Raw genomic sequence first — 56827 nt, forward strand, 5'->3', positions numbered from 1 at the left:
CTGAGGACCTGTCGCAGGCGCATGGACAGCGGCATAAGGGTCCGATGAGGGACCGGCGGCCGAAGCCACCGGAACCCCCGGTGCCGGCTGCCCCGCCGGCGCCGCCGTCCCCACCGCGGCCGAACAGCAGCGCACCGGCACCGCCTGCTCCACCCGTCCCTCCGTTGCCGCCGATCCGGCCGTTCCCACCCGGGCCGCCGTCCATACCGGCGGTGGTCGCGTCGGTGCCATGCGCGCCGGCACCACCGTTGCCGCCCGCGCCCCCGCCGCCGCCGTCCCCGCCGCGGCCGAACAACAGGGAACTCCTCCCACCGGCACCACCGGCGCCGCCGTCTGTGCCGTCGACACCGGGACTGCCGTTCACACCGGAACCACCGGTGCCACCATCGCCGCCATTGCCCCACAGCAAGCCGCCGACACCACCTTTACCCCCGGCGGCCCCGAACCCGCCGGCACCACCATTGCCGCCGTCCCCAAACAGCAGACCACCGTTACCGCCCGTACCTCCAGCGACTCCGGCGTCCGCGCTCGACCAGCCGTCACCACCATCGCCGAACAACCAGCCACCGTCGACACCGTTCGGATTGGCCTGCGTACCGTCGGAGCCGTCGCAGATCAAGCCACAGCGGCCGCCGAAGGCGAATAAGGAGTTGAACGGCAGATGGAGTTCGGTCCCCACCGCCGGCGGGGTGACACGCTTGTAGCTCGGCCTCCCGTTCAGATCGCGCACCGCGAACCACAGCGAGTTGACGAGCGGTCCGACCGGCACGGTGGGAACAGGCCCATTCGGCAGCGGCGTTGTCGATGCGGCCGTCAACGTGGGCGTCGCCATGCTCTGCCCCGAGGTTTCAGGCCCCGTGGGAGCCGAGGAGACGGCCGAAACATCTTGGACGGGAGGACTTGATCCTTCGACGGTCGGATGGTTCTCATCCTCAACCGCGCGAACCGCCGACGGCTCCACCGCATGAGCGGGCGCGCTCGACGATGCCGTCAATGCCGCAGTTTCGGCGGCCTCGGAGACATCCGAGTTGTCCTGATTCTCGGTGGGCCCACCTCGTCGGCGATCGGTGATATCGCTGGGCGGATCAGCGGAGCCATCGGAGTCGGCTGTCGCGTCTTCGCCGACATGGTCGGATGCCTCGCTGTCGTCCTCGCTGACCTGGACCTCCTGCTCGGCGAGGTGCATCTCGTCGTCGACCTCGGTCTCGTCGTCGACCTCGGTCTCGTCGTCGGTCTCGGTCTCGTGCTCGGCGAGGTCGGTGTCATCCTCGGTGTCGCGGGCATCGTGCTCGGCCAGATCGACGTCGTCATCACCGGTGTTGCCGTGCTCGGCGGCATCAACGCCGTCGCCGTCGTCGTCACCGTCGGGAGTTGAAACAGTCCGCCGCTCGGCCGATTCCGTGGAAGGTGTTCGACGCGTGGATGCCTGTGGCGTCGTAGCTCCGGACGACGCCGTACGCTCCGACGAATCGGAACGGGTGTCCGATGCGTCCGCGGCGGCGACACCGTGTCCTGTGGTGATGGCAGCGCCCAGCCCCACCGCCACGGCGCCCACACGAAGCCATTGCGCGCACGCTCCGGCGGTCTGCTGCCGCCGTCTCGGTGCGACGCTCGATACATTGTCGGCCGGTGTCCCGGACAGGACGGACAACGCCTGCCCGATTGCCGGATCAGCGTCATTGGCCGCGTTCGCGCGGCCGGGTCGGGCCCCGTCCGTTGCGGTCGTGAATCCGTCTGTGTTGCGCCCGGGCGCAGTCTTCGCAGTAATGATGCTCAACTCCTCGCTTGATATCCCTTACCACCGGAATGTTGCGTCGGTCACAAACCGCCGGGATTTGCTGTTTATAGACGTGGCTCGCGAGGCCGGTCAAGAAATCGGCAGCCGCTCAGACGGGTACTGGTTATGCCCGTATGTATTCGATGGTCCATGTCCCCGCACGCAGGGTGTTCAGGACCTCCCGCTGCACCACAAGGTGGTATTAGCTGCACTCGTATGAATAGTCCCCTGGACCGCGGGGACCCATACACGGCATCGTCGGAGTGCCGCGGTGGCCGGGGTCGGCGGGGCATTCGGGAGCCGCTCGGCAGCTGCTCCGAAACACACTGGAGGTGGCCGTAGATGACTGATGCGCCCAGGCACGGGGAAGTTCGTGTCGGGAAGCGGGTAGTGGACGTCGCGGAATCATTCATGGCCTATCGCGAGTCCGGAGAGGGTGATCCGATCCTCTTTCTGCATGGCAATCCGATGAACTCTTTCCTGTGGCGCAACATCATGGTCCAGGTGCAGGATCTGGGCCGGTGTATTGCGCCCGACCTGATCGGGATGGGTGATTCGGGGTGTCTGCCCGGCAGTGACTATCGCTTTGCGACTCATCGCAGGTATCTGGAGTGCTTCTGTGATGCCCTCGACCTCGGTGACCGTGTGATCGTGGTCGGTCACGACTGGGGTGGTGCCCTCGGATTCGATTGGGCGAAAAAGCATCCCGAGGCCGTGCAGGGTATCGCCTACGGAGAGACGTTGGTGCACCCGGCGGTGGGGAACGAGCCGGTCGAGCGTGCGGACCTCATCAGGTTCTGCCGATCATCCGACCGTGAGGCGGCCGTGCTGCACGGGGACTTCCTCCTCGATATCTTCCTGCGGGCGGGCACGCTGAAACCTTTGGCCGCGGACGTGGAGCAGGAGTACAGAAAGCCTTGGTCCATCCATGGAGAATCGCGGCGGCCCATGCTGTCCTGGGTGCAGGAGGTGCCGCTTCTGGGTGAGCCCTCCGATGTTCACGGTGCGATCAGCTCGTACGCGGAGTGGATGGCGTCGTCGCCGATTCCGAAGCTTCTGATTGTGTCGAGCCAGGGGCAGCTGGGTGGGGCCAACCTGGAGTATTGCCGTACCTGGCCCAACCAGTCGGAGGTCTCGGTCGAGGCCGGGCACTTCTTCCAGGAGGACGCTCCAGGGGTCGTGGGTAAGGCGCTCAGGGCGTGGATCGGCGGTCTTCGTCGGTAGTCGGCATGGCGTCAGCCCTTCCATCCCAGGCTGGGCAGCAGCACGCGGTCGACCAGGGTGCGTACCGTCTTCTCGGTCGGCGGCCGGCCCGAGATCAGGGAGCGGAACACCAGGTATCCCGGTAGCAGGTCGTAGATCTCGTCGTCGATGGCCGAGGCGTCGATCTCGCCGCGTTGCACCGCGGCGGCCAGCACCTCGTCGATCACCAGCTTGCGCTGCAGGACGAATTCGTTCTGCATCGCGGCGCTGAGCCGCGGATTGTGCGACATCTCGTTGAGCACCGCCCGCATCGTGCTGCTGTGTTCACACGCGTGGTGACGCACCCCGATGCCGATCGCCAGGAGGTCGCTGCGCAGCGAACCGGTCTGCGGGGCGGCCGCCATGGACCGGGTTCCCTCGATGAAGGCGGCCAGCACCAGATCCGCCTTGGTGGGCCACCGGCGGTACACCGTGGACTTGCTGGCCTTCGCCTTGACCGCCACCGCCTCGACCGTCAGCCTGTCGTACCCGTGCTGTTGGAGCAGGTGCAGCGTGACCGCCAGTAGTTCGGCTTCGCGCGCGGTCCACCGCGATTCGGGCGCCGCGACATCGGCCTGCACCGCTACCTCCGCAGTCACGTGTCCAGCCCCTGTCGTCCATCGCCACCGGTTTCAGACCGTCGAAAACCAACGGTTGCGTCCAACAGTACGGTACCGTACCGTTCCCTCAGGGTCCATTCAGGTGCTGTCAGGCAGGGCCGGGCGGGGCCGGACTCCACGGGGTTGGCCGGGTATCGAAAGGCATTCGGGTGAAGAGGTTTTCGGTCGCAACCCTGGTGAGGCGGCGGTGGACGGTGATCGTGGCCGTCGTCGTCGTCGCAGTGGTCGGCTTCGGTATGTACCGGCTGCACGGAATCTTCGGCTCCAACAACGTCGTGTCGAGGCCGGGCGCGGAGGCCCTGGAGAACGCCGGCTTCAACCCCAAGCGGGTGCTCCTCGAGGTGTTCGGCTCACCGGGATCGGTGGCCACCATCAACTATCTGGACGAAAACGCCCAACCGCAGCGCGTCGACGACGCCCCCCTGCCGTGGTCGCACATGTTGACCACCGACGAACCGACGATGTTCGCCGACCTGCGCGCCCAGGGTGACGGGACCGCCATCGGCTGCCGCATCACGGTCAACGGCGTCGTCACGGACGAAAGGTCCACCGACAACGTGAACGGCTACATCTCCTGCCTGGACAAGACGGCATGAGCGAGCGCAAGGTCGACGAGCAGGCGGAGGGCGCCGTCGAGGAATCACGCCCCGCGCGGCTGATCCGGCGACTGTCCGTGCCGATCCTGTTGTTGTGGGTCGCCGTCGCGGCGGTCGCCAACATCATCTCTCCGCAGCTTGAGGTCGTCGGCGCCGAGCGGTCGGTGTCGATGAATCCGGCCGATTCGCCCTCCATCCAGGCCATGCGGCACATCGGCCAGGTCTTCCACGAGTTCGACTCCGACAGTGCGGCCATGATCGTTCTCGAGGGCGACAAGCCGCTGGGTGCGCCCGCCCACGAGTACTACGACACCCTGGTCAAGAAGCTGGAGCAGGACACCAAGCACGTCGAACACGTCCAGGACTTCTGGGGTGATCCGTTGACCGCCGGTGGCTCGCAGAGCAAGGACGGCAAGGCCGCGATGGTGCAGGTCTACCTGGCCGGGAACCAGGGGGAGGCGCTGGCCAACCAGTCCGTGGACGCGGTGCGCGACATCGTGGCCAGCACGCCGGCCCCGCCGGGGGTCAAGACCTACGTCACCGGGGCCGCACCGTTGATCGCCGACAACTTCGAGGTGGGCAGCGCGGGCACCCACAAGGTCACCGCCATCACCTTCCTGGTCATCGCGGTGATGCTGCTGATCGTCTACCGGTCGATCAGCACGACGCTGATCATGCTGGTCACCGTGTTCGTCGAGCTGGCCGCCGCCCGCGGTGTGGTCTCCACGCTCGCGCACTGGGGCGTGATCGGGCTGACGACGTATGCGACGAACCTGTTGACGTTGCTGGCGATCGCCGCCGGCACCGACTACGCGATCTTCATCGTCGGGCGCTATCACGAGGCGCGCAACAAGGGGATGGATCGCCTGTCGGCCTATCGCGACATGTTCCGTGGGACCGTGCACGTGATCGTGGGCTCCGGGCTGACGATCGCGGGTGCGGTGGCGTGCCTGAGTTTCACCCGGCTGCCCTATTTCCAGACATTGGGCATCCCGGCGGCCATCGGTGTGCTCGTCACCCTGGCGGCCGCCCTGACACTGGGGCCGGCGGTACTGTTGATCGCCACCCGGTTCGGTCTGCTGGAGCCCAAACGCAAGCTGCGCGCCACCCGGTGGCGCCGCATCGGGACCGCCATCGTGCGCTGGCCGGGCCCCATCCTCGTCGCCTCCTGCGCGATCGCCCTCATCGGAGTGCTGGCGCTGCCGGGATACAAGACCAGCTACGACGTCCGCCCGTATCTCCCCGGTTACGCCCCCGCCAAGATCGGCTACGCGGCCGCCGAACGGCACTTCTCCGAGGCCCGGCTCAATCCGGAGCTGCTGATGGTGGAGTCCGATCACGACATGCGTACCCCGGCGGACATGCTGATCCTGGAGCGCATCGCCAAGAGCGTCCTGCACACCCAGGGCGTCAACCTGGTGCAGTCGATCACCCGGCCGCTGGGGACGCCGATCAGCCACAGCTCCATCCCGTTCCAGATGAGTGCACAGAGCGCCAGCCAGATCATGAACCTCAGCTATCAGCAGGCCCGCGGCGCGGACCTGCTCAAGCAGGCCAACGAGATCAGCAACACCATCGACATCCTCAAACAGCAAGTGGCGCTGCAAGAGCAGAGCTCGGCGGCCACCCACGAACAGACCGAGGCGTTCCACGACACCGTCACGATCGTCAACGACCTGCGGGACAAGATCGCCAACTTCGACGACCAGTTCCGCCCGATACGCAACTACTTCTATTGGGAGCCACACTGCTTCGACATCCCCATGTGCGCCGCGCTGAGATCGGTCTTCGACGCCATCGACGGGATCAGCAAACTGAGCGAGCAGTTCAGCTCCATCACGGCCAGCCTGGACAAACTGGACGCGCTGCAACCACAGCTGCTGGCGCTACTGCCCCCGCAGATCGCCATCCAGGAGCGCAACCGCGATCTCGCGCTCTCGAATTACGCCACCACAACGGGCATCAACACCCAGAGCCAGGAGGCACTGGAGAACGCGACCGCGATGGGGCAGGCCTTCGATGACGCCAAGAACGACGATTCCTTCTATCTGCCGCCAGAGGCCTTCGACAACCCCGACTTCAAACGCGGTCTGAAGCTGTTCCTCTCGCCGGATGGCCACGCCGCCCGCATGATCATCACCCATGCCGGTAATCCCGCTACACCCGAGGGCATTTCGCACATCGATGCGATCAAGAACGCGGCCTTCGACGCAATCAAGGCGACTCCGCTGTCCGACGCCAAGATCTACGTCGCCGGCACCGCGTCCACCTACAAGGACGTGCAGGAAGGCGCGAAGTACGATCTGCTGATCGCGGCCATGGCCGCCCTGGCCCTGATTCTGCTGATCATGATGTTCATCACCCGCAGTCTGGTCGCCGCCCTGGTGATCGTGGGAACGGTCGCACTGTCGTTGGGCGCCTCGTTCGGCCTTTCGGTTCTGGTGTGGCAGTACATCTTCGGAATCCAGCTGTTCTGGATCGTGTTGGCCCTGGCCATCATCCTGCTGCTGGCGGTGGGTGCCGACTACAACCTGCTGCTGATAGCGCGGTTCAAGGAGGAGATCGGGGCCGGTCTGAACACCGGCATCATCCGCGCGATGGCCGGTACCGGCAGCGTGGTCACCGCGGCCGGTCTGGTGTTCGCCGCCACCATGTCGTCGTTCATCTTCAGCGATCTGGTGGTGCTGGGTCAGATCGGCACGACGATCGGTCTGGGCCTGCTGTTCGACACGTTGATCGTCCGGTCGTTCATGACACCCTCGGTTGCCGCCCTGCTGGGCCGTTGGTTCTGGTGGCCGCTGAACGTGCGCCCGCGCCCCGCCAGCCAGATGCTGAGACCCTACGGATCCCGCAACGCCGTCCGGGCGCTGCTGGCCGCCCCGCCCGACCGTGGCCGGCGATCGGATACCGGGCACGCCGACGCCGACGGGTAGGCCGGGCTCTCCGACGGACTCGGTGCACGGCGAACACCCGAGTGCGTATCGTCAGTCGTCTGGCCGGGAGTCACGCCGGGTCGGGCTCGCCGGCGATCCCGAGCTGGCGATAGACGTCGTCGCGGTAGCGCGGAGCCTGGGAGTTGGAGTAGATCCCGCCCTGGGCCCAGTCGTGGATCTGCCCCATGCCCAGCACGACACCGACCTCCCGGCCGGCATCGAGCATGCGCTGGGCGAACACCAGTGCGCTGGGGGTCAGGATGTCCCGGGTGCCCAGATAGAACGTCGTCGGCGGCAGCCCGTCGACCGAGCCCGCCGTCGGATCCCACAACGGGTCGCCGTCGGGGAGGTCGCCCTGCCAGTCGGGGCCCTCACCGGGTTCGGGGATCGAGGACACGGGATCGCTGACCAGTTCGGCATTGGGATCGGTGAACAGGGAGTTCCCACTGAGTCCCGGGGACAACAGCACCGCGCGGCCCGGCATGGCCGCGGCGACGCACTCGGGCGAGCCCGCGCAGTCCCGGACGATCTTCTGCATGGCCACCGTCGCGATGAGCCCGCCCGACGAGTCCGCGTAGATGCTGACGTTGTCGGCGCCGTGTTCGGCGACCCGGGCCGCGATGAAGTCCGCCATCGGCGCCACGATGGTCTCGGCGTTTCCGCCCTCCCCGGGGGTGACCATGGGGAAGATCGGCACGACGACGGTGGCTCCGGTGGCGCGGGCCATCGAGGCGTAGTCCATCCACTGGATGCGGTTGGGCTGGTAGACCAGCGCCCCGCCGTGCACGGCGATGACCTGCTCGCCGGACGGATGGCGTGAGGCGATCTCCCATACCTTCCAGGACTGCTCGGCTCCTGCGGCGTCGGTGAAGGTGTACTGGCTCTGCTCGGCGCCTACCCCGATCCTGGCCATCCACGGCGGGTTCGCCGAGGCCATCAATCCCGACAGCACGTAGGAGATGTCGAACCCGACGACCTTGGAGATCTGGTGCAGCACACCGAGTACCGCCACGGTGATCCGGTCGGAGAACGACGGGGGACCGGTCACCTCGGTGTGCTCGTAGAGCCCGGGAGACACCACCACGCCGGGTGCCAGCCCGATCGGTGCCTGCTCCGCCGCGGTGGTCTGGCCGGTGGTGACCGGTTTCGCGGCAACCTTGGCGACCGATGCCGCCGGATCGATCTCGCGGCGGGCGAATGCGAGCAGCGCCCACGGGGCGGGGGATGTGGGGGGCGTGCCGGGACGCCCGCCGGCGCCCCACGAGGTGAACACCGTGTCGACCAGGGTGGCCAGGGTCGGGGCGCCCGGCGTCTCGGGCGCCTCGGGCCGGGGGGCGCCCAGCGCCGCGAGCGGTCGCCGCGGCCCGGGCCCCGGCGTGCTTCCCGCGGCTACGGCCGGTGCTTCGGCCACTTCGGCCACTTCGGCCGCTTCAGTCGCTTCGGACACCTTGGTCACCTTGGTCGCCTTGGTCACCTTGGTCACCGCGGATATCTCGGCCGACTCGGATATCTCCGGGGTGGGATCGGCCGCGGAGGTGGCGGGTGCCGGCGCGGCGGTCGCGCCGATCGCCGGGTCGGATGACACCTCGAGCGACGGCTGGCGCCAGCGCCGCGGCGCACGCGGAGACCGAGAATCGGACGGCGACCACACGGAATCCGTGACGAGCGGCTCGCCGCGGGTGACCCGCCGGGACCGGTCCGTGGCCGGTGCGGGGTCGGGATCCCCCTGTTCGCCGTGCACGTCCGGTCCGTCCTGTGCTTCCGCCTCGTCCCCGGTGTCCGGCTCCCCGGTGTCCGGCCCCTGTGCGTCCGGCTCCTCTGTGTCCGGTCCCTCGTGCGCATCCCGGCCATCGACAGGGTCCCGCTCGTCGCGCGTGGCCCGCTTCGACCGGGTGTCGCGGATCCCCGGCGTCGCGCGACGTGTCCGGGTGCCGGGTTCGGAGCCTTCCGGCGAGGGACCGCGCTCCGCGCGCCCGCGCCCGGAGCGGTCCGATGCCGTGTCTCCTGTCGTGCTGCCGCCATCGCGTGAGGCCGTCGACGCGGCGGCGCCCGCCGTTCCGGAATCGGCCGGTTGCGCGGCCGCCGGTGCGGACCCCCACCCGGCGAACGTCGCGACACCGAGCCCGCATGCCACCGTCAGGCCGCACAGCGACCCAGATCTACTCCCCCTTGAATACATGTCACCCAGTCAAGCACGCCTGTGACGGCAATCACAGCGAAGAGTCGTGGGCGGCCGGCGGCCCGCCCGGGGGTGATTGTCGCAGCACAAGGGGGTCGGCCCGGGGGTCACTCGCGACGCGGCAACGCTGCGATGCGCACGGCTAGCGTCCCGGGGCGGCCTCGCCGTCGCGGGGCGCGGCGAGCCGCCGTTCCAGTGCGCCGGTGATGTCGGTGGTGGTCACGACGAGGGCGATCATGAAATCGATGAGCTGGGGCCGGCCGACGTCGAGGCGGCCCCGGTACCACTGGGCCGCCAGGTCGAGAAGGCCGCTTACGACGGTCAGGGCGGTCAGGGTGACGGTCTCGTCGGTGCCCGCGTCCGCGCCGAGCAGTGCCCGCACCTGCCCGGTCATCACCGTGGTGAGGACGTCGACCATCTCGGCGCGACGGCCGCCGAGGGCTTCGGCCGTCTGCAGCTCGACGAGCAGTCGCGCCCGCCGCGGGTCCTCGTCGATGAAGCCGAACGCGAACTCGATGACGGCCCGGACGCGCGCCCGCAACTCGTGGGGTGAGTCGGCGACCGCCGCCATGATCCCGGTCAGTGCGCGGTTGAACTGGTCGTCGAACGTGGCCAGGAGCAGCTCCTGGCAGTCGGCGAAGCTCTCGTAGAAGTAGCGGTCGTTGAGTTTGGCCCGGGCGCTGATGGCCCGCACCCGGAGATCGCGCACCCCGTTCTCGGCGACCGCGTCGAGCGCGGCCTCGAGGAGTTGTCGGCGGCGCTGTTCGCGCCGCTGATCGGCGGTCAGTCCACGATGCATGGCCATCGAAGCGGTGCACACCTCCGGATTCACGACGGGGCTTGCGCCGCCGTCCAGATTTGGTGAAGACTGTCACCAAACCACTTTGGTGAAGCACTTCACCATCGATGATAGGGGTGCGCAATGTCGGTGACTCGGTCCCGGTATCTGCTGGACCAGGCCAGGCGGCGGCTGACCCCGACGTTGAACACCATTCCCGGTATGGGGATGGTGGAGCGGCGGCTGCGGGAACACCCCTGGCCGCAGTTCCCGCTGGCCGAACCGCCGGCGGGCAGCGGCCTCAAGCCGGTGATGGGCGATGCCGGACTGCCGATCCTGGGCCACATGATCGAGGCCTTCCGCGGTGGCCCCGACTACATCCTGGAGCTCTACCGGGCCCACGGCCCGGTGCACTACCTGTACTCGCCGATCTTCCAGTCCGTGCTGGCGCTGGGGCCCGACGCCACCCAGGAGGTGTTCGCGAACCGGAGAAAGGACTTCTCCCAGCGTGGCTGGCAGCCCGTCATCGGCCCGTTCTTCAACCGGGGACTGATGATGCTGGACTTCGAAGAGCATCTGTTCCATCGCCGGATCATGCAGGCGGCCTTCACCCGCCCCCGGTTGGCCGGTTATGTCGAGCACATCGATCGGGTGGCCGCACAGGTGATCGCCTCCGACTGGCCCGTCGACGACCCGCGGTTCCTGTTCCACCCGGCCGTCAAGGAGCTCACCCTCGACATCGCGTCGGTGGTGTTCATGGGTCATGAACCCGGCACCGACCGGGAGCTGGTGACCAGGGTCAACGATGCCTTCGCCCTGACCACCCGGGCCGGCGGCGCCATCATCCGCACCGGCGTTCCGCCGTTCAAATGGTGGCGCGGACTGCGGGCGCGCACGGTGCTGGAGCGCTACTTCCAGGCCCGCGTCGCCGAAAGCCGCGGATCCGAGGGCACCGACATGCTCACCGTGCTGTGCCACAGCGCGGACGAGGACGGCAACACGTTCTCCGACGCCGACGTGGTCAACCACATCATCTTCGTGATGATGGCCGCCCACGACACCTCGACGTCGACGTTGACCACCATGGCCTACCACCTGGCGGCCAACCCCGAATGGCAGCAGCGGTGCCGCGACGAATCGGCGCGCCTGGGCGACGGCCCGCTCGACATCGACGCCCTGGAGAAGCTGGAGTCGCTCGACCTGGTGATGAACGAGTCGTTGCGTCTGGTCACCCCGCTGCCGTTGAACATCCGCCGGACGGTTCGCGACACCGATCTTCTCGGGCACTTCATCCCGGCGAAGACCGACGTGGTGACGTGGCCGTCGGTCAATCACCGGTTGCCGGAACTGTGGACCGATCCCGACGTGTTCGACCCGGACCGGTTCGCCGAACCGCGCTGCGAGCACAAGCGGCACCGCTACGCCTTCGCCCCCTTCGGGGGCGGCGCCCACAAGTGCATCGGCATGGTCTTCGGGCAACTGGAGATCAAGACCGTGATGCATCGGCTGCTGCGCCGGCACCGGTTGGAGTTGCGCACTCCGGGCTACCGGCCCCGGTATGACTACGGCGGCATGCCCGTCCCCATGGACGGCATGCCGATCGTGCTGCGCCCGTTGACCTGACCGGGGCCGAACGCGCTGCGCGCCCGCACACTTCCGCGACGGGCGCGGCCGGCCCCCGGTCCGACGAATCACCCGTCACAGCCGTATCGGGGATTGGCGCAAATTGACGCACCGCACTAGTTTTTCTGCGGTGATCTCCTCAGCTGCCGGTGCGGTCGCACGGTGGATTCTTCCCGCGATTCTTCCCGTGCTCACCGCCGCGGCCCTGACCTGCAGCGGCCTGTTGACCGGTCCGGTCGACAGCGGTCTCGCCCCGGCGGTGCGCCTGGCCAGCGACGCCAACCCGTTGGCCGGAATGCCCTTCTACGTGGATCCGGTGTCGAAGGCGATGCGGGCCGCCAACAGCACCACCCCGCCGAATCCGGAACTGGCCGCCGTGGCCAACACGCCGACGGCCTACTGGCTCGACGAGGCATTTCCGCCCTCGACGGTGGCCGGCACGGTTTCGAAGTATGCGGGCGCGGCCCAGGCCGTCGGGGCCATGCCGGTGTTCGCCCTGTACGGAATCCCACACCGCGACTGCGGCAGCTACGCCGCCGGCGGGTTCTCCTCGGGTGCGGCCTACCGCCAGTGGATCGACGCCATCGGCGCCGGGCTGGGTGGCGCACCCGCGGCGATCATTCTCGAACCCGATGCGCTCGCGATGGCCGACTGCCTGTCGGGTGACCAACGCCAGGAACGCTTCGACCTGATCCGCTATGCCGTCGACACCCTCACGCGTGACCCGGCCGCCGCGGTCTACGTCGACGCCGGGCATTCGCGCTGGGTCAGTGTCGAGGAGATGGCCAACCGGCTCAACCAGGTCGGCGTGGACCGCGCCCGAGGCTTCAGTCTCAACACCGCGAACTTCTTCACCACCGAGGAGGAGATCGGGTACGGCGAGGCGATCTCCGGACTGACCAACGGTGCGCACTACGTGATCGACACCGGCCGCAACGGCGCCGGACCCGTGCCGGATGACCCGATGTACTGGTGTAACCCCGGCGGCCGGGCGCTGGGAGCGCCGCCCACCGCGGCGACGGCGGGCCCGCATGCGGACGCCTACCTGTGGGTGAAACGTCCCGGCGAATCCGATGGCTCCTGCGGGCGCGGCGAACCGGGGGCGGGCACCTTCGTCACCCAGTACGCCGTCGAGCTGGCCAGCAACGCGGGCCGGTAGCCGCCGCAGGCACAGATCCCGGCCACCGGCCGTCTCGGCGGCCGTTCTGCAGAGCCCCGCAAGTTACCAGCCGGTAGGCTGGCCCCGAGAGGATGCCTCGAGAGGATGTGGGAGGGCTCTCATGCCGGACCTGAAGTACGTCGACATCCATGGTGATCGCATCGCCGTTCGCGACGAGGGCGACGGTGAAGCGCTGCTGCTGATCCACGGGATGGCCGGCAGCTCGAAGACGTGGCGGGAGATCCAGCCGCAGCTGGCCAAGAAGTACCGGGTGATCGCACCGGACCTGCTCGGCCACGGCCTGTCCTCCAAGCCGCGTACCGACTATTCGCTGGGCGCCTTTGCCGTGGGCCTGCGCGATCTCCTCGATGAACTGGGAGTCGGCTCGGCGACGGTGGTGGGGCACTCGCTGGGCGGGGGAATCGCCATGCAGTTCCTCTATCAGCACCCGGACTACTGCCGCCGCCTGGTCCTGATCAGCAGCGGCGGGCTCGGCCCCGATGTGGGGTGGGTTCTGCGCCTGCTGGCGATGCCGGGCGCCGAACTGCTCATGCCGGTGATCGCACCCCCGCCGGTGCTGCGTGCCGGCGAATCGTTGCGGTCACGGCTGAGTTCGCTGGGGCTGCGTTCCCCGCGCGGCGCGGAGATCTGGAACGCCTACTCGTCCTTCTCCGACTCGCAGACGCGCGGCGCCTTCCTTCGGACACTGCGCTCGGTGGTCGACCATCGGGGCCAGGCCGTCAGCGCGCTGAACCGGCTCAGGCTCAAGCAGGGGTTGCCGACGCTGGCCATCTGGGGCGAGCAGGACACGATCATTCCGGTGGAGCATGCCTATTCCGCACTGGAGGCCCGCCCGGACTGTCGCCTGGAGGTGATCCCCGACGTCGGCCACTTCGCCCAGGTCGAGGCGCCGGCCGCGGTCGTCGACCTGATCGACGACTTCATCACCACGACCACGGTTCGTCCGGTGCCGGCCAGCACACCAGCTGAGGTGTGCAGGGAGGCCGGCGCGCCTCACGCCGTCATCAGGTAGTCGGCCCCGCCGACGTACACGGTCCCGGGCGAGTAGTCGGCGGTCGCCGCCGTGGCGATCGCCGCGGCGAACTCGCCGACCGTCGGAAGTGCCGCGCGGGCGCGGCGGGCCGCGACGGCGTCGGGATCGCGGCGCTGCAGGAGCCGCACGATGATGGTGCCCTCGACCATGTCGCCGGAGACCACGGTGAGCCCGATGCCGGCCCGGGCGAGCTGCGGGCGCATCGCGTGGAGGGCCGTCTCGCCGGCCCGCTTGCTCGCGGCGACCGCGGCATAGCCCTTCGGCACCGCCTTGTGGGGGAAGAAGTGCGCCTGGTGGCTGGTGACGAAGACGATCCGCCCGCCCACGGGCATCAGCGGTATCGCCAGCGCCGCCAGCCGAGTCTGGGCATCGCGGTTGAGCCGCATCGCGTAGCCCGGGTCGGCCCACAGCTCCAGACCGCCGGACGCGTTGAGGATCAGGGTGTCCAGCCGCCCGAAACGCGCCGCGATGGTGTCGATCAGGGCCGCGGCACCGGCCTCGTCGGAGATGTCGGCGGCGACGGTCGAGGCGTGTCCGCCGGCGGCGCGGATCGCCTCGGCGACAGTGTTGGCGCGCTTGGCCTTCTCCCGGTAGCTCACGACGACATGGGTGCCGGGGTGGGCGAGCCGCTGGGCGACGTCCGCGCCGATCCCGCGCGACGCACCGGTGATGAGGACGACTCGTTCGGGTGCGGGTGACATGGCGGGGCTCCTTCCGGGATTACTGCCGATCGCCTCCGACCATACACAATTTTTAAGAAAAGTAAGCGATATCTAAGGTAACGGTAAGAGGTCGAATCGGCCGTCGGCCCCGGCGGTGGTCAATCCAGACCGGCCGACCCGCCCGCAGCCGAGGAGAGCGCGGTGGCGACGAACGCGGCGGCCTGGTCGGCCATGCCGTTGGTCTTGTAGGCACTGTGGGCGGCGCGGTCGAGACCGCCGGGGGAACAGACCGGGTCACCGGGCGCACACAGTTCGATGGTCTTGGCGGCGTAGAGGTGCCCGACGGTGATCGGCGGCGCGGAGCTGTCCACGAGGTTCAGGAACCAGTTGTCCGGGGTGCCGAACAACGCGACGGCACCCACATGCTGGGCCGTGGCCGGGGGGATCGGGCCGGCGATGCCGGCCGGCAGCGCCAGCCCCGGCGGGACCGCGTCGAAGGTGGTGTAGGCCGCCACCGCGGCACCCTGGGAATACCCACCGAGCACGATCTGGGTGTCCGGGCAGGTGGCCGCGATGGCCTCGATCTTGTTGCCGGCGTCGGCGACTCCCTGCGCCGCGGCCGGAAAGTCCAGTGACGCGGGATAGTTGACACCGTAGACGTCGACGGATCGGCCGCCCAGCCGGCCGTCCAGCGCGTCGATGAACGCCTGCCCGACGGCCCCGACCCCGGGAGCCTCGAATGTCCCTCGCGCGAAGACGACCTCGACATCCGGGCAGGAGGCGGGCGCGGCGGCGGCCACGCCGGCTGCCTGCGGGGCCCAGAGCGCCGCGATGGCGGCGATCGCCGCGGCCAACCGGGACAGCAGGCGCGATCGCGCCGGGAAGCGTAGAGCGCCGATAGCCATGACGGGTTCCTTTCGCGGCCGGGTGGCGCGGGTGAGGCGCGGCGCCGATATGCCGAGACGACGATGTGTGAGACAACGATGGGTGAGACGGTGTGCTGGTACCACCAGGCCCAACGCTGCCGTATCCGCCGCTCATTCCACATCGGTGCTGGCGCCCACTCGGTGCTACCGCTGGCGACCCCCACCCGTTGCAGCTAGCCGGAACCGGCACGCATCGGCGCACTCTCGACGGCGAGATCGGTGTGGTGAACCGCGCGGGCGCGGCGGCCTCTCGCGTCCGGGCCGGGGCGGCCCCGAACTCGTCGTCCGCCGGGCGATTCCTGGAGTCGGCTCCACAGAGGGCGATTCTCAGATCCGACGGGCCGATGTATACCCAGTCGAGTCGGTCGACGGCGCAGATCTCCTCGACATCGGCCAACCCTGCACGAGTTTCGACCATCGCTAGGACCACCGGGTCCGGTCCGCCATGGCCGGGGTGAATCCGATCCGCAGCTGGGCGCGCATGGGTCCGTACGAACGAAAACCGTTGGGTGGATCGGTGGGTTCCGGGCCGTTACCGAGATCGTGCACTTGGCCCGCTCCAGTGGAGTGGTCGGCGTGGAGGAGATCTCGCCTCGATTCGGTGTCACACCCGCGACGACCCGGCGCGACCCCAGCTTGCTCACCGAACAGGGCATGGTCACTCGCACCTGTAGCGGGGCGCTCGCCTTGAACTGCCACCCCGAGTCGCCACTTCGACAGCGTGCAGCCGAGGGGTACGAGGCCAACCGCAGCATCGCCAGGTGGTCGCAGAACAGGTGCAGTCGGGCGAGATCGTGTTGCTCGACGCCGGGACACCGTCGGGTGCGATGTGGTGAGTTTCTCTGTGCGGTGGACAATTTCACCGTGATCACCGGGGTGCTCACCGCCCTGGGGCATTGGCGGACGCCGACGACGTCGGGGTGAAATGCACCGATGGGACGCGGTTGAAGGAGTTGATGATGCGGCGCTGCGAACGCGTGTACATCCTCGCCCACGCCGACAAGCTGGGGCGCCGTCCCTTTCACGCCTGGGCGCCGCTGGTGCCGGGCGCGGTGCTGGTCACCGATTCGGCCGCCGACGACGCGCTCATCGCGCCGTTCCTGCGCAAGGGCATCGAAGTGGTGCGGACACCCTGAGCGGATTCTCACGCCCGGGACACCGGCAGGAGCGTCCCTGTCGCCCGATCGCCGGTGGAAGGTGAATGCTTGGTCGAGTTCCGGTAGTGTCAACCTGCGTCGGGGCACGTGAGCGTACACATGAACGGTGCCTCCATTACCAGCGAGTGAGGGGCGGCATATGTCCGTTGTAGATCTGCCTGCCGGCGTCGGTGAGGTGTCCGGGAAGTCACTGCGGAAGTTCACGACCCGGGCGGTTGTCTCGGTGGCCGTGGGAGCGGGACTGATGTGGTCCGTCGTCGCGTGCGGCGGCGGCGAATCGACGGAGAGCCCGACCACCACCACCACGACGACCACGACCACCACCACGACGAGCCCCACGGAGGGCGCACCGGCACCCACCGAGTCGCCGGCCCTGCAGCCCACGACCAAGGGTTCGCTGGATCCCGGACCGTCCAGGATCGGGTCCATCAACCCCGACAACGTGGGCCCCGGCGACTGATTGACCGGACCTGCAGACTCCGCTACGGCTCCCCTGAGCCGTAGCGGAGTCTTGTCTGGGCACGTCTTGTCTGCATTTCACGTCTTGTTCGCATTTGTAGTGCGGTGACGATCGGGCCGACGATCGGGCCGGAGCCCGATCAGCGCGGCGGGTCGTCGCGCCAGCGGAAACTGTTCACGTGATCGCCCATGTCCACCGCGACCTCGAGGTTGGCCGCCGACGGTAGCCCCGGGCCGAAGTCCGGACCGAACTTGTGGAACGGCCCGACGGCCCCGGCCACCAGCGCCAGGTCGTCCTTCACCGCCACCAGCACCATCACCCGCATCCGCGAATAGCTCGCCGTCATGCCCTGGGGCCAGCAGTCGGCGACCAGGCCGTACCCGGGGTGGTAGCCCACCATGGCGTTCGGGACCTCGTAGGCGTTCTTGGTGTCGGGAAACGTCTTGCGCACCAACTCGGACGCGATCTGCCGCGGTGTCCTGCCCGCGGCGGGAACACTGAACAGGCGCATCGTGCCCCCGTCGCCATCCAGCAGTTCTGCGGTCACTCCGTCGTCCTGGGTGGTCACCTTGAACGGGGTGTCCGGGGGTGGGTAGGACACCGAGAACGCGCCGTCGGGGGCGGTGAAGCGCGGATTGATGGCCACGGGTTCGCCCATCGGCGGCCGCCCGCAGTCTGGCGGACACGCGAATCTCGCCGCCGGCTTCTGCAGCGCCCCGGACAGGCTGACCAGGCCCGCGGCGACGACGCCGATCGCGATGACCCACACGACGACCAGCCGGCGGTACGGCGTCCTGGGGGCCGCGGGAACCTCGTACGTGCCGGAAAAGTACAGGTCTCCCGGCGCAGTGGTGCTCACGCCTGCGGTCCCGTGTCGACGAGGACGGGACGATTCTCCCGCCGCGATCGGCGCGACGAGCGCGACGAGGCCCGGGTCGCTGCCCCGCACGCGGCGCAGAACGGCATGTCGGGAACGACATGGCCGCACTGCGCGCAGAGCAGGGGCTCGTCCTGGTCCGGTTCGTCGTGGCCCTCGTGCAGCAGCGCCAGGTGAAGCCCCACCCGCAGGGTCAGCAGCGCGACGGCGGCGATCGTGAGATGGACTGCCAGCTGTAGCAATTGCGGGACCCGCGCGACATCGACGAGTCCGATCGCGGCGTAGAGCACCATCACCGCCACACCCATGAGCGCCAGCACCAGGCGCACATAGGTGCGGTGCTGATCCCTCTTGTTCGCCGGCCGCCGGAACCACAGCGCCGTGCCGATCAGCCCGCCCACGCACGCGGCGGTCAACGGCACCGCGATGCCCTGAATACCCGCCTGCACCAGCAGCCCGTCCATCGGACGGCCGCGCGCGACCATGCCGGTGGCGAACTGCGGTGAGAGCCGGGTCAGCGTGGCCGCCGCGGTGAACATCAGTGCGCCCAGCGCGCCGAGCGCGAAGCCGTCCAGGGCCTCCCTGCCGCGGGTGGGCCGCAGCAGGCGCATCACCAGCGCAGGCACCAGCATCAGCAGCATGCTCCCGATCGGAACCCCCAACCCGTCCCGCAGGACCCGGGTACCGGCGATGCCCGCCCCCAGCGGAACTCCGTAGGCGCGGGCGGCCGCGGCCCCGGTGAGCAGCACCCACCCGACACCGATGCCGATGCCCAGCGCGGACGTGATCACGAGGGTGGCCGACGGGATGTCGCGGTGGGCGTCGGCCTCCTGCAGATAGATCAGAAACAGCAGCGGAAGTCCCAGCGCCGCCACGGTGATCAATGCCGCCGGAAGCCTGAACAGCGTGACGGTCAGCAGCGTGACGATCAGCAGCGCAAGCCCGACGAGGAACGACACCCGGGTGCGCGGCGACAGGTGCGGGAACAGGGTACTGCCGATGTTCGGGGTCAGCAGGTGCTCACCCGGTGACGCGCTGAAAGCCGTGAGGCGCAACCATTCCGGGCGGTTGTTCGGGTGGTCTTTGAGGTGGCCGCCGCAGAGACCGCAGAAGTTGCCCGCGGGAACGGCGAGCTGGCAGACCCCGCACTCCATGGTGGGACGCCCCTCGGCGGTGGTCCCGTCGGCCGATCCGGAATCCTCGCTCATAGCCCCGTCCTCTGCAGAATGAGTAGGTTGCGCACGAGGTTGTCGACGTCCGGGGTGCCCAGGCCGGTCGTCAGGTCGTAGCCGGGTCCCGCCGAGTAGACGGCATTGCCGCCCAGTGTCACGTCACGAAACGCCGGCAACGGTGCGCCCTGGGCGATCCGGTACAGTAGCGGGTTGAGATCGCCGATGAGCTCACCGCCGTTGTCGGTCAGGAACTGGTTCATGAGCGCGGCGAGGCCCGCCCAGATGGGCGCCGACTGCGAGGTTCCGCCGCCGACGAAGATCTGCTGTTGCATGATGATCGCCATTCCGGTGAACGGATCGGCGACCGCGGCGACGTCGGGCGTGAGCCGTCTGCCGCGGCTCTGGTCGGAGGGGACGGTGGCCGCCGCCTCCCGTTGCCACGACGGCATGTCGAACAGGGCCGAGACCCCACCGCCGGTGCCCTGCGAGAGCGGCACGTCGAACCAGGCCTGCTCGGCGAGCCACCGGGCGTCGGCATCGGTGGACAGGGTGGTGCCTCCGACGTTGGTGATCTCGGGCAGCGAGGCCACCGAGTCGAGCCCGACGTCGGCTTCCCCGGGTGGGGAGTCCCAGTCGGCGCCGCCCTTGCATTCCAGGCCGGCCAGGTCGCCGCTGGCGTTGAACGCGACGGTGCCGTGGGACTGCGCGAGCCGCATGGCCGACTGCACCGGCGCGAGATCGGCCGCGGTGATCAGCTTGTCGCATCCCCAGCCGATCGAGAAACTCCACACCGCCCCGGGAAACCGGCGGTCGGTGTCCTCGAGCATCTGGCCGATCTTCTCGTAGCCGCCGTCGCCCTCGACGGTGGGACGTGCGTTGACGACGACCTTGTGTGCGTCGGGGGCGATCGCGTGGACGATCTCCAGGTCCATCGTCAGCTCGGCTCCCGGCGGTCCAGGCTGGCCGCCCACGACCTCGGGGGTGAACGGCGGCAACTCGAACGTCGAGGAGAACGTGTCCAGATCGGCCTGGTCGAACCCGTCGAAGGCGAAGACGACGACGGTGGCGCCCTTGCCGGTGTAGCCCTCGGCGGCCAGCGGCGCCGCGTTGTAGGCGGTGAGCACGGCGTTGGGGGTCAGTGCGCGGTCGGGAACGTCGAGGGGGAACATCCACGGCAGCGAGGTGCGGTGCGGGAGGTAGCTGAGGATCCGGCCCAGCTGGTCGACCTCATGGTCCAGCGCGGCGGGCACCTGCGGCTGCTGGGGGGACGCATAGAACTCCTGCCCGCGCCGTCCCCGGTAGTCGTGCACCTCGACGTCGAAGGCCCGCGACATCGCCTCGGGCGAGCCCTCCACGATCGCCCACTCGTCGCCGGGGCGCCAGCGCACCGCGAGGTCGTGCCGCTCGGCCCACCCGATCAGAGCGACCGGCCGGCTGGTGTGGTGTAGGGCGGCGGTCAACTGAATGTGGTCGCCCTGTGCCGGCCCGAGGTCGGTGGAGGCTCCCAGCAGCAGCCGCATCGGCCCGCTGATGTCGGATGTCTTGTCGCCCTGCTGCATCCGCAGGTCTGACACCGGGGCCAGCACGGCGATGAGCAGCAGCGCGAAGAACCACGCCGCGGGTTTGACGCTCCGGCGGCGCGGGGCTGCAGCGATCGGCGACAGAGTCGGCGAAGACGTCACGATCGCGCGCACCCGTACACAGCTCAACCTCGCGTTCGGCCGGTTTCTGGCATTCTAGCGGGCCGTCGGGTCGCGGCGCTGGCGTCAGAACTTCAGGTGGTGGCCGGTGTCGCCGACCTGGTCGACGAACATGGTCCGGCTGTCGAACCACCACGCGCCGTCGATGCGGTGGAAGGTGTCGTGGTAGTGGCCGGTGACGATGACCTGCAGGGGCAGCTCGGCAGTGGCCTGGGTGACGCAGTAGTAGGCCCTGCCCGTGGCCGTGCCGGCCGCCTCGTCCACCAGGATCTGCACGTTGCTGGTGAGGTGTCTGGTCCCGGGAGTGCCGTCCTCGTGGACTCGGACCGCCGTCTCGTACATCTGGCGTACCCGCTGCGCGCCGGCGAACACGGTCTCCGGTGGGCCGTTCTCCACACCATAGATCCGTCCGTGGACGAACAGGGCGGCCACACCGTCGAAGTCGCCCGCGTCGAGCCGGAAGGCATACTCGTAGACCAGGTTTTCGATCTCGCGGGCGGCGTCGCTCATCGTCGGTAGACAACCAGCGCGGCGGTGGCGTGTCAACGTGTGGATGCGTTCCGCGGTGTTCTGCGGCGCCGCGCGGCTATCGTGTCGCCATGGGGGAGAGCTGCGGCTGCGACCGCGACGCCGTCGGTGCCATCTCGAGACGGGCCGCGCTGGTGGCCGGGTCGGCCTTCGTCGGTGCCGGGCTGCTGAGCACCACCTCGGCGGTGGGCTCCGCGGAGCCCGACCCGGCCTCGGCGGCGCTTCCGCGGAACGCCCTGATCACCCTGGGAGTTCAGGCCGGGCCGCCGCCGGTGCCGCACCGCATCGGGATCTCCTCCGCGCTCAAGATCGGATCCGACGTCTACGTGATCGACTGCGGGCTGGGATCGTTGAACGCCTACACCAATGCGGGGCTGACGTTCAACCAGCTGAAGTCGATGTTCATCACGCACCTGCACACCGATCACATCGTCGACTACTACAGCTTCTTCCTCTCCGGCGGAGCGCCGTCGCGGCCCGGCCACCCCGCCGTTGCGGTGTACGGCCCGGGCCCGGCCGGGGGGTTGCCGCCCTCCGAGGTGGGAAATCCCAACCCGCCCATCGTCGACCCCGCCAATCCCACACCCGGATTGGCCGCCACCACGGCGGCCCTGCAGCAGGCCTTCGCCTACACGAGCAACATCTTCATCCGGGACAACGGTGTCGCCGACATCCAGGACCTGATGGCGGTCACCGAGATTGCGGTGCCGCCGGGATCCGACTACCGCAACCGGGCGCCCAACATGGAACCCTTCCCGGTGATGTCCGACGACAACTTCACCGTCACCGCGATACTCGTCCCGCACTACGACGTCTACCCGGCATTCGCCTTCCGGTTCGACCTGAAGAACCCGGCCGTGTCGGTCACGTTCTCCGGTGACACCGTCAAGTCGGACAACGTGATCAGGATCGCCCAGGACACCGACATCCTCGTGCACGAGGCGGTGTTCACCCTTGACCCCGGCTTCTATCACGAGCGTTTCCCGCCGAATTACCTGGTGAACTCCCACACCTCGGCACTGCAGGTGGGCGAGGTCGCCGCCGCGGCGCGGCCCGGGCACCTGATCGTCAGCCACTACGACCCGCCGGATCTGCCCGACGCGCAGTGGCTCGGCGAGATCGGCAGGAACTTCACCGGCCCCACCACGATCGCCCGCGACGGGCAGGTGTTTCCGCTGTAGCGGGCTATCGAGCGCTCACGGCGCGGGCGGGTTCCGGTTCGAGGCGGCATGCCTCCGGCACGAGCAGCACCGGCGTGCGGGCGTGGGCCGCGACGGCGTCGGAGACACTGCCCTGCAGATGCCCGAACAGTCCGTGCCGGCGGTGCGGTGCCAGCACGATCAGGCTGGCGTGGTGGGTCTCGGCCGCCTCGACGATGCCCCGCCAGGTCGGCGTGGCCTCGACCGCGACGCTGTGCGCACGGAAGCCGGCACGTTCGGCCAGTGACGCACCGTGTGCGGCGGTGCGTTCGGCGGCGTGGCGTACCTCGGTGGCGTTGTCGGCGTCGAAGTGCGCGGGGTCGGCCGGGGTGAATCCGACGTCGACCACCCGCCAGACGCACACCACCAGCGCCGCACGGTCGGTCCCCAGCTGGCGCGCGGCGTGGATGATGGTGCCCGCGGCGAGGTCGGAGCCGTCGTAGGCGAACAGGATCGGCCCGTCCGGTGCCGGGGCATGCCGGGCCACCGCGGGGGCGGGCGCGGGCTCGCCCGTGTGCCCGATGACGACGCCGGAAGCGCCGGAACGGACGCGGGCCAGCAGTGGCGGCGAGTACCAGGCCGGGGAATCGCCGTCGAGGAACTCGTCGAGGTCGGGCCGCTGCGGCCTGGCCCCGCTGAGCACATAGACGAGGACGGCGAACAACGCACCGCCGATGGCCAGTCCGAACCCCACCCAGAGTGCGATTCCGGTGCCCGCGACCAGGTCGCCCGACACCGAGAGGGCCAGGTGGCCGAGCACCGGAGCCACCATGAACGCGGCCACCGCCCGCAGCAGCTCGATGATGGCGAAGACCCGCTGCAGGCTGGCCGACTGCAGCGAGAAACCCGCAACGAACAGCGCCGGGGCCACCGCGGCGCCCAGCGCCAGCCCGGTCAGCGCCGTGGCGACCAGGACCAGTGTCTGGTTGGACGGCAGCGCCGCCCGGAACACCAGGATGCCGGCGGCCAGCAGCACCATGCCGACGAGCGGAAGGTAATGCATCGCGCGGCGCGTGATGACGACGCCGAACACCACGGCCATCACGATCGCACCCCCCAGCTCGGGCAGGTAGAGCATGCCGACGTGGGCGGGGCTGTAGGTCTGCATCAACACGTTGGCCGTCAGGGCCGTCGCCGCCACGGAGGCGGCGGCGGCGAACAGCGCGAGCCCCACGCCGGCGACGGGGATGGAGCTGGTGAAGATGGTGCGGACGGTGAGCAGCGGGCGGCTGGACCGGAACTGGTAGACGATCAGGACGACGATGAGCAGCAGCCCACCCAGCATCGGCACGGTGGCCGCCGGGTCACCGAACCCGTGGGTGGTCAGCTGGGCGGCGCCGATGAAGGCGGCGGCGCACCCGGCCGCGGCCAGGGCGATGGCGCGCAGATCCCGCGGCGCGTCGAGGTCGGCCGGAGGCGCGTCGTCGAACGTCAATCCGGCCATGATCAGCGCGGCCAGGGCGATCGCGGCGACGATCCAGAACAGCGGACGCCACGCATGCGCCTCGGCCTGCACGCCCCCGATGAACGGCCCGATGGCCACCGCGCCGAACACACACATGTTCATGATCACCGCGGTGTTGCGCAGCTTGTCCCGAGGGAAGCCGATGGTCAGCGGCGGTGCGGCGGCGATCAGCAGCATGCTCGTGGCCAGTCCCTGAAGGATGTGCCCGCCGATGAACATCGGCGCGTCCTGCGCCGCGGCGGCCAGTACCGAGCCGACGACGAGCAGCACCGCATAGGCCAGCAGCATCCTCCGCTGCGGCAGGTGCTGGGCCAACTGAACCGCCACGACGGTTCCCAGGGCGTAGGCGGCGTTGCCCAGTCCCGAGCCCAGGCTCATGGTCTGGGCACTGATGTGCAATTCACCGGAGATGATCGGCACCAGCGGGTCCATCGCCGCCGACAGCGCCAGGTAGGGGATCAATGCGAGGGTGACCATCGCGGCCACCGCCGGGTACCGCCCGGCCAGGGGACCCGGCCGCATCAACGCTGCCCGGTGTCGCCGGCCGAAGCGGGGCGACCGCGGTGAGTACGACCGCGGTGAGTCGGGTGGCCGGTCAACGGTAGGGGCGCGCACACGTAGCGCTCCAACCTCGACGGTGGGGGCTTTGTTCCTGAGCGCGGCCCCGATCGGTGCCAGGTTCGTCACACCCGGCCCACCGGCAGCAGGCACGGCCGGGCTTGACCTCCAGCGCTTGAGGTCCCTCATGATGGGTGCGTGCCAGTTTCAGTGCCTGTTTCAGTACCAGTTTCGGTACCAGTTCCGCTGCCGGTTTCGGTGCCGACCGATTCCGAAGACGCGCCGATGACCATCCAGGAGGTCGCCCGGCGGTCGGGGCTGAGGAAACCGACGCTGAGGTACTACGAACAGGTCGGGCTCATCGGGCCGGTGCGTCGCGATCCGTCGAGCGGCCATCGCAGATACTCCGCCGCGATCGTCGCCCTCCTCTCGGCCCAGGTCACCCGGCTGGACGACGAACTCCGCGCCGTGCAGCTTCGCCGCGCCTATGTCGCGGCGAAGCTGTCGTTGTGGCAGGCCCGTGCGGACGGCGACGGCGCCGCGGAGAGCGCGGCCGTCGCGGCAGCCCTGGCGGCCGCCACCGAACTTCGGGCCGGAGTGGACCGCGGATGACCGACGCCCACGACCGTGTGAGGACCCCGTTCGGCTTCGCCAGCACGGCAGCGGATGTGCTCGACGGCGTCGACCTCAGCGCCAGGACCGTCCTGGTGACCGGCACGAACTCGGGGATCGGTTTCGAAACGGCGCGCGCTGTCGCGGCCGCGGGCGCCCGCCTCATTCTCGCGGCGCGCGACGAGGACAAGGCCAACGAGGCCGCGCGGCGAATCGTCGCACTGACGGGCAACGCGTCGACGGTCGCGCTCCCGCTCGACCTGGCCGATCTGGAATCGGTGACGCGGGCGGTCGGTTCGGTCACCGAACCGATCGACGTGTTGGTCAACAACGCGGGGGTGATGGCCATCCCCGAACTCACGAGGACCCGCCAGGGACACGAGATGCAGTTCAGCGTGAACTTTCTCGGGCATTTCGCGCTCACCCTCGGTCTGCACGACGCACTGGCCGCGGCCGGGGCCGCCCGGGTCGTGTGCGTGAGCTCCAACGCGCATCTCTACAGCCCCGTCGTCTTCGGCGACGTCGATTTCCGGTTTCGCAGATACGAGCCGATCGAGGCCTACGCCCAGGCCAAGACCGCCTGCGTTCTCCTCGGCGTCGCGATCACCCGGCGCTGGGGGCAGCAGGGCATTCTGGCCAATGCGCTCAACCCCGGCGCGATCGCCACGGGCCTGCAGAGACACACCGGTGGTATCAAGACACCCGTCGAGCGCCGCAAGACCGTCGAGCAGGGTGCGGCCACGTCGGCCCTGCTTGCGGCGTCGCCGTTGGTGGAGGGGATCGGGGGACGCTACTTCGAGGATGTCAACGAGGCGGCCGTCCGCCACGAGAGCCCGGGCCCGTTCGGCACCGGGGTCGCCGACTATGCCCTCGATTCGCGATACGCGGAACTGCTGTGGGAGACCGCCACCGAGATGGTGACCGCCCGACCGCGGGCGCAGTGACCGGGCCGGGCCCAAGTACCTGGCGCTTCAAGGTCTTGGGGCCCTGTGCGGAAAAGCCGCGGAGTGGTCGACTTGGGGGTGAGATGGGCTCGTGGCCGATGAAGTCGATGAAACGGAGCGGGCAGTGCCCCTGAGCGGCGGAGGATCGCAACCCGGCCGGTTGCTGACGCGGGTGCGTCCGTTGATCGAACCGGCCCTGGTGGTGGTGACGGTCGGCGCGCTGGCCGCCGGCGGGGTCGCCTGGCTGCTCGGTGCCCGGCAGGTCGCCGACGGATGCTGGATCGGCGGCACGGTGGTCGCCGTCGTTCCCGCGGTGGCCTGGGTGCTCGGCGCGTTGCGCCGCGGCCGGGTCGGTGTCGATCTCATTGCGGTGCTCTCCCTGGTCGGGACGCTGCTCGTCGGCGAATACCTGGCCGGCGCGCTGATCGCGGTCATGCTTGCCGGCGGTCGCGCCCTGGATGCGGCGGCGTCGCGGCGCGCCTCCCACGATCTGCGGGCGCTGCTGGAACGCGCGCCGCGATTCGCCCGGCGGCGCGTCGGCGACCAGGTCGGTGTGATCCCGCTGGCGGAGGTCCGGGTCGACGACGTCCTGGTCGTCGGCCCCGCAGACGTGGTGCCGGTCGACGGCCGTGTCATGGATGCGGTCGCGGTACTCGACGAGTCGGCGCTCACCGGTGAACCGCTGCAGGTCGAGCGCCGGGCCGGTGACGCCGTGCGCAGCGGGGTGGTCAACGCCGGGGACGCCTTCGAACTGCGTGCGACGGCAACGGCCGAGGACAGCACCTACGCCGGCATCGTGCGATTGGCCCAGCAGGCCGGTGCCGAAAGCGCTCCGGTGGTGCGCCTGGCCGACCGCTACGCGGCGTACTTCCTGCCGCTGGCCCTGCTGCTGGCGGGGTCCGCCTGGCTGGCCAGCGGGTCGCCCGTGCGGGCCGTGGCCGTTCTCGTCGTCGCGACCCCGTGCCCGCTGCTGCTGGCCGCACCCGTGGCCATCGTGTCGGGTCTGTCCCGTGCGTCCCGCGCGGGTGTCGTCATCCGCAGCGGGGGAGCGCTGGAGAATCTCGGCCACGCCACCACCCTGGTGATGGACAAGACCGGCACCCTCACGATGGGCCGCCCGATCGTCGTCGACATCGTGGCCGCGCCCGGCGGCAACGCCGCCGAGATCCTGCGGCTGGCCGCCTCGGTGGATCAGCTCTCGGCCCACGTGTTGGCCGAGGCGATCGTCACCGAGGCGGTCGCCCGGGGGCTGGCGTTGTCGTTGCCCACCGACGTCAGCGAAGAGCCCGGCCGCGGTGTCACCGCGACGGTGGGCACCCGGCGGGTGACCGTCGGGAAGCTGGGTGACAACCCGTCCGCGGGCTGGGCGCAGGCGGCGGTCAACCGGGCCCGGTTGGACAACGCGGCGGTGGCCTGGGTGTGCATCGACGGTGAGCCCGCCGGCGCGGTGCTGCTGCGGGATCCGCTGCGGCGCCAGGCGCCGCGCACCATGCGGCGGCTGCGCGAGGCCGGGCTGACCCGGCTGGTCATGCTCACCGGTGACCGTGTCGAACCCGCCCGGGAGGTCGCCGCGGTGTTGGGTCTCGACGAGGTCTACGCCCAACAGACCCCGGTGGACAAGGTCGCAGCGGTCCGGGCGGAGCGTGAACGAGCGGTGACGGTGATGGTCGGCGACGGCATCAACGACGCACCGGCGTTGGCGGCGGCCACCGTCGGGGTGGCGATGGGGGCCCGCGGAGCGACGGCGTCGTCGGAAGCCGCCGATATCGTCTTGACCACCGATCGGCTGGACCGCCTCGCCGATGCGATGGACATCGCGCGGTGGTCCCGGCGGATCGCCGTGCAGAGCGCGGTCGTGGGCATGACGTTGTCGCTGGCGGCCATGGTGATCGCGGCACTGGGCTGGCTTCCGCCCGCGGCGGGGGCGCTGCTGCAGGAGGGCATCGACGTCGCGGTGATCCTCAATGCGTTGCGTGCGCTGCGCGGCGATCCGGGGGCCGAGGTGACGCTGCCCTCCGACACCGAGACTCTGCTGCACCGCTTCTCGGCCGAGCATGACGAACTCCGCGACACGCTGGGGCAGCTGCGTTCCAGCGCCGACCGACTCGTCGAGGGGCCCGACGACGCGGCGCTGGCTGCGGTGGTGGCCGCCTATGACCTGCTGGCCCAACGGATCCTGCCGCACGAGCGCGCCGAGGAGGCCGAGCTGTATCCGGCGTTGGCGACCCCGCTGCAAAGTGGTGAGGCCACCGCGCCCATGAGCCGCACCCACGCCGAGATTCAACGGCTCGCCGACCGCATCGGCACCCATGTCCACCTGGCCGAGGCCGCCGGCGGCGTGCAGCCCGATCAGGTCGAGGATCTGCTGGCATGTCTCTACGGGCTGTATGCGCTGCTGCGGCTGCATTTCGTCCAGGAAGAGGAGAGCTATTTCACCCTGGCTCAGGAGGAGGTCCCGTCGGAGTCGAAGTCGGTTCGCCCGCAGCAGGATTCGACACCCGCCGCGACGGAGCCGGCGGTGAATCAGAACCACTCGGTGTGAGGCACGGTGCTGAGGCTGCAGTCCAAGGTCAGGGTCGCCGGACTCACCGGGGCGGAGGTCACGCGTTTCTTCCTGGAGTGCAACGACGCGGCCTACCGGGCGTGGTGGCCCGGGGTGCATCTGCGGTTGCACCCCGTCGCGGCCGGCGGCGCGGACCACCTCGGCGAGACGGTGCTGATGGACGAGTTCGTCGGCTCCCGGCACCTCCGGATGCGCGGCGTGGTGACCCGGGTGCAGCCCGGACGAAAAATCGTGTGGCAGATGAAGAAGGGTGTCCGGTTACCCGCGTGGCTGACGTTGGATCTCGACGACGACGACGGCGGGGTCACCATCGTGCACACTCTCACCGCAGGATGGACGGGGCCGGGCCGGGTCCTGGATCCGTTGCTGCGCCGGTACCTGACGGCCGACTTCGCCGCCGCGCTGGACCGGCACGTACACACCGAGTTCCCGCGGCTGCGCGACCTGCTTCATCCCGGCCCGCATCCCGGTGCCGATGACCGGTCGGTCCCCTGACCGACGCGTCCGCGCGCCGAGCCGGCGGCCGGCGCGAGAACCGCCACGGGGAGGCCGAGGATCCGGATGGCCGGTCACCGGTCTGCGGGGGCCGGTGACCGAGATGCATTTTTCGGGCGATCCGGCCCGGCGGGTCGCGTGCCGGAGGACGCTGAGAGGCAGCCGCGTGAACGGCCGAATCGGCATGGGCCGACGGTCCGCGACTACCAGGAGACATGCCAGACGATTCATGGCGGAGATCAAGGAAGGCCAAATCCATGTCACGGACACAGTTCGGCTCGCTGGGTGCGGGCGGCCTCAACTGGGACAGCCTGCCGTTGCGGCTGTTCGCCGGCGGAAACGCGAAGTTCTGGGATCCCGCCGACATCGACTTCTCCCGCGACGCCGAGGACTGGGCGTCCCTGACCGAGCGGGAGCGCGAGTACGCCACCCGATTGTGCGCCGAGTTCATCGCCGGCGAAGAAGCCGTCACCAAGGACATCCAGCCGTTCATGGGCGCGATGCGCGCCGAGGGGCGCCTCGGTGACGAGATGTACCTGACGCAGTTCGCCTTCGAGGAGGCCAAGCACACCCAGGTGTTCCGGATGTGGCTCGACGCCGTGGGTATCACCGAGGACCTGCACAGCTACCTCGACGACCTGCCGGCCTACCGGGAGATCTTCTACGAGGAACTGCCCGATTCGCTGGGCATGTTGACCACCGACCCGTCGCCGGCCGCGCAGGTCCGCGCCTCGGTGGTCTACAACCACGTCGTGGAGGGAATGCTGGCGCTGACCGGCTACTACGCCTGGCACAAGATCTGCGTGAACCGCGGCATCCTGCCCGGCATGCAGGAACTGGTCCGGCGCATCGGCGACGACGAGCGGCGTCACATGGCCTGGGGCACCTTCACCTGCCGCCGTCACGTCGCCGCCGACGACACGAACTGGACGGTCTTCGAGACCAAGATGAACGAGCTGCTCCCGCTGGCGTTGCGCCTCACCGAGGAGACCTTCGCCCTCTACGGGGAGGACGTGCCGTTCGGTCTGGCGTTGGACGAGTTCATGCAGTACTCGACCGACAAGGGCATGCGGCGCTTCGGCACCATCAGCAGCGCCCGGGGCCGTCCGGTCGCCGAGATCGACCTGGACTACTCGCCGCTGCAGTTGGAGGACAGCTTCGCCGCCGAGGACCAGCGCAGCCTGGTCACCTCCGGGTAGCGGGCGTCGCCGAGCCGGTAGTCATCGAACCGACGTGCGTGAGTGGTTGTCACGGCAACCACAGGTTCGCGGTGTGAAGGCATCCGCCGCCGCGCGTCAGGGCCTCCCCGCGGCGGTGACCCCGGTGATCGCGATGTGTATCGCGACCACACGCATGCGGCCAGTCTATGGGCGTCCGGGGGAAGCGGCTGGCGGCCGCCTCGCCGCTGTTCAGGACATGATCGCCGCGTACAGTTCGGCCATCTCGTCGGCCGGGCCCGCCGGGATGGTGAACGAACCGGGGTCCCTGACCTGCTCGAAGTGGCGTTCGACGTCCTCGGCGGTCAGGGCGGGGTTGTGATAGCCGGCGGTGCGGCCGATGAAGAACCGGGCGACGTGACCGGCGCCGACGGTGAAGATCTCGCCCGAGGCCGGGCAGCGGGCATGCGCGAGGAACGCCACGACCGGTGCGACCAATGCCGGGTCGAGGCGGTCGAGGAACGGGCGCATCACGGCCTCGGCCTCGGCGGCCGCTGCGGGATCGTCGACGGCCGCGGCATTGCCGAGTGAGTAGTCGAGCATGCGGGTCGCCGCGATCGGAGCGACGGCGTTGACCTTGAAGTCGAAGTCGCCGGACTCCGCCGCCAGCACCCGGGTCAGTCCGATCAGCCCGGTCTTGGCCGCCCCGTAGTTGCTCATCCGGGGCGCGCCGAGCAGCCCGGCGGCCGAGCAGGTGTTGACGACCCGGCCGTAGCCCTGCCGGCGCATCAGCGTCCAGGCGGGCCGGGTGACGTGGAACGCGCCCTTGAGATGGACGTCGATCAGCGGAGTCAGGCGCTCGTCGGTCGTCTCGGCGAAGGGCGCGTCCCCGACGATGCCGGCGTTGTTGATCAGGATGTCGACGCGACCCCAGGTGTCGCGGGCGGTGTCGATGACGGCCCGGCCGCCCTCGGGGGTGGCCACGGTGTTGAGGTCGGCGACGGCCTCGCCACCGGCCGCGGTGATCTCCCGGACGGTGGTGTGCGCGGTGGCCTGTTCACTGCCGGTCCCGGTGACCGACGAGCCGAGGTCGTTGACCACGACCCGGGCGCCTCGCGCCGCCAGCAGCCGCGCATACTCGCGTCCCAATCCCCGTCCGCCGCCGGTGATCACGGCGACCTGTCCGTCGAAACGCAACGGGGGCGCATCGTGGCCGGTCACGTCGCGGCCGTGTGTGGAGGGCGGACTCGGGATCCGCCGGGAGCCGCGGGGAGTCGCCGGCGGCGCGGTTTCGGGTGGGCCGACATGGACCGACAATAGCAACTGACAGTTGACTGCCGGTACTGTTGCCGCTTCGGCACGGCCCGGATGGGTGGTGTCTGTGTGCCCCCTCCTCCTGTGTCGTGCGGCGACCGGGGCCTTCGCAGCCCTGCGGACCGGCTCGATTGCGGATCCAACCGTCCGCAACGCTGCGGAAACAGAAATGGGTTACGTTGGTCCTGCGCTCAGCCAGCGGTCGGCACGCCACTGCCGACGGGTCCGGAAACAACATTGCACGTGTGCCGCGAACCCGACCAGGATCAACGCCGGTTGGTCTCTCCCAGATCACCGTTGACCGGTGAGATCACATTCTGATGGCCGGGGGGAATCGACGGAAGGGCGGCAACGGACAGGTGGCCGACGAATCCAGACATGATCCCGGACCCGACGGGGACCGGATGCCGAACGGCCCCGGATCGCCTCCGCCCCGTACGGTCGTGTTCGCGCTCTACGACAAGGTGACTCTGCAGGACGTGGCGGCACCGTTGGAGATCTTCGCGCGTGCCAACGACTTCGGAGCCCGCTACCGGGTTCTGCTCGCCTCGCCCACCGGCGAGCCGGTGGGCACGACGGCCTACGCGACGTTGAGCGTCGACGTACCGTTGGCGGAGGTGCCCGACGCCGTCGACACGCTGCTGGTCCCCGGCGGGGTACCACCCGACTTCACCTTCACCCCGGGCGTCCACGACATCCCGGAGGAGCCCACCCCGGATGCGGTCGCCGATGCGCTCACGATGGTGCGCGAACTCGCACCCCGGGCGCGGCGGGTGGCATCAGTGTGCACCGGGTCCTTCGTGCTGGCCGCGCTGGGTCTGCTCGACGGGCGCCGCGCGACCACCCACTGGGCGCACTGCCAGGAGCTGGCCCGCAACTATCCCAGCGTGGCGGTCGACCCGGACTCGCTGTTCGTCCGGGACGGCCCCTTCATCACGGGAGCCGGGATCACCGCGGGCATCGACCTGGCACTGGCCCTGGTCGAAAGTGACTACGGTCCGGCCGTGGCGCGCCGGGTGGCGCGCTGGATGGTGGTCTTCCTGCAACGCCCGGGCGGGCAGGCGCAGTTCAGCGTGTGGGCCGAATCGGCGCTGCCGGCCACCGGTGGCCTGCGGGCGGTGGTGGACTCGGTGATCGCCGACCCCGGTGCCGACCACTCGATCGCGTCCATGGCGGCACGGGCGGCGGTCAGCGAGCGGCATCTGGTGCGGATGTTCCGCGACCAGGTGGGGATGACCCCGGCGCGCTTCGTCGAGCGGGCGCGCCTGGAGGCCGCCAAGGTGCTGCTGGCCACGGCGGATCACAGTCAGGAAACCGTGGCACGGCGCACCGGTTTCGGCACCCCGGACACCATGCGGCGGACCTTCCGCAGAAACCTCGGTGTGTCACCCGGCGTGTACCGAAACCGGTTCCGCACCACCGGAATCGACCAGTAGTCCGGTCTGCCGTACGCCGTTGGGTACGGCGCGGTGGGCGGCGAGGTAGTCGCGGACCCGGGCGCCGTAGCGCAACCCGCTGCGTCGGGCGGCCGCGTGGAAGGATTCTCCACCGAGCACCAGGCCGACCGCGTTCTCCAGCCGAACTTCGTAGACGTACTGGCGCAGGGTCACACCGACCTGGGCCTTGAACAGTCTGGCGAGGTGACGCGGGCTCAATCCCAGTTGGAGCGCCACGGTGTCCAGCTCGTAGTGACCGGCCGGGTCGGAGCTGATCGTTGCCATCAGCCGTTCGAGCTCGGGATGTTTCGGCCGCGGTGTCCTTGCGGCGACGGAGATCTGCGGGTGGCCCTCCAGCCGCCTGCTGAGCACGACCATGTCCTTCGAGATCTCCTGGGCGACATCGGCTCCGTGATCGTCGGCAACCAACGCCAGCGCCAGGTCGATTCCGGCCGCGCCGCCGGCCGCGGTCCACACGTGGCCGTCTCGGACGTACACCGACTCACGGTCGAGTGTCGTCTCGGGATGGCGGTCGGCGAAGGTGTCCAGATGCCGCCAGTGGGTGGTCGCGCGCCGACCGTCGAGGAGACCGGCGGCGGCCAGTGCGAACGAGCCCGCGCAGACCGAGGCGACGCGACGCACACGGGGAGCATATGACCCGATCAGCTCTCGGAGACGGTCGCTGACGCCGTCGGCGACGAGGCTCTCCCCGCCCGGGACCAGCAGGGTGTCGGCGTCGTGCGGCAGCGCCGACACCGGCGCCGCGTCGAGGCTCAGCCCCGATGAGCAGCGGATTGTCGGCGAGTCGCCGCAGGCGTGAAGTGAGACGGAGTACGCGCAACCCAATTCGCGAGCCACGTCGAACACCTCCAGGGGGCCGGTGACGTCGAGGGTGCGCACGCCGTCGAACACCAGCATGACGATGCGCCGTGGTTCGAGCTTGCTGTAGTGGCACATTGGACAAGCGTGGGCGCGCCGGGAGCCCGGCGCGTGCCGATGTCCCGATTTCCGCCCGATCTGTCCGTGTTGGTCGGCGCGGGCCGCCGATGTCATGTTCTGCGTAGGAGATGTCCGCATTCGTGATCGGTCGAAAGGCATCAGTTACCAGCCGGAAACACCACTGGGTCAACGTTGTTCACGGACCTGAACGCCAAGTGCGGCATCGGTGCCGACCAGGGTCCTTGTATCTCGCCAACAAAGCAAGGTGGAACTGTATGGATTCACGGTCTGCGCTGACACTGAGCATCGGTGTGCTCGGAGGGGTGGCGGTGGCGTTCACCGCCACCGTGATCACCGTCCCGATCTGGGTGGTCTTCCTGGCCTGGGCGTCGTTCTTCTTCGTCGGCGGCGGCCCCGCCGGGTGGGTGCGCTCGGTGCTGTCGAACCTGGTGGGTGTGGTGATCGCCTCCGCGAGTTTGTATGCGGCCTACCTGCTGGGCGGCGGGCTGACCGCCACCTCGATCGCCGTGGGCGTGGGCAGCGCGCTCATGGTGCAGGCCTCCTGGGTGGGGATGCTCTCGACCACACCGGCGGTGGTGGTGGGCTTCGCATCGACGGTGTCGACGGTGGCCGGAACCGGACAGCTGGTGACGGTGACGAGCATCTCCCATCCCGGCCTGGTGGCCGCCTGCGCCTGTGTGTTGGGGGCGACGTTCGGGATCCTCTCGGAATACCTGGCCACTGTGATGACGCGGACGGCGCCGGCCGACCGCGCTGAGACGAAAGGTGCCACGGCATGAAGTTGCAGCACTATCTGGGCGGCCTCGAAGGCCTGCCCGAACCGCTGAACCTGGAGAAGCGGGTGTTCGTCGAGGAGTGGGAGAAGCGGATCTTCGGCATCCACGTGGCGATGATGGGCCTGAGCAGCCACCTGGGTTCCGCGCTGCCGCAGTACCCGATCGGTGAGGTGCCCACGGCCTTTCGCGACGAATGGACATGGGCCGACCTGCGCACCGGCGCGGAGGCGATGAACCCCTTCGACTACTTCAAGTTCCGCTACTACGAGAAGTGGCTGGGCGGCATCACCCAGTTCTTCATCGACAAGGGCTATGTGACCGAGGAGGAGATCGGCGCGCGCCTCACGGAGTCCGGAACGCCCCCTTCCGAGGGGGGCACCGCGATCGACGACCAGGTGATGGACTATCTGCGCCGCGGCGACAGCCCCCGGCGTGACGTCGCGCACCCGCGTTTCGCGGTCGGTCAGAGGATTCGCATCGCCGACCTGCCCGCCGGTGCGCACACCCGCCTGCCCGGCTACCTGCGTGACAGGGTCGGCACCGTCACGCGGATCTTCGAAGGAGACTACGGCTACTTCGTCCACACCGGTGACGGCATCGGGGACCCGATGCCGATCTACATCGTGGAGTTCACCCCCGAGGAACTGTGGGGAGTGCGCGCCGAACCAGGTGCCAACACCGTCTACGCCGAGTTGTTCGAAGCCTATCTAGAACCCGTCGAGGAGGACCAGTGACCGAGCAGTTCGCCTACCCGTCCGACCGCGAGCAGGCCAGCGCCGACAAGGTTGCCGCGCTGGAGAAACTCCTGATCGAGAAGGGGGTCATCACCGGCCAGACGGTGGACAAGGTGCTGTCCTACTTCGAATCCGAGATGACACCGCTGAACGGCAAGAAGATCGTGGTCAAGGCGTGGACCGACCCGGACTTCGCCGCCCGCGTCGTCGTCGACACCCCGGCCGCGCTGGCCGATCTGGATCTGCCCGAGGGGATGGCCGGCGCCGAGGGCGAGCACCTGCAGGCCGTGGCCAACGGTCCCGGTGTGCACAACCTGGTGATCTGCACGCTGTGCTCGTGCTTCCCCTGGCCGGTGCTGGGTCTGCCGCCGTACTGGTACAAGGATCCGGTGTTCCGGGCGAGGGCCGCGCGAGAACCACGCACCGTGCTCGCCGAGGTCGGGGTCACGCTGCCCGACGAGACCGAGATCAAGGTGTGGGATTCCAGTGGGCACTCGAGGTGGTTCGTCATTCCCGAACGACCCTCCGCCACTGAGGGGTTCACGGACGAACAGCTGATGGATCTGGTCACCACCGAGTCGATGATGGGCGTGGCGTTGGCGGGGCGGCCGGCATGAAACTCCACAACACCTGCACCACCGACCAGGCCGCACCCTCCTTCGACGAGGAGTGGCAGCGGCGGGCCTTCGGGCTGGCCCTGGCGCTCTCGGAGTTCGGCCACTACCCGTGGAGCGAGTTCCAGCAGAGCCTGATCGACACGATCGGGGCGTGGGAGGCCTCGCCGATGCCCGCGCGCGGCGAATGGCAGTACTACGACCACTGGGTGGCCGCACTCGAACACGTCGTGGAACAACGGCAGCTCCTCGTCGCCCCCGTGATCACCGACGACGGCGATCACGCGGTGCCCGGCGACCATCACTGACCACACCGAAGAAAGGACTGGCCATGCATATCGAACCCGGAATTGTCGAAGGGTCGAAGATCGTCCTGAGTTACCTCACCGCCGGAGGCGCCGGCGCCTACTCGCTGACCGTGGCGTGGAAGCACATCAAAGACCGGGGCCTGGGGTCGCTGCTGTTGGGCAGCGTCGCCAGCACGGCGCTGGTCTTCACGTTCTTCCAGGTGCTGCCGCACTTCCCGGTGGGGGTCTCCGAGGTGCACCTCATCCTGGGCTCGACACTGTTCCTGCTGTTCGGAGTGGCCCCGGCCGCGTTCGGGCTGGCCTCGGGACTGCTGATTCAGGGCCTGTTCTTCGCGCCGTTCGATCTGCCGCAGTACGGCATGAACGTCACCACCCTGCTGGTGCCGTTGTTCGCCCTGCAGTTCGTGGCGCGCAGGACGATCGCTCCGAAGACCGCCTATGTCGACCTGACCTACCGGCAGGCGCTGACCCTGTCGGCGACCTACCAGGCCGGGATCGTGTCGTGGGTGACGTTCTGGGCGCTTTACGGTGAGGGCGTCACCAGCCAAAGCCTCAGCAGTGTGGCCACATTCGGTGTGGCCTACCTGTCGGTCATCCTGATCGAACCGCTGGCGGACCTCGCGGTGCTGGCCGCGGCCAAGGGCACGCGCCGACTCAACGAGGGGGCGTGGCTGGAGCCGCGCCTGTTCTCTCCCGCCTGACCCGCCCCTTCATCCACCGATCCCAGGGCCGCCTCCCACACCCCCTCAGCTCCACCGGGAGGCGGCCCTGGCCCGTCCGCCGGCGGAGGCCTGGCTACGCCGTGGCGAGGGCGTCGACCACGGCGGCGCAGAACGCGGGAAGGTCCCGGGGCGAGCGGCTGGAGATCAGATTGCCGTCGAGGACCACCTCCTGGTCGACGACGGTGGCCCCGGCATTCTGCAGGTCGATCCTCATGCTCGGATAGGACGTCACGGTGCGTCCCTCGGCGACCCCGGCATCGATCAGCGTCCAGGGTCCGTGGCAGATCACGCCCACCGGTTTGCCGGACTTCACGACGGCGCGCACGAGCGCCACCGCGGTGGCGTCGCTGCGCAGCTTGTCGGCGTTGACGGTGCCGCCCGGGATGAGCAGTCCGTCGAAGTCCTCGGGGTGTGCCGCGGACACGACATTGTCGACCGGGCACTCGCCCGCCGGCTCGAGGTCGTGGTCGCGCAGCGCGATCGACCCGTCGTGCAGGGACAGCAATTCGGTGGTGGCCCCGGCGTTCTGCACGGCCTCGCGGGGCTCCTGCAGCTCGCGGCGTTCGACGCCGTCGGTGGCCAGGATCGCGATCTTCCTGCCACGCAGACGGCCGGCCGTCTTCTCCAGGGTCTGCTCGGCCCGGCCGGCGTCGACGGCGAGTTCGGACACTGTCTCGTCGAGTTGCTCAGCACGCATGGGTATGTCTCCCTTCGTTCTCTGAAGGGCTATGCCCCGCAGCGCGGCCGCCGAAACCCCGGACGGGCGCGCCGCGGCCGGGCCCTGCGCGGCGTGTCCGGAGCAGGACCGGCGCCGACCTAGGGGTCCTCCATGGCGGCGACGATGTCGGCGGTGGTGACCACGGCGTGTGCCAGGTACCCGGGCCCGGGGACGTGAGGGAGGCACCGCGGGCGGGTACACGTCGTGCGCCGCTCAATGGTGAGCACCGGGTGGATGAGTTCGGGGCCCGTCGGCCCGTCCGACGGGAACCGCGTGCCGCGGCGAGACTGGACACGCTGGTGCCGACTCCCGACAGCACCCCAATCCACGATGACCACTGCACGATGACCACTGCACGATGACCACTGCACGATGACCACTGCACGATGACCACTCCACGCGACAACTCCGACGACGCACGGACCTGCGGCCGCGGTTCACTGCGCCGCCGCACGGCGCTGCAGCTTCCGCTGCTGGTGGCGGCGGGCCCGCTGTTGTCCCGGACACCGCGTGCGTCCGCGGTGTCCCCGAGATGGTCCGTCGACCGTGCGCAGCGCTGGTACCGGGCACAGGGCTGGCTTGTGGGAGCCAACTTCATCACCTCCAACGCGATCAACCAGCTGGAGATGTTCCAACCGGACACCTACGACCCGGGGCTCGTGCGTCGGGAGCTGGCATTGGCCAAACTGCTCGGGTTCAACACGGTGCGGGTGTTCCTGCACGACCTGCTGTGGGTCGAGGACCGCCGCAGCTTTCAGCATCGGCTGGCACACCTTGTCGACACCGCGGGGAGGTTGGGGATCAAGCCGCTGTTCGTGTTGTTCGACTCCTGCTGGGACCCGTTGCCCAGGCCGGGGGTGCAGAGGGCCCCGGTGCACGGTGTGCACAACTCCGGCTGGGTGCAGAGCCCGGGTGCCGAACGTCTCGGTGACCGCGGCTACCTGGCGACGCTGCGCGACTACGTCACCGGGGTACTGGGTCAGTTCCGCTCCGACCGCCGGGTACTGGGGTGGGATCTGTGGAACGAACCGGACAATCCCGCCGACGTGTACCGCGGCGTGGAACGCGGCGACAAGACGTTCCGGGTGGCGGAGCTGCTGCCGCAGGTCTTCGCCTGGGCACGGTCGGTCGATCCGATTCAGCCGCTGACCAGCGGCGTGTGGCAGGGCCAATGGCGAGATCCGCGGCGCCGCAGCGCTATCAGCGCTCTTCAGCTCGACCACTCCGACGTGATCACCTTCCACAGCTACGGGACTCCCGAACAGTTCCGGGACCGCATCGACGAGCTGACACCGTTGGGCAGACCCGTCCTGTGCACCGAGTACCTGGCCCGGACACTGGGCAGCACCGTCGACGGGGTGCTGCCCGTCGCGCGCCGGTACAACGTCGCCGCGTACAACTGGGGTCTGACGGCCGGCAAGACCCAGACCTACCTGCCGTGGGACTCCTGGGACCACCCGTACCGGGAGCCGCCCCGGCCCTGGTTCAGCGATCTCCTCCACCCCGACGGCCAGCCCTATCGCGACGCTGAAGCACAGGCCATCCGGCTGTTGACCGGTGCACGCCGCCGCCGGTGAGCCCGCGGATCTACCCTGGGCAGTCGACCGGGCGAGTCGAACAGCCGCCGCAGGGCAACGGAAGGACCCCGAGTGTTGGACACCGAGCAGTTCTGGCGGGACGCCGAGCGGCACGTCGCGCGATACGGAGCATCCTTCGTACCGCGCGTCATCACCCGCACCCGGGGAAGCTACGTCTACGACGAACACGACACGGCGATCCTGGACTTCACGTCGGGCCAGATGAGCGCGGTGCTCGGGCACGCCCATCCCGACATCGTCGAGACGGTGTCGACCGCGGTGTCGACCCTGGACCACCTGTTCAGCGGGATGCTCAGCGTCCCGGTGGTCGACCTCGCCACGAGGTTGGCGGCGACCCTGCCCGAGTCGCTGAGCAAGGTCCTGCTGCTGAGCACCGGTGCGGAGTCCAACGAGGCGGCCATCAAGATGGCCAAGCTCTACACCGGCCGCTACGAGATCGTCTCCTTCGACCGCTCGTGGCACGGGATGACCTCGGGGGCCGCCTCGGCGACCTTCAGCGCGGGGCGACGAGGGTACGGCCCGCCGATGCCGGGCAACCTGGCATTGCCGACCCCCAACGCCTACCGCTCGCCGTTCCGGCGTCCCGACGGCAGTCACGACTGGCAAGGCGAGCTCGACTACGGGTTCGCCATGATCGACGCCCAGTCCGCCGGGAGCCTGGCCGCCTGTGTCGTCGAGCCCGTCCTGTCCTCCGGGGGCATCGTGGAACTGCCGCCGGGCTACCTGCGCCGGCTCAAGACGCTCTGCCACGAGCGCGGCATGCTGCTCATCGTCGACGAAGCGCAGACCGGGATCGGGCGCACCGGAACGATGTACGCCTTCGAACGCGACGGAGTGGTTCCCGACCTGCTGACGCTGTCGAAGACCCTCGGCGCGGGACTTCCCGTCGCAGCGGTCGTCACCAGCGAAGACATCGAGAACACCTGCCACGAACGGGGTTTCCTGTTCTTCACCACCCACGTGTCGGATCCGCTGGCCGCCGCGGTGGCCCGCACCGTCCTGGACGTCGTCGAGCGGGAGCGGCTCGTCGAGCGGGCGGCGCACCTCGGAACCCAGCTCGCCGAGCGGCTCACCGACCTGCGCGACCGGTTCGACCAGGTGGGTGACGTCCGGGGGCGCGGTCTGCTGCAGGGGCTCGAACTGGTCACCGACAAGGTCACCAGGACACCGGCCGACGCGCTGGGGGCCGAGGTCACCGCCGCGTGCCTGGAACGCGGCCTGCACATGAACATCGTGCAGCTGCCCGGCATGGGCGGGATCTTCCGCATCGCCCCGCCGTTGACGGTCTCCGAGACGGAGCTGCACGCCGGCGTGGACATCCTCGAGCAGAGCCTCAAGGCGGTGCTCAGCCGCTGACGTCGGCCTCCCGTCCCGACGGCCTCAGAGCCGGCCGAGCAGCTCGGTCTTCTTCGCGGCGAACTCCTCATCGGAGAGGATGCCGCGCTCGTGCAGGCCGGCCAGGGACTCGATCGCGGCGACGATGGAGGCCGGGTCCCCGGATGGGCCGGCCGGCGGCGCCGGTGGCTGGGCCGACTGCGAGGCCGACTGCGCGGGTGGTGCCGACTGCACGGGTGGGGTCGGCTGCGGGGCCGGCGCGGCCTCATGCCGCGCCGCCGATTCGGCCTGATGGCGGGCGGCCGCCTGGGCCTGATGCCGCGGTTCGGGCGCGGCGGCGGGCGTCTCGGCCACCTGTTGCGCCCCGAGCTCGGACAGGGTCGAGACGGCGAAGGTGCCCTGCTGGCTGGTGAACTGCATCGACCCGAAGCCGCCGCCCTGTTGCTGCTGCACACCGCCGACCCGGTGGTCGCCGGTATCGAAGACGTGGGTCACGCCGTCGATGTGGATCGCCAGCCGCCGGGTGGCCGGAAACACCGCATAGCGCACGTCGTTCTGCCCGCCGGTGGAACTCGGAACGCCGAGGTCCGCGGGCCACCAGTTGGCCGACGTGAAGCCACCGTGGGTCACCACCGGTGACGGCGGGAACACCGTGGTGGACTCCATGAGCTGGGACAGCTCGTTGCACAGCGCATCGACGCGGGCCTTGAGGGCGTTGTCGAACATGTCCCCGACCATCGTCATCCCGCCCCGCATCCACTGCCCGGAGCCCCCGAGCTCGGGGATCGAGAACTGGGCCATGGTGCCGCCGCCGGTGCGCATGGCCAGGAGCATGGCCAGCACCGCGTCGCGGGACAGTCCGTGGCGCCGGGCGATGTCGGTGATGGCGTTCTCGGCTTGTGGGGTGACCGCCGCAATCATGATCGGACCCTTCGTCGTCTCGGTTCATTACGAGGTTACGCACCCGTGGCGGTCCGGGCGCCCTGTGAGACGTCCGGTAACCGCGTCGGTATAGCGTCCACGGTATGAATCGGGTTTCGATCATCACCGGCGGTGCCGGGGGCATGGGGCTGGCGACCGCCAAGATCATCGGCCGCGACCACGCGGTCGTCCTCTGCGATGTGCGACAGGACCGGCTGGACGGCGCGGCGACCACGCTGGCCGACCTCGGCGTCACGGTGACGACGGTCAACGGCGACGTCACCGACCGCGCCGCCGCGGTCCGGCTGTTCGAGACCGCAGCCGGGCTGGGCGCCCTCGCCTCGGTGGTCCACACGGCCGGGGTGAGCCCCAGCATGGGCGCGCCGGACTACGTGGTGCGGACCAACGCCATCGGCACGGTCAACGTCAACGAGGTGTTCTACGAGACGGCACCCGAAGGTGCGGCGATCGTCAACGTGGCGTCGATGGCGGCCCACATCCTGCCCGAAGAGCTGATCCCGACGGGACGGTTCCCGCTTGCGCTGACCGACGACGAGGCCTTCATGCGCGAGATGCTGGCGGCCTGCGCCATCGCTCCCGAAGAGGCGCGGTCGGGTTTGGCCTACGCGCTGAGCAAGAGTTTCGTCAAGTGGTACAGCACCTCTCAGGCGGAACGGTTCAATGCCCGGGGGCTTCGCATCGTCTCGGTGTCGCCCGGCTCGATCGACACCGAGATGGGCAGGCTGGAGGAACAGGCCGGCGCCGGGGCCATGGTCACCGATGCGGCGGTGCCGCGGTGGGGCCGGCCGGAGGAGATGGCCGAACTGCTGGCCTTCTGCGCCGGTGACCGGGCGGGATATCTGACCGGCACCGACATCCTGAACGACGGTGGCGTGGTCGCCTCGATGCGGGAGCGCGCCAGGGTCGCCGCGGAGGCGAATGCGGAGACCACCGCCGGCGAGTCGTGACGAAACGTCTCCGTCGGCACTGATCACCGCCGCCGACAGCAGGCGCCATCAAAGCTTTTCGGGCTTTTCGGTGCTTTTCGGTGCTTTTCGGGTGCCACTCGGTGTCTCTCGGCCTCGGTTTCGTGGGCGTCGGGGTGTGCTGGCAGCATCGGCGGGGTGATGTCTACCGACCGGCAGATGCCGCCGCTGAATGGCGATGAGCGCTCGACCTTGGAGAGTTGGCTGGACTTCTACCGGATGACCCTGGGCTCGAAGTGCGAGGGCCTCGACGACGACCAGCTGCGTGTGGCGTCGGTGCCGCCGTCGCGTCTGACCCTGCTGGGCCTGGTGCAGCATGCCGCGGAGGTGGAACGCAACTGGTTTCGTCGGGTGCTCGTCGGTGAGGATGCGCCGCCGATCTTCGCCCGGCGCGATCAGCGGGGGGAGCACGACGGCGGCTTCGACGTGTCCACGCGGTCGTCCTATGGGGCCGTCGCGGAGATCTGGCAGGAAGAAATCAGACGTGCCCGCGCCAATTGTGCGGCGCGTGCCCTCGATCAGACGAGCCCGTTCCTGGACGGTGCGGTGAGCCTGCGCTGGATCTACACCCACATGATCGCCGAGTACGCGCGCCATTGCGGGCATGCCGACCTGATCCGGGAACGCATCGACGGCGCGGTCGGCGTCTGAACTCGTCTGGGCCCCTAGCTCGCTTCGGCGGGCCGGGTCGGGAACAGCGGGGGGTTGATGCGGGCGAAGCCCTCCTGACGGAAGTACGGAAAATGGGGGTAGGGCTGATCGCGCTGACTGACTGTGTCCAGCCGCGCGATCTGGTCGTCGTCGAGTACCCATCCGACCGCGCCCAGGTTCTCGCCGAGTTGGCCGGCGTTGCGCGCGCCGATGATCACCGACGACACGGTGGGGCGGCGCAGGAGCCAGTTCAGGGCGACCTGCGGGATCGTCTTGCCGGTTTCACCGGCAATCACGCCCAGTTCGTCGATGACGTCGAACAGCAGCCGATCATCGACCGGAGGGCCGGCATCCGCGGTCTTGTGCAGCCGGCTCAACTCCGGCAACGGCGAGTCTCGTCGAATCCGTCCGGTCAACCGACCCCACCCCAGCGGGCTCCACACCAATGCTCCGACGCCCTGATCCAGCCCGAGCGGCATCAGCTCCCACTCGTAGTCCCGTCCGATCAGTGAGTAATAGACCTGATGGGCGACATAGCGCGGCCGGTGCGTGGACTCGGCGGACGCCAACGACTTCATCAGTTGCCAACCGGCGAAGTTCGACACCCCGGTATAGCGGACCTTTCCGCAGTCGACGAGATTCTGCAGGGTCCCCAGGACCTCGTCGGCCGGCGTGAACGCATCGAACGCGTGCAACTGGAACAGGTCGATGCGGTCGGTGTTCAAGCGCCGCAGCGCCTGTTCCACCGCGCGGATGAGGCGGGCTCTCGACGTGCCGGCGTCGGCGGGCCCCTCGCCCGTCGGCAGGGCCGCCTTCGTCGAGATCAGCACGTCGTCGCGGTGACCGTCGAGCGCACGCCCGAGAACCTCCTCCGAGCGACCGGCCGAGTACACGTCGGCGGTGTCGAACAGCGTGATGCCCGCCTCCAGGCACAGGTCGACCATCGCCCGCGCCTCATCGACGTCGGTATCGCCCCAGGCTCCGAAGAACTCGCCGGAACCTCCGAACGTCGCTGCGCCAAAGGCCAGTTCGGAGACGACCAGCCCCGAATCACCCACTCGCCGGTATTCCATCGTGGCTCCTTAATGAGACAAACTTCCCATTACTCACCATACGACAGGAAATCCTTAAACGCGACATCAGTCCCGTTAACATGGTGTGGTGGCAGCAAGACGGCCCGGCGGCAGAACGGCGAACGTGCGCGCCGCGGTGCTGGACGCAACCGCCGGATTGTTGGTGGAGTCCGGCCTGGAGGGCGTGGATCTGGCCACGGTCGCCGCACGCGCCGGCGTCGGGAAATCCACGGTGTACCGGCGCTGGGGGACGGTACCCGCGCTGGTCACCGATCTGCTGGCCGATATGGCCGACACTTCGCTGCCCCGCCCGGACACCGGGAGCCTGGCCGACGATCTGGGTGAGATCGCCAACTTGATTCAGCGCACACTCGCCGATCCCCGGCAGGGCCGGTTGCTCGCCGCGATCATCGCCGCGGCGACCTGCGATCCCCAGACCGCGGCGGCCCTGGCGGGCTTCTATCGAAGCCGCCTCGACGAGTTCGCCGGGGTCGTCGCCGACGGCGTCGTCCGCGGCGAGGCGCCGCCGGGTACCGATCCGGCCGAGGTGATACGCCACCTGTCGGCACCGTTGTACTACCGGATGCTGACCGGAAACGGTGCACCCGACGAGGGCGACGCGCGCCGCTCGACCGCCGCGGCGCTGGCCGCGATCGCGGCCGGTGTCTTCACCCCCGGATGACGAGATCTGCGTCGGGCCGCGACCACCCGCCGCCTGGCGATGCGAAAAGTCTTGATCAAGGGGTGTTTACAGACCGACGAGGGGCGCCCGGTGGGGGCGCCCCTCGTGGGTGTGGGTGTTATTTCACGTCGACGTAGACGTTGGTGTAGAGCTCTTTTTTGATCATCCGGTCGCGGGGGTTGTCGCGGGTCCATTCGGTGATGGTGTTGCCGCGGCGGATGTCGCTGACCTGGGCCTGGTCCAGGGGGATGTTGTCGGGGTTGTTGATGTGGACGTGGTAGCCCTGGTCTTGGAGGCTGGCGACGACGTCGTCGGCGGTTTGGGTGGTTTCGGCGGCTCCGGCCGGTCCGGCGATGCCGATGACGGCGGCGCTGAGGGCGGCGGCGAGGATGCCGGCAAATCCGATGTGCTTCATGGTGTGGGTGCTCTTCCCTTGGTTGGTGGTCGGAGCCGTGGAGCTAGTCACGCGGTTCTCTGTGCTGTGGTGATCGGTGCTGGTGCCCCTGCATCCGATCTGTCGGGTTAAACGGGCTGGTCAGGGGTTTAATTCCGGTGGCAGTAATTGGTCGCCGCGTGGCAGTAACTTGTTGTTAACACGCCGTGGGGGCGTGCTCGGACGGCCCGCGGGCGCCGACTTATTCCCGTGACGGGGTGTGTCGCACATCCCAGGGCTAACAACCTCGACGCGGTGAGGCTGCCACAATGAAGCCTGTGCCCAGACACGAGCTGATCCCCCCGGCCGGCCTGACCGACCGGCGCGGCGCGCGCTATCGGCTGGACCAGCCGCGCTGGTGCGGAGATGACGGCTCTCCGTTAATGGTCGACCCGTTGCCCGGGATCACCCCCGCCGACGTCGACACCGGCCGGCAGTCGCAGTGGAGGTATGCCGACGCCCTGCCCTGCGACGTCGGCATCCCGGTGACACTGGGGGAGGGGCGCACCCCCATCGTCGAACGCAGCGTCGACGGGGTCGACGTCGGCTTCAAGGTCGAGGGCATGAACCCCACGGGCAGTTTCAAGGATCGGGGCGTCTCGGTGATGATCAGCGCCCTGCGTCATCAGGGTGTCACCGAGATCCTCGAGGACTCCAGCGGAAACGGCGGGTCGTCGGTCGCGGCCTACTGCGCCGCGGCGGGTATCGCGGCACAGATTGTGGTCCCGGCGGGCACCTCACCGACCAAGACCATGCAGAGCCGGATACACGGTGCGGACGTCGAACTCATCGAGGGCACCCGCCAGGATGTCGCGGAGGAGGCCCTCCGGCGCGCGGGGACGCGGTTCTACGCCAGCCACAACTGGCATCCCATGTTCCTGCAGGGGGTCAAACTCATCGCCTACGACATCTGGGAGGGCCTCGGACACCGGGCTCCCGACGTCGTCGTGATTCCCGCCGGTGCCGGGAGCCTGGTGCTGGGATGTGCCATCGGATTCGGTGAGCTTCTCACCGCGCGGCAGATCGATGCGGTACCCAGGCTGCTCGCCGTGCAACCGCAGCGCTGCGCACCGTTGGCCCACGCGTTCGACCGGGGCGGCCTCGAGGTGAGCGACACCGCGTGCACGACGACCATTGCCGAAGGTACCGCCATTGCCCGGCCGGTGCGCGGTCGCGAGGTCCTCGGGGCGATCCGCGCCTCCGGCGGGGCGGTAGCCGCGGTGACCGAGGAGCAGATCCGTTCCGGTGTCCTGGAATTGGCCTCCAGCGGGCTCTACGTCGAGCCCACCAGCGCGATGGTGCTGCCGGCGCTGCGCGACTTCATCACGCGCGGTGTGGTCGGCCGCCGCGACTCGGTGGTCGCCGTCCTGACCGGGTCGGGGCACAAGGCCGCCACGGCGATGGCGACGCTCCTGTCGCAGGCCTAGCGCCAATGCCGCGCAGTTAGCGTTGAGGCCCTGTTGTCAACCGTCGAGGATTTCGATGGTGATGGCGGTGGTGTAGTTGGTGCGGTCGATGGTGCCTTTGGCTCGGTGTTTGGAGATGGCGCGTTTGACTACTCGGGGGCTTGAGCGTGATCGCCGGGCCGGTAGTGGCTGGTTGAGAACGGCTGTTCCGATGCGCCCGATCAAGTCGACGGTGACCTCGGTGATCGCTGCGGCAGCGTGGACGAGTTGGTCGCGGGCGGCGTGTAGGGCGATGGTGAAGCTGAGGCGGTCGGGGCCGATGTCGGGGCGGGCCAGGGTGGCATCGGCCAGTGCGGTGCGCAGAGCTTGGTAGGTGATCAGTAAGGCGTAGACCTCTTGGGTAATGCCGGCAGGGGTGCTCGCGCGCAGCACTCGGCCGCCGAGGATGGTGGATTTCAGTTCCAGGTAGCTGGTTTCGATCTCCCATCTGTGGTGGTAGAGGTCGACCAGTTCGTGTGCGGGGTAGCGGGTTTCGTCGGTCAAGGTAGTGATCAAGCGGTAGTGACCGACCCGCGTTGCCCCGCCCTTGAGGCGCACGGTGATGGCGGCGTCGATGACCCGCACGGTCACTGAGCCCATTCGTGCCAGCCAGCTGCGGTCGCGCAGCTGCTTGATCGGCGGCAGCACGCGAGTGTCTCTGCAGCGGATGAGCACCTGCGCTTGGGCTGCTGCGACCTGTTCGACTAACGCCGTGGCGGCGAAGTTACGGTCGGCCAGCAGCAGCATGTCTGGCTTGACGCACCGCAACAGCGCTGGCGCGTAGCTGGTTTCGCCGATCTGGTAGGGGCCGAACACGGCGTCGATGACGGTGCGGGTGCCACAGGCCACGACCGTGAGCAGACGCAGCATCGGATACCCGGACTCAGCGTCGGGCCGGCCGATCTGACGTCCGAACGCCGCGGCGTTGGCCGCGCTATTGGGGACAAACATCGAGGTCCCGTCGATGGCGCAGACCAACAGCCCGCGCCACCGTGGCCCACCGGCGGCCGGGCCGCGCAACAGCGTGAACAACTCCCGCAGCGGAGCGGCTCCCACGCGTGGCAAGGCTTGAGACAGCGCTGACGAACCCGGCCAAGCCACGGTGTCCGGATCCAGGCCGGCGACCAGTCGTGCCCAGACCTGCGCGTAGCCGATCTCGGCGAACAGCGCTGCGGCCAGCAGCACATAGACCACGACCCGCGACGGCAGCACGCGCAGACGCTTCTGGGTCCTGCCGGTGGCCTCCAGGGCAGCATCGACAAGATCGGGGGACACGATTCGGGTCAACTCGCCCAGATGACCAGGCGCGAACGGACCCTTGTTCACCGATGCGTACGCACCGATGGCAGACTGAACAGACAGCGGAACTCCCAGGTGAAATGGTGTCTTGCGAGGACAATCCATCGATACCGGGAGTTCCGCTGTCCTGTCAGAACCTCACACGGCGTGTCACAATTGCCACACCAGCCACATCCCTAACTGCGCGGCATTGGGCCTAGCGCGCGGGCGAGTGGGGCCGGTGAATCTGGCTGTGCACTAACGGTGTCCGGATTCGTAGCCCATTGTCAGCCAGTACACGGCGCGGTCCAGCGTCGACAGGATCTCGGTGATCGCGATCTCCCCGGCGGCGTAGCGGCCCAACAGGCCGTACACCAGGCCGGTGAGGATGTTGTCGAGGTCGTGGACGAACCGCTCGTCGACCTCGTTGAGCAACTCGAGGCTGGCCGGAACGACCACGTCGAGGCCCTGCCGCAGGAGCCGGTGGCCACCGGGGGCCGACCGGGCCCGGAAGAACGCCGCGAGCATGGCCGGGTGGCGTTCCCACGGTTCGAAGAGGGTGCGCAGCAGGCGCATGTGCGCGTCGTAGAGCGATTCACCGGGCTGTCTGGCCTGCACGGCCACCCCGGCGTAGCGGTGCTCGTCCATCCAGGCCTGTAGTGCGGCCAGGATCAGTTCGTCGCGGGTGGGGAAGCGTTTGTAGATCGTGGTCAGTGAGGTGCGGGCCCTGCGCGCGACCTCGCGTAGTTGGACGGCGTCGTAACCCTCGTTCTCGAGGATCTCCACGACGATTCCGAGGATCGCGTCGTTTCCGCCGCGGGCGGTGCCGTATTCCGGCTGAGCTGACCCGACCACCCCGACACCCCTTGTCACGTCCAGATAACCAGGTTACTGTACGCCCTGTAACGCCGTTACTCGGCTGCACGCGCGGTGCGGCTCCAGAACCTTCGCGACGGGGTGATCAGGCAATGAGTTCTCTGGAAGGCAAGGTCGCCTTCATTACCGGTGCGGCTCGCGGGCAGGGACGCAGTCACGCCATCCGGCTGGCCTCGGAGGGGGCCAACGTCATCGGCGTCGATATCTGCGCCGACATCGCCTCCAACGGCTATCCGATGGCCACCCGCGAGGAGCTGGACGAGACGGTGGCACTGGTCGAGGCCCGGGGCGCCACGATGCTCGGGTCGGTGGCCGACGTCCGTGACTTTCACGCGGTCGACGCGGCGCTACGCTCGGGTGTCGAACGGTTCGGCCGCGTCGACATCGTCTGTGCCAATGCCGGCATCGCCACCATGGCCTTTCGCGAACTCACCATCGAGGAAGAGCTCGAGCAGTGGACCGACGTCGTCGACGTCAACCTGGTCGGGGCGTTCCACACCGCCAAGGCGGCCATCCCGCACCTGATCGCCGGGGAGCGCGGCGGCTCGATCGTCTTCACCAGCTCCACCGCGGGTCTGCGGGGCTTCGGCGGTCTGCAGGGCGGCGGTCTCGGCTATGCCGCGTCCAAACACGGGATCGTCGGACTGATGCGGACGCTGGCGAATGCGCTCGCCCCGTACAGTATTCGGGTCAACACCGTGCATCCCACGGCCGTCAACACGATGATGGCGGTCAACCCGGCGATGACGGCCTTCCTGGAGAACTACCCCGACGGGGGGCCGCATCTGCAGAACCCCATGCCGGTCGGCCTGCTCGAACCGGAGGACATCAGCGCGGCGATCAGCTACCTGGTCTCCGACGCCGCCAAGTACGTCACCGGTGTCACGTTCCCCGTCGACGCCGGCTTCTGCAACAAGCTGTAGTCGGCACATGACACACGGACGATTGGCCGGCAAGCGGGTGCTGATCACCGGCGCGGCCCGCGGGATGGGCCGCAGCCATGCCATGCGGCTCGCCGAGGAGGGCGCTGACCTGATCCTCATCGACATCTGCCGATCCCTGCCGCACATCGAGTACCCGCTGGCGACGCGGGACGACCTCGAGGACACCGCCCTGGCGGTCGAACTGCTCGGGCGCCGCGCGGTGACCCGGGTGGCGGACGTGCGGGACGCGGCGGCCATGACGGAGGCCGTCAACGCGGGTGTCGACGAACTCGGCGGACTCGAAGCCGCGGTGTCCAACGCGGGTGTGCTGACCGCCGGCACCTGGGACACCACCACCGCCGAACAGTGGCGCACCGTGGTCGACGTCAATCTGATCGGGACGTGGAACACCTGTGCGGCGGCGCTTCCCCACCTGGTGCAGCGAGGGGGGTCTCTGGTGAACATCAGCTCGGCGGCGGGTATCAAGGGCAGCCCGCTGCACACGCCGTACACCGCCTCCAAGCACGGGGTGGTCGGGATGAGCCGCGCGCTGGCCAATGAACTTGCCGCGGTGAACGTCCGGGTCAACACGGTGCATCCGACCGGGGTGGCCACCGGGATGCAGCCGGGTTCGCTACACACCCTGCTGTCGGAGGTGCGTCCCGATCTGGCGCCCATCTTCACCAATGCGATGCCCATCCAGGTGGCCGAGGCCATCGACATCAGCAATGCGGTGCTGTATCTGGTCTCCGACGAGGCCCGCTTCGTGACCGGCATGGAATTCAAGGTCGACGCCGGGGTGACTCTGCGATGACGGGCGAAGGCACCGATATCACCCGCGACGCCGACAGGCTCGAACGCCTCCGGAGCGCCTATACGGAGGTGATGACCCAGCCGCTGCCCGAGCCGGTGAATGCGGTGGCCGCCCGCATGACCGAGTTCGTCTTCGTCGACGTCTGGCAACGGCCGGTCCTGAGTCGCCGCGACCGTCGTTTCATCGCGCTGTCCTGCGTCGCCGCCGCGGACGCCGAGGAGCCCCTGCGCGACCATGTGTATGCGGCCTTGAAGAGTGGTGACCTGTCGATCGTCGAAATGCAGGAGACAGTCCTGCATTTCGCGGTCTACGGAGGGTGGCCGAAGGCGTCCCGATTCAACATGGCCGTCGACGAGCAGTGGGCCCGCATCCACAGCGAACAGGGGCTGGACGTCCCGCCGCCGGCGCCCCTGCTGCCGTTGGCCACGCCGAGTGACCCGCAGGCGCGACTGTCGTTGGGGGAGGCGGCGTTCAAGGACATCAACTGCATGCCGGTGGCGCCGCTGCGAGACAACCCGTACTCCGGGGCAGGCATCCTCAACTTCGTCTTCGGAGAAATGTGGCTGCGCCCCGGGCTGGGCATGCGGGAGCGCAGACTGGTGACGGTCACCTGTGTGGCCTTCCAGGATGCGCCGCTGCCCATCCTCAGCCACGTCTACGCAGCTTTGAAGAGCCGTGACCTCTCCTTCAGCGAACTAGATGAGTTGGCACTGCATTTCGCCGCCCATTACGGGTGGCCCAAGGCCAGTCACCTCAGCCAGGTCATCGCCGAGCAGCAGCAGCGCGTGCTCACCGAGTGGGCGGCCGAAGGGGCATCCAGCGGTTGACCAAGCAACGGCGTCGACGCCATGCCGCGACCGTCAGCCGAGGTTGCTGCCGTGCCGAATTCACGCAGCAGCTCCGGTAGCGATGTTCTGGACCTGCGGGGGACACCGTCGTAGCGTAGGCGGCGGGCGACCCTCCGGGACGGGGTTGTCTCGTCCTGCCCGAAGGTCGTCCTGCCCGAACGGAGCCTCCAGTGACCCACCGCGACGACCGCCAGGACATCGGCGACGTGCTCATCCGCTACGCCACCGGCATCGACCGGCGGGACTGGACGCTGTTCGCGACGGCGTTCACCGACGACTGCATGCTGGACTACGGCGAGATCGGCTGCTGGGAGGGGGTGGGGGCGGTCACCGAATTCATGGAACGGTCGCACGCGCTGGCCGGCCACACCCTGCACCGCATGAGTAACCAGGTCATCGACGTCGCGGGCGACCGTGCCACGGCCCGCACGTACGTCGACGGCCTGATCCTAGCCCCCGATGGTGCCGCCGGGGTCAACGCCATCGGGATCTATGACGACGAACTGGTCCGCACGGACACCGGATGGCGGATCGCTCGCCGTCGCTTCACCCCGGTCCGGGTGACCGAGTTGGGTCCGGCATGACCGGCGACTTCCCCGCCAGGTACGGACCCTGGGCGCTGGTGGCCGGTGCATCCGACGGCGTGGGCGCCGCCTTCGCCGAGCGCCTGGCTCAGCACGGCGTCAACGTCGTACTGGTGGCCCGGCGCCACGCCGTCCTCGACGAGCTCGCCGCCGGCATCCGGGAGCGCACCGGTGCCCGGACACGTACCCTGGTCGCCGACCTGGCGGCCCCCGACGCCGCCGAGCGGATCATCGCGGCCACCGACGATCTGGAGATCGGGTTCCTGTCCTACTGCGCCGGGGCCGACCCCGACTTCGAGTCGTTCCTGGGTAACTCGGTGCGGGCCGCCGAGGCCATGGTGCACCGCAACTGCATGGTGCCCGTGCAGCTCTGCCACCACTTCGCGGCGGGGATGGCCGAGCGCGGTCGTGGCGGCATCGTCATCTTCGGGTCGGGAGCCGGCTTCGCCGGCGCACCCAACATGGTGGCCTACGGCGCCACCAAGGCATTCGACATGGTCTTCGCCGAAGCGCTGTGGGCCGAGCTGCACGACAAGGGAATCGATGTGCTCGGCCTCATTCTCGGCAAGACCGACACCCCGTCGTTGAGGCGTCTGGAACACGCCCGCGGCGTCCTGTCGTCGGAGGAGGAGTCTCCGCCGGACGCGGTTCCGGCTCACACCGTCGTCGACGAGGCGTTCGCCAACCTGGCCGGCGGCCCGACGCTGATGGTGGGCGAACAGATGCGCGAGGTGTACCGGATGTTGGGCTCGATGAGCCGCAACGAAACCGTGCGGCTGATGACACAGGCGGTCACCGCATCCATGAACGCCGGGGACAATTAGACCCCCCGAAGGGTGCGCGCGTGGTGGGCGCTACATCACCGCATGGCCGGCGTCGACCGGCAGGGTGGCACCCGTGACGTAGCGGCTCTTCGGGCCGGCCAGCCAGACAACGGCATTGGTGACGTCCTCGGGCTCGACGCAGGGGACAGGCAGCAGGTTGCCGGACAGCGAGGACGGGTTGTCCTGCATCGCCGTCATCATGTAGTCGTTGGCGGTCATCGGCGAAATGACGCCCGTGGGATGCACGGAGTTGACCCGGATGCTGTGCTCGGCGTAGGCATGTGCCGCCGAGCGCATGAGCCCCACCACGCCGTGTTTGGATGCGGTGTAGGCGAACATGGCGGCACTGCCGTCGCCGCCGCGTCCGACCAGTCCGGCCATGGAACTGACCAGGATGATCGAACCGCCCCGCCCCCGCCGGATCATCGAGGGCACCGTCGCGGCAATGGTGTGCCACACCCCGTTCAGGTTGGTGTCCACGATGTCGCGGTACAACTGGACGTCGAGGGGATCCTTGCGGCCGATCGCGACGACTCCGGCGTTGGCGACGACGATCCCCACGTCCCCCAATTCCTCGACGCCTTCCTGCACGCCGGACCGCAGTCCGCCCAGATCGCGGACGTCGGCCACGACCGGGACGACACGTCTCCCGGCGGCCTTGACCATGTCCACCGTCTCGTCCATGTCGGCCCTGGTGGCCAGCGGGTACGGAATCGAATCGATGTCGGCACAACGGTCGACCGCGATGATATCGGCGCCCTCGGCCGCCAGTGCCAGGGCGTGACTTCTGCCCTGTCCCCGTGCCGCGCCGGTCACCACGGCGACGTTGTCTGCGAGTTCGACCACCGGTTCTCCTTCACTTGAGCTTGAAACGACCACCCGTGTCGTACCGAGCGACACCGGTTCGGGGTGTTTACCGTGGAACTACATTGGGGCCACTGTCACCGCGGGAAGGCTCTCCGACCAACGGTTTTCCTCGCGGAGGTAACGGCTCCGCCAGCCGTCGGCGGTACGTACGAACTCGTGGTGGTGGTAGCCGCCGCGAAAGACGAGCCCGGTCCTCTCGGGCAGGCGCATCGGGCTGTAGAACATCGCCCGAACTGTTGCGACGTCTCCGTCGATGTGGCTTTCGATGTTGGTGATGTGGTGCATGGACATCGACACCACCTCGTAGGCGTGACTCAACCAGTCGGCGACGTGGTCGCGGGAGCCGACGATCGCGCCGGCCGATGAGTAGTCGATATGCGCGTCCGGGGTGAATACGGTCCGGTACAGCGGCCAGTCCTGAGTGTCCATCGCCGTGGCGTAGGTGGTCAACAGCGAGGCGATTTCCAGCGCATCGCTGATCCGTTGCAGCTCCACCGCTACGGAGCGGGCTCGGCCCGGGTCTCGGTCACGTTCGCATCCTCCACTCGCCGCGTCGGCACCGACGACTTTTGGTCGCCCGGGACCGTCGAATCCTCAAGACAGCCGAACTCTATCAATGTAGAGTCCCAAGGGGTAGTACCTGCCCGACCCTTCCTGTTCGCCAGGGAAATTGAGCGGCAGGTCGGGTCAGGCTTTGGTTGATGTGAGTGATGGAGAAGCAGCGTGAACAAAGACGACATGATCCTGGTCAGCGTCGACGACCATGTCATCGAACCGCCCGACATGTTCGCCAATCATCTGCCCAAGAAATACATCAACGATGCGCCGAGACTGGTGCACAACGATGACGGCTCGGACACGTGGCAGTTCCGCGAGGTCGTCATTCCCAACGTGGCGCTCAACGCGGTGGCCGGGCGGCCCAAGGAGGAGTACGGCCTGGAACCCCAGGGCCTCGACGAGATCCGCCCCGGCTGCTACAACGTCGACGAGCGGATCAAGGACATGAACGCCGGGGGCATCCTGGGTTCGATCTGCTTCCCGTCCTTCCCCGGATTCGCCGGGCGACTGTTCGCCACCGAGGATCCGGACTTCTCCCTGGCGCTGGTCCAGGCCTACAACGACTGGCACATCGATGAATGGTGCGGGGCCTATCCCGCCCGGTTCATACCGATGGCATTGCCGGTCATCTGGGACGCGGAGTTGTGCGCCCAGGAGGTCCGACGGGTGAGCAGGAAGGGCGTGCACGCGCTGACCTTCACCGAGAACCCGGCCACCATGGGATACCCGAGTTTCCACGACGACTACTGGAAGCCGCTGTGGAAGGCTTTGGTGGACACCGACACAGTGATGAACGTCCACATCGGCTCGTCGGGAAAGTTGGCCATCACGGCGCCGGATGCACCGATGGACGTGATGATCACCCTGCAGCCGATGAACATCGTCCAGGCTGCCGCCGACCTGCTGTGGTCCAAGCCGGTCAAGGACTACCCCGACCTGAAGATCGCTCTGAGCGAGGGCGGGACCGGATGGATTCCCTATTTCCTGGAGCGCGTCGACCGCACCTACGAGATGCACTCGACCTGGACCCATCAAGACTTCGGTGGAAAGCTACCCAGCGAGGTCTTCCGCGAGCACTTCCTGACGTGCTTCATCAGCGATCCCGTCGGGGTCAAGCTCAGAAACGAGATCGGTATCGACAACATCGCCTGGGAAGCCGACTATCCGCACAGTGACTCGATGTGGCCCGGCGCGCCCGAAGAGCTCTGGGAGGTGTTGACCGACAACAACGTGCCCGACGACGAGATCGACAAGATGACCTATCAGAATGCGATGAAGTGGTACTCCTGGGACCCGTTCACCCACATCGCCAGAGACCAGGCGAACGTGGGAGGACTTCGCCGGGCAGCCGAGGGGCACGATGTGTCGATCAGAGCGCTCAGCCAGCACGAATACGGCACGCGCGGGGACGGACTCGAGGCGGCCTCGCGCAACTCCGGCGCCTAGCGGAGGATCGAGCGGCCTCGCTGCTCGGACGTGCTGCGTTGGGAGTGCTCGGGAGTGCTTCTGGAGTGCTTATTGCCCCGGGCCGTTGGGCCACTTGATCATGCAACCCGCGTCGATCGGGATGCTCGTACCGGTCATGTACTTCGACGCGTCGGAGGCCAGGAACAAGACCAACTCGGCGACATCCTCCGGTTCCAGCCAGGCCGTGGGCAGGGCGTGGTAGAACTCCGACGCCAGCCGGAAGTCCTCCTTGGTGACGTCGCCTTCGAGGTCCGGCCGGAAGACCTTGTAGATGCCCTCGCAGTTCATCAGGTGGGTGTTGCAGTTGGTGGGATGCACCACGTTGACCCGGATTCCGGTCGGCGCCAGATGTAGAGCCATCTGCTGTGCGTAGTCGAGCAGGGTCTGCTTCGACCAGCTGTAACCCGACCCGCCCGGCCCCATGATAGTCCGGGGATCCACCGCTGCCGTCATCGTGTTCGGGATCAACGCAGCCGTGGACCCGGTGACGACGATCGAGGCGCCGTTGCCGGCCGCCATGAGATGCGGGACGGTGACGGCGACCGTGTTCATCACACCGATGAGGTCGACGTCGACGGCATCCTGGAAATCCATTGGCTGAGGGTCACCCATGGCCAGCGGCATGATCCCGGCATTGGCCATGACG

Annotated in this window: 55 protein-coding genes and 1 pseudogene (1 of these 56 cut by a window edge); 33 read left to right on the forward strand and 23 right to left on the reverse strand. The window is 68.7% G+C overall.

Annotation, left to right across the window (positions count from 1 at the left end; all coding sequences use genetic code 11):
- Positions 1–1777 (reverse strand): PGRS repeat-containing protein (locus tag CSR00_RS30585; RefSeq protein WP_407662402.1); only part of this gene is annotated, 1777 nt, incomplete at its 3' end.
- A 342-nt stretch (positions 1778–2119) separates the two neighbouring features.
- Here CSR00_RS30585 and CSR00_RS06085 point away from each other — a divergent pair.
- Complete coding sequence (locus CSR00_RS06085) at positions 2120–3001, forward strand: haloalkane dehalogenase (protein ID WP_099021501.1); 882 nt, start codon at positions 2120–2122, stop codon at positions 2999–3001.
- Positions 3002–3012: 11 nt separating this feature from the next.
- Here CSR00_RS06085 and CSR00_RS06090 read toward each other — a convergent pair whose 3' ends face one another.
- Positions 3013–3618 (reverse strand): TetR/AcrR family transcriptional regulator, encoded by a 606-nt coding sequence (locus CSR00_RS06090; protein ID WP_099021502.1) that lies wholly within the window; start codon positions 3616–3618, stop codon positions 3013–3015.
- A gap of 170 nt (positions 3619–3788) precedes the next feature.
- Here CSR00_RS06090 and CSR00_RS06095 point away from each other — a divergent pair, with 170 nt between their 5' ends.
- On the forward strand, positions 3789–4235 hold the full coding sequence (locus tag CSR00_RS06095; RefSeq protein ID WP_099021503.1) for an MmpS family transport accessory protein: 447 nt from the start codon (positions 3789–3791) through the stop codon (positions 4233–4235).
- Positions 4232–7168, forward strand: a complete 2937-nt coding sequence (locus tag CSR00_RS06100; RefSeq protein ID WP_099021504.1) for an MMPL/RND family transporter — start codon at positions 4232–4234, stop codon at positions 7166–7168. The genes CSR00_RS06095 and CSR00_RS06100 overlap by 4 nt, the downstream gene beginning before the upstream one ends.
- A 70-nt stretch (positions 7169–7238) precedes the next feature.
- On the opposite strand, the gene CSR00_RS06105 is transcribed toward CSR00_RS06100, so the two are convergent.
- Positions 7239–8909: an alpha/beta hydrolase gene (locus CSR00_RS06105; protein WP_176561928.1), complete on the reverse strand. Its 1671-nt coding sequence runs from the start codon at positions 8907–8909 to the stop codon at positions 7239–7241.
- A 580-nt stretch (positions 8910–9489) separates the two neighbouring features.
- Positions 9490–10152, reverse strand: a complete 663-nt coding sequence (locus tag CSR00_RS06110) for a TetR/AcrR family transcriptional regulator (RefSeq protein ID WP_099021578.1) — start codon at positions 10150–10152, stop codon at positions 9490–9492.
- Between the two features lie 117 nt (positions 10153–10269).
- On the opposite strand from CSR00_RS06110, the gene CSR00_RS06115 reads away from it, so the two are divergent.
- From CSR00_RS06115 to CSR00_RS06125, 3 genes are all read left to right on the forward strand, one after another.
- Positions 10270–11748, forward strand: a complete 1479-nt coding sequence (locus tag CSR00_RS06115) for a cytochrome P450 (protein ID WP_099021506.1) — start codon at positions 10270–10272, stop codon at positions 11746–11748.
- 67 nt (positions 11749–11815) lie between these two features.
- Positions 11816–12907 carry a glycoside hydrolase family 6 protein gene (locus CSR00_RS06120; RefSeq protein ID WP_407662404.1) on the forward strand — a complete coding sequence of 364 codons (1092 nt, stop codon included), beginning with the start codon at positions 11816–11818 and terminating at the stop codon, positions 12905–12907.
- Between the two features lie 121 nt (positions 12908–13028).
- Positions 13029–13940 (forward strand): alpha/beta fold hydrolase, encoded by a 912-nt coding sequence (locus CSR00_RS06125; protein WP_099021507.1) that lies wholly within the window; start codon positions 13029–13031, stop codon positions 13938–13940.
- Here the strand turns inward: CSR00_RS06125 and CSR00_RS06130 are convergent.
- The 3 genes and pseudogenes from CSR00_RS06130 to CSR00_RS31175 all read right to left on the reverse strand — a co-directional run.
- Complete coding sequence (locus CSR00_RS06130) at positions 13922–14662, reverse strand: SDR family oxidoreductase (RefSeq protein ID WP_099021508.1); 741 nt, start codon at positions 14660–14662, stop codon at positions 13922–13924. The two genes, CSR00_RS06125 and CSR00_RS06130, sit on opposite strands and share 19 nt — an antisense overlap.
- A 119-nt stretch (positions 14663–14781) precedes the next feature.
- The gene (locus CSR00_RS06135; RefSeq protein WP_099021509.1) at positions 14782–15528 is read right to left on the reverse strand and encodes a cutinase family protein; all 747 of its coding nucleotides are present in this window, start codon (positions 15526–15528) and stop codon (positions 14782–14784) included.
- Positions 15529–15910: 382 nt separating this feature from the next.
- Positions 15911–15967 (reverse strand): annotated as a pseudogene (locus tag CSR00_RS31175) (hypothetical protein); the annotation flags it as partial.
- Positions 15968–16125: 158 nt separating this feature from the next.
- Here CSR00_RS31175 and CSR00_RS31180 point away from each other — a divergent pair.
- The 3 genes from CSR00_RS31180 to CSR00_RS06150 all read left to right on the forward strand — a co-directional run bounded on the left by CSR00_RS31180 (position 16126) and on the right by CSR00_RS06150 (position 17166).
- Positions 16126–16473, forward strand: coding sequence for a DeoR family transcriptional regulator (locus tag CSR00_RS31180; protein ID WP_245905861.1), 348 nt, complete (start codon positions 16126–16128; stop codon positions 16471–16473).
- Between the two features lie 32 nt (positions 16474–16505).
- Positions 16506–16685: a DeoR/GlpR family DNA-binding transcription regulator gene (locus CSR00_RS31185; protein ID WP_245905862.1), complete on the forward strand. Its 180-nt coding sequence runs from the start codon at positions 16506–16508 to the stop codon at positions 16683–16685.
- A 160-nt stretch (positions 16686–16845) separates the two neighbouring features.
- On the forward strand, positions 16846–17166 hold the full coding sequence (locus CSR00_RS06150) for a hypothetical protein (RefSeq protein WP_176561929.1): 321 nt from the start codon (positions 16846–16848) through the stop codon (positions 17164–17166).
- A gap of 139 nt (positions 17167–17305) precedes the next feature.
- Here CSR00_RS06150 and CSR00_RS06155 read toward each other — a convergent pair whose 3' ends face one another.
- The 4 genes from CSR00_RS06155 to CSR00_RS06170 form a co-directional block, all read right to left on the reverse strand.
- On the reverse strand, positions 17306–18025 hold the full coding sequence (locus tag CSR00_RS06155) for a hypothetical protein (protein ID WP_099021510.1): 720 nt from the start codon (positions 18023–18025) through the stop codon (positions 17306–17308).
- Complete coding sequence (locus CSR00_RS06160) at positions 18022–19251, reverse strand: phosphatidylglycerol lysyltransferase domain-containing protein (RefSeq protein ID WP_099021511.1); 1230 nt, start codon at positions 19249–19251, stop codon at positions 18022–18024. Before CSR00_RS06160 ends, CSR00_RS06155 begins: the two co-directional genes overlap by 4 nt.
- On the reverse strand, positions 19248–20774 hold the full coding sequence (locus CSR00_RS06165; RefSeq protein ID WP_141564300.1) for a S53 family peptidase: 1527 nt from the start codon (positions 20772–20774) through the stop codon (positions 19248–19250). The genes CSR00_RS06160 and CSR00_RS06165 overlap by 4 nt, the downstream gene beginning before the upstream one ends.
- 207 nt (positions 20775–20981) lie before the next feature.
- Complete coding sequence (locus tag CSR00_RS06170; protein ID WP_099021512.1) at positions 20982–21425, reverse strand: nuclear transport factor 2 family protein; 444 nt, start codon at positions 21423–21425, stop codon at positions 20982–20984.
- 89 nt (positions 21426–21514) lie between these two features.
- Between CSR00_RS06170 and CSR00_RS06175 the strand changes: the two genes are divergently transcribed.
- On the forward strand, positions 21515–22624 hold the full coding sequence (locus CSR00_RS06175; RefSeq protein WP_141564295.1) for an MBL fold metallo-hydrolase: 1110 nt from the start codon (positions 21515–21517) through the stop codon (positions 22622–22624).
- 4 nt (positions 22625–22628) lie between these two features.
- Here CSR00_RS06175 and CSR00_RS06180 read toward each other — a convergent pair whose 3' ends face one another.
- Entirely contained in the window at positions 22629–24629 is a 2001-nt protein-coding gene (locus CSR00_RS06180; protein WP_099021513.1) for an MFS transporter, read from the reverse strand.
- 294 nt (positions 24630–24923) lie between these two features.
- Between CSR00_RS06180 and CSR00_RS31535 the strand changes: the two genes are divergently transcribed.
- The 5 genes from CSR00_RS31535 (at position 24924) to CSR00_RS06205 (ending at position 30478) form a co-directional block, all read left to right on the forward strand.
- Complete coding sequence (locus CSR00_RS31535) at positions 24924–25277, forward strand: MerR family DNA-binding transcriptional regulator (RefSeq protein WP_281259675.1); 354 nt, start codon at positions 24924–24926, stop codon at positions 25275–25277.
- Positions 25274–26221: an SDR family NAD(P)-dependent oxidoreductase gene (locus CSR00_RS06190; RefSeq protein ID WP_099021515.1), complete on the forward strand. Its 948-nt coding sequence runs from the start codon at positions 25274–25276 to the stop codon at positions 26219–26221. Before CSR00_RS31535 ends, CSR00_RS06190 begins: the two co-directional genes overlap by 4 nt.
- A 172-nt stretch (positions 26222–26393) precedes the next feature.
- Positions 26394–28763: a heavy metal translocating P-type ATPase gene (locus CSR00_RS06195; RefSeq protein WP_176561932.1), complete on the forward strand. Its 2370-nt coding sequence runs from the start codon at positions 26394–26396 to the stop codon at positions 28761–28763.
- A gap of 6 nt (positions 28764–28769) precedes the next feature.
- Positions 28770–29279 (forward strand): SRPBCC family protein, encoded by a 510-nt coding sequence (locus CSR00_RS06200; protein WP_218014428.1) that lies wholly within the window; start codon positions 28770–28772, stop codon positions 29277–29279.
- A 215-nt stretch (positions 29280–29494) separates the two neighbouring features.
- The gene (locus tag CSR00_RS06205) at positions 29495–30478 is read left to right on the forward strand and encodes a R2-like ligand-binding oxidase (RefSeq protein WP_099021516.1); all 984 of its coding nucleotides are present in this window, start codon (positions 29495–29497) and stop codon (positions 30476–30478) included.
- A gap of 210 nt (positions 30479–30688) precedes the next feature.
- On the opposite strand, the gene CSR00_RS06210 is transcribed toward CSR00_RS06205, so the two are convergent.
- Positions 30689–31657 carry an SDR family NAD(P)-dependent oxidoreductase gene (locus tag CSR00_RS06210; RefSeq protein WP_245905864.1) on the reverse strand — a complete coding sequence of 323 codons (969 nt, stop codon included), beginning with the start codon at positions 31655–31657 and terminating at the stop codon, positions 30689–30691.
- 497 nt (positions 31658–32154) lie between these two features.
- Between CSR00_RS06210 and CSR00_RS06215 the strand changes: the two genes are divergently transcribed.
- Positions 32155–33186, forward strand: coding sequence for a GlxA family transcriptional regulator (locus tag CSR00_RS06215; RefSeq protein ID WP_099021586.1), 1032 nt, complete (start codon positions 32155–32157; stop codon positions 33184–33186).
- Here the strand turns inward: CSR00_RS06215 and CSR00_RS06220 are convergent.
- Complete coding sequence (locus tag CSR00_RS06220) at positions 33136–34143, reverse strand: GlxA family transcriptional regulator (protein ID WP_099021517.1); 1008 nt, start codon at positions 34141–34143, stop codon at positions 33136–33138. The genes CSR00_RS06215 and CSR00_RS06220 overlap by 51 nt on opposite strands.
- Positions 34144–34400: 257 nt before the next feature.
- Between CSR00_RS06220 and CSR00_RS06225 the strand changes: the two genes are divergently transcribed.
- Genes CSR00_RS06225 through CSR00_RS06245 form a run of 5 tightly spaced genes read left to right on the forward strand, consistent with a single transcriptional unit; the run spans position 34401 to position 37279 of the window.
- Positions 34401–34925, forward strand: a complete 525-nt coding sequence (locus CSR00_RS06225) for a DUF1097 domain-containing protein (RefSeq protein WP_099021518.1) — start codon at positions 34401–34403, stop codon at positions 34923–34925.
- Positions 34922–35656 (forward strand): nitrile hydratase subunit beta, encoded by a 735-nt coding sequence (gene nthB / locus CSR00_RS06230; protein WP_099021519.1) that lies wholly within the window; start codon positions 34922–34924, stop codon positions 35654–35656. Before CSR00_RS06225 ends, nthB begins: the two co-directional genes overlap by 4 nt.
- Complete coding sequence (nthA, locus tag CSR00_RS06235) at positions 35653–36273, forward strand: nitrile hydratase subunit alpha (RefSeq protein ID WP_099021520.1); 621 nt, start codon at positions 35653–35655, stop codon at positions 36271–36273. The genes nthB and nthA overlap by 4 nt, the downstream gene beginning before the upstream one ends.
- The gene (locus CSR00_RS06240; protein WP_099021521.1) at positions 36270–36578 is read left to right on the forward strand and encodes a nitrile hydratase accessory protein; all 309 of its coding nucleotides are present in this window, start codon (positions 36270–36272) and stop codon (positions 36576–36578) included. The genes nthA and CSR00_RS06240 overlap by 4 nt, the downstream gene beginning before the upstream one ends.
- Positions 36579–36601: 23 nt before the next feature.
- Positions 36602–37279, forward strand: a complete 678-nt coding sequence (locus CSR00_RS06245; protein ID WP_099021522.1) for an energy-coupling factor ABC transporter permease — start codon at positions 36602–36604, stop codon at positions 37277–37279.
- 94 nt (positions 37280–37373) lie between these two features.
- Here CSR00_RS06245 and CSR00_RS06250 read toward each other — a convergent pair whose 3' ends face one another.
- Positions 37374–37997 (reverse strand): type 1 glutamine amidotransferase domain-containing protein, encoded by a 624-nt coding sequence (locus tag CSR00_RS06250; protein WP_099021523.1) that lies wholly within the window; start codon positions 37995–37997, stop codon positions 37374–37376.
- Positions 37998–38458: 461 nt separating this feature from the next.
- On the opposite strand from CSR00_RS06250, the gene CSR00_RS06260 reads away from it, so the two are divergent.
- Together CSR00_RS06260 and CSR00_RS06265 are read left to right on the forward strand one after the other, a co-directional pair.
- Positions 38459–39595, forward strand: coding sequence for a glycoside hydrolase 5 family protein (locus CSR00_RS06260; protein WP_099021587.1), 1137 nt, complete (start codon positions 38459–38461; stop codon positions 39593–39595).
- Positions 39596–39670: 75 nt separating this feature from the next.
- Positions 39671–40972, forward strand: a complete 1302-nt coding sequence (locus tag CSR00_RS06265; protein ID WP_099021588.1) for an aspartate aminotransferase family protein — start codon at positions 39671–39673, stop codon at positions 40970–40972.
- Positions 40973–40996: 24 nt separating this feature from the next.
- Here the strand turns inward: CSR00_RS06265 and CSR00_RS06270 are convergent, their stop codons facing one another.
- On the reverse strand, positions 40997–41872 hold the full coding sequence (locus tag CSR00_RS06270) for an SHOCT domain-containing protein (RefSeq protein ID WP_099021525.1): 876 nt from the start codon (positions 41870–41872) through the stop codon (positions 40997–40999).
- 104 nt (positions 41873–41976) lie between these two features.
- On the opposite strand from CSR00_RS06270, the gene CSR00_RS06275 reads away from it, so the two are divergent.
- Both CSR00_RS06275 and CSR00_RS06280 read left to right on the forward strand, forming a co-directional pair.
- A complete protein-coding gene (locus CSR00_RS06275; RefSeq protein WP_099021526.1) occupies positions 41977–42840 on the forward strand; it encodes an SDR family oxidoreductase in 864 nt (287 codons plus the stop codon).
- Positions 42841–43017: 177 nt separating this feature from the next.
- Positions 43018–43509 (forward strand): DinB family protein, encoded by a 492-nt coding sequence (locus CSR00_RS06280; protein ID WP_099021527.1) that lies wholly within the window; start codon positions 43018–43020, stop codon positions 43507–43509.
- Between the two features lie 14 nt (positions 43510–43523).
- On the opposite strand, the gene CSR00_RS06285 is transcribed toward CSR00_RS06280, so the two are convergent.
- Positions 43524–44582 (reverse strand): aldo/keto reductase, encoded by a 1059-nt coding sequence (locus tag CSR00_RS06285; RefSeq protein WP_099021528.1) that lies wholly within the window; start codon positions 44580–44582, stop codon positions 43524–43526.
- 88 nt (positions 44583–44670) lie between these two features.
- Between CSR00_RS06285 and CSR00_RS06290 the strand changes: the two genes are divergently transcribed.
- Positions 44671–45264: a TetR/AcrR family transcriptional regulator gene (locus CSR00_RS06290; RefSeq protein WP_099021589.1), complete on the forward strand. Its 594-nt coding sequence runs from the start codon at positions 44671–44673 to the stop codon at positions 45262–45264.
- A 118-nt stretch (positions 45265–45382) separates the two neighbouring features.
- On the opposite strand, the gene CSR00_RS06295 is transcribed toward CSR00_RS06290, so the two are convergent.
- Positions 45383–45730 carry a hypothetical protein gene (locus CSR00_RS06295; RefSeq protein ID WP_099025142.1) on the reverse strand — a complete coding sequence of 116 codons (348 nt, stop codon included), beginning with the start codon at positions 45728–45730 and terminating at the stop codon, positions 45383–45385.
- A 245-nt stretch (positions 45731–45975) separates the two neighbouring features.
- On the opposite strand from CSR00_RS06295, the gene CSR00_RS06300 reads away from it, so the two are divergent.
- The gene (locus CSR00_RS06300; protein WP_245905865.1) at positions 45976–47124 is read left to right on the forward strand and encodes a pyridoxal-phosphate dependent enzyme; all 1149 of its coding nucleotides are present in this window, start codon (positions 45976–45978) and stop codon (positions 47122–47124) included.
- Positions 47125–47160: 36 nt separating this feature from the next.
- Here CSR00_RS06300 and CSR00_RS06305 read toward each other — a convergent pair whose 3' ends face one another.
- Both CSR00_RS06305 and CSR00_RS06310 read right to left on the reverse strand, forming a co-directional pair.
- Positions 47161–48468 carry an IS4 family transposase gene (locus CSR00_RS06305; protein ID WP_099021531.1) on the reverse strand — a complete coding sequence of 436 codons (1308 nt, stop codon included), beginning with the start codon at positions 48466–48468 and terminating at the stop codon, positions 47161–47163.
- 210 nt (positions 48469–48678) lie between these two features.
- Entirely contained in the window at positions 48679–49293 is a 615-nt protein-coding gene (locus tag CSR00_RS06310) for a TetR/AcrR family transcriptional regulator (protein ID WP_407662403.1), read from the reverse strand.
- A gap of 95 nt (positions 49294–49388) precedes the next feature.
- Here CSR00_RS06310 and CSR00_RS06315 point away from each other — a divergent pair, with 95 nt between their 5' ends.
- From CSR00_RS06315 to CSR00_RS06335, 5 genes are all read left to right on the forward strand, one after another.
- Positions 49389–50219 carry a mycofactocin-coupled SDR family oxidoreductase gene (locus tag CSR00_RS06315; RefSeq protein WP_099021533.1) on the forward strand — a complete coding sequence of 277 codons (831 nt, stop codon included), beginning with the start codon at positions 49389–49391 and terminating at the stop codon, positions 50217–50219.
- A 7-nt stretch (positions 50220–50226) separates the two neighbouring features.
- A complete protein-coding gene (locus CSR00_RS06320) occupies positions 50227–51033 on the forward strand; it encodes a mycofactocin-coupled SDR family oxidoreductase (protein ID WP_099021534.1) in 807 nt (268 codons plus the stop codon).
- Positions 51030–51860, forward strand: coding sequence for a carboxymuconolactone decarboxylase family protein (locus CSR00_RS06325; protein WP_099021535.1), 831 nt, complete (start codon positions 51030–51032; stop codon positions 51858–51860). Before CSR00_RS06320 ends, CSR00_RS06325 begins: the two co-directional genes overlap by 4 nt.
- 191 nt (positions 51861–52051) lie before the next feature.
- Positions 52052–52465, forward strand: coding sequence for a nuclear transport factor 2 family protein (locus CSR00_RS06330; protein WP_099021536.1), 414 nt, complete (start codon positions 52052–52054; stop codon positions 52463–52465).
- On the forward strand, positions 52462–53289 hold the full coding sequence (locus CSR00_RS06335) for an SDR family NAD(P)-dependent oxidoreductase (protein WP_099021537.1): 828 nt from the start codon (positions 52462–52464) through the stop codon (positions 53287–53289). Before CSR00_RS06330 ends, CSR00_RS06335 begins: the two co-directional genes overlap by 4 nt.
- A gap of 30 nt (positions 53290–53319) precedes the next feature.
- On the opposite strand, the gene CSR00_RS06340 is transcribed toward CSR00_RS06335, so the two are convergent.
- Together CSR00_RS06340 and CSR00_RS06345 are read right to left on the reverse strand one after the other, a co-directional pair.
- Entirely contained in the window at positions 53320–54135 is an 816-nt protein-coding gene (locus CSR00_RS06340) for a mycofactocin-coupled SDR family oxidoreductase (RefSeq protein ID WP_099021538.1), read from the reverse strand.
- Between the two features lie 78 nt (positions 54136–54213).
- Positions 54214–54651 (reverse strand): nuclear transport factor 2 family protein, encoded by a 438-nt coding sequence (locus CSR00_RS06345; RefSeq protein ID WP_099021539.1) that lies wholly within the window; start codon positions 54649–54651, stop codon positions 54214–54216.
- A gap of 228 nt (positions 54652–54879) precedes the next feature.
- On the opposite strand from CSR00_RS06345, the gene CSR00_RS06350 reads away from it, so the two are divergent.
- The gene (locus tag CSR00_RS06350) at positions 54880–56160 is read left to right on the forward strand and encodes an amidohydrolase family protein (protein WP_099021540.1); all 1281 of its coding nucleotides are present in this window, start codon (positions 54880–54882) and stop codon (positions 56158–56160) included.
- A gap of 69 nt (positions 56161–56229) precedes the next feature.
- Here CSR00_RS06350 and CSR00_RS06355 read toward each other — a convergent pair whose 3' ends face one another.
- Positions 56230–56827, reverse strand: partial view of a mycofactocin-coupled SDR family oxidoreductase gene (locus tag CSR00_RS06355; RefSeq protein ID WP_176561930.1) — the 3' portion only. 296 nt of this gene lie beyond the right edge of the window; only the last 598 of its 894 coding nucleotides appear in the window; its start codon lies off the right edge, out of view; its stop codon occupies positions 56230–56232.

The sequence above is a fragment of the Mycolicibacterium palauense genome, assembly GCF_002592005.1.
GTDB lineage: Bacteria > Actinomycetota > Actinomycetes > Mycobacteriales > Mycobacteriaceae > Mycobacterium > Mycobacterium palauense.

Bases quoted from the DNA above. Each gene is read 5' to 3' on its own strand.
- CSR00_RS06085 (WP_099021501.1), top strand. From the start codon at position 2,120: ATGACTGATGCGCCCAGGCACGGGGAAGTTCGTGTCGGGAAGCGGGTA.
- CSR00_RS06100 (WP_099021504.1), top strand. From the start codon at position 4,232: ATGAGCGAGCGCAAGGTCGACGAGCAGGCGGAGGGCGCCGTCGAGGAA.
- CSR00_RS06110 (WP_099021578.1), bottom strand. From the start codon at position 10,152: ATGGCCATGCATCGTGGACTGACCGCCGATCAGCGGCGCGAACAGCGC.
- CSR00_RS06115 (WP_099021506.1), top strand. From the start codon at position 10,270: ATGTCGGTGACTCGGTCCCGGTATCTGCTGGACCAGGCCAGGCGGCGG.
- CSR00_RS06125 (WP_099021507.1), top strand. From the start codon at position 13,029: ATGCCGGACCTGAAGTACGTCGACATCCATGGTGATCGCATCGCCGTT.
- CSR00_RS06130 (WP_099021508.1), bottom strand. From the start codon at position 14,662: ATGTCACCCGCACCCGAACGAGTCGTCCTCATCACCGGTGCGTCGCGC.
- CSR00_RS06135 (WP_099021509.1), bottom strand. From the start codon at position 15,528: ATGGCTATCGGCGCTCTACGCTTCCCGGCGCGATCGCGCCTGCTGTCC.
- CSR00_RS31185 (WP_245905862.1), top strand. From the start codon at position 16,506: ATGATGCGGCGCTGCGAACGCGTGTACATCCTCGCCCACGCCGACAAG.
- CSR00_RS06150 (WP_176561929.1), top strand. From the start codon at position 16,846: ATGTCCGTTGTAGATCTGCCTGCCGGCGTCGGTGAGGTGTCCGGGAAG.
- CSR00_RS06160 (WP_099021511.1), bottom strand. From the start codon at position 19,251: ATGAGCGAGGATTCCGGATCGGCCGACGGGACCACCGCCGAGGGGCGT.
- CSR00_RS06165 (WP_141564300.1), bottom strand. From the start codon at position 20,774: ATGCAGCAGGGCGACAAGACATCCGACATCAGCGGGCCGATGCGGCTG.
- CSR00_RS06170 (WP_099021512.1), bottom strand. From the start codon at position 21,425: ATGAGCGACGCCGCCCGCGAGATCGAAAACCTGGTCTACGAGTATGCC.
- CSR00_RS06175 (WP_141564295.1), top strand. From the start codon at position 21,515: ATGGGGGAGAGCTGCGGCTGCGACCGCGACGCCGTCGGTGCCATCTCG.
- CSR00_RS06180 (WP_099021513.1), bottom strand. From the start codon at position 24,629: ATGCGGCCGGGTCCCCTGGCCGGGCGGTACCCGGCGGTGGCCGCGATG.
- CSR00_RS06190 (WP_099021515.1), top strand. From the start codon at position 25,274: ATGACCGACGCCCACGACCGTGTGAGGACCCCGTTCGGCTTCGCCAGC.
- CSR00_RS06205 (WP_099021516.1), top strand. From the start codon at position 29,495: ATGCCAGACGATTCATGGCGGAGATCAAGGAAGGCCAAATCCATGTCA.
- CSR00_RS06215 (WP_099021586.1), top strand. From the start codon at position 32,155: ATGCCGAACGGCCCCGGATCGCCTCCGCCCCGTACGGTCGTGTTCGCG.
- CSR00_RS06220 (WP_099021517.1), bottom strand. From the start codon at position 34,143: ATGTGCCACTACAGCAAGCTCGAACCACGGCGCATCGTCATGCTGGTG.
- CSR00_RS06225 (WP_099021518.1), top strand. From the start codon at position 34,401: ATGGATTCACGGTCTGCGCTGACACTGAGCATCGGTGTGCTCGGAGGG.
- nthB (WP_099021519.1), top strand. From the start codon at position 34,922: ATGAAGTTGCAGCACTATCTGGGCGGCCTCGAAGGCCTGCCCGAACCG.
- CSR00_RS06240 (WP_099021521.1), top strand. From the start codon at position 36,270: ATGAAACTCCACAACACCTGCACCACCGACCAGGCCGCACCCTCCTTC.
- CSR00_RS06245 (WP_099021522.1), top strand. From the start codon at position 36,602: ATGCATATCGAACCCGGAATTGTCGAAGGGTCGAAGATCGTCCTGAGT.
- CSR00_RS06250 (WP_099021523.1), bottom strand. From the start codon at position 37,997: ATGCGTGCTGAGCAACTCGACGAGACAGTGTCCGAACTCGCCGTCGAC.
- CSR00_RS06270 (WP_099021525.1), bottom strand. From the start codon at position 41,872: ATGATTGCGGCGGTCACCCCACAAGCCGAGAACGCCATCACCGACATC.
- CSR00_RS06275 (WP_099021526.1), top strand. From the start codon at position 41,977: ATGAATCGGGTTTCGATCATCACCGGCGGTGCCGGGGGCATGGGGCTG.
- CSR00_RS06280 (WP_099021527.1), top strand. From the start codon at position 43,018: ATGCCGCCGCTGAATGGCGATGAGCGCTCGACCTTGGAGAGTTGGCTG.
- CSR00_RS06285 (WP_099021528.1), bottom strand. From the start codon at position 44,582: ATGGAATACCGGCGAGTGGGTGATTCGGGGCTGGTCGTCTCCGAACTG.
- CSR00_RS06315 (WP_099021533.1), top strand. From the start codon at position 49,389: ATGAGTTCTCTGGAAGGCAAGGTCGCCTTCATTACCGGTGCGGCTCGC.
- CSR00_RS06320 (WP_099021534.1), top strand. From the start codon at position 50,227: ATGACACACGGACGATTGGCCGGCAAGCGGGTGCTGATCACCGGCGCG.
- CSR00_RS06325 (WP_099021535.1), top strand. From the start codon at position 51,030: ATGACGGGCGAAGGCACCGATATCACCCGCGACGCCGACAGGCTCGAA.
- CSR00_RS06335 (WP_099021537.1), top strand. From the start codon at position 52,462: ATGACCGGCGACTTCCCCGCCAGGTACGGACCCTGGGCGCTGGTGGCC.